55 protein-coding genes (1 of these 55 running past the window's edge) are annotated in these 57,671 nt (G+C 53.2%); 31 read left to right on the top strand and 24 right to left on the bottom strand.

Features of this window, described 5'->3' with window-relative positions; all coding sequences use genetic code 11:
* The 4 genes from BC440_RS20240 to BC440_RS20225 form a co-directional block, all read right to left on the bottom strand.
* Positions 1–1,176 carry the 5' portion of a hypothetical protein gene (locus BC440_RS20240; protein ID WP_071241164.1) on the bottom strand. 174 nt of this gene lie to the left of the window's left edge, so 1,176 of the gene's 1,350 nt are visible here — the first part of the coding sequence; the start codon lies at positions 1,174–1,176; its stop codon lies off the left edge, out of view.
* A 456-nt stretch (positions 1,177–1,632) separates the two neighbouring features.
* Entirely contained in the window at positions 1,633–2,157 is a 525-nt protein-coding gene (locus BC440_RS20235; protein WP_071241163.1) for a DUF934 domain-containing protein, read from the bottom strand.
* Positions 2,144–3,799 carry a nitrite/sulfite reductase gene (locus BC440_RS20230; protein WP_071241162.1) on the bottom strand — a complete coding sequence of 552 codons (1,656 nt, stop codon included), beginning with the start codon at positions 3,797–3,799 and terminating at the stop codon, positions 2,144–2,146. The genes BC440_RS20235 and BC440_RS20230 overlap by 14 nt, the downstream gene beginning before the upstream one ends.
* Positions 3,800–3,813: 14 nt before the next feature.
* Positions 3,814–4,107, bottom strand: a complete 294-nt coding sequence (locus tag BC440_RS20225; protein WP_007090332.1) for a DUF2849 domain-containing protein — start codon at positions 4,105–4,107, stop codon at positions 3,814–3,816.
* 217 nt (positions 4,108–4,324) lie between these two features.
* Between BC440_RS20225 and BC440_RS20220 the strand changes: the two genes are divergently transcribed.
* Positions 4,325–4,741, top strand: a complete 417-nt coding sequence (locus BC440_RS20220; RefSeq protein WP_071241161.1) for a DUF1489 domain-containing protein — start codon at positions 4,325–4,327, stop codon at positions 4,739–4,741.
* A 6-nt stretch (positions 4,742–4,747) separates the two neighbouring features.
* Here the strand turns inward: BC440_RS20220 and BC440_RS20215 are convergent, their stop codons facing one another.
* A complete protein-coding gene (locus tag BC440_RS20215) occupies positions 4,748–5,713 on the bottom strand; it encodes a transcriptional regulator GcvA (RefSeq protein WP_071241160.1) in 966 nt (321 codons plus the stop codon).
* A gap of 139 nt (positions 5,714–5,852) precedes the next feature.
* Here BC440_RS20215 and BC440_RS20210 point away from each other — a divergent pair, with 139 nt between their 5' ends.
* From BC440_RS20210 to BC440_RS20200, 3 genes are all read left to right on the top strand, one after another.
* Entirely contained in the window at positions 5,853–6,086 is a 234-nt protein-coding gene (locus BC440_RS20210; protein WP_007090335.1) for a DUF1127 domain-containing protein, read from the top strand.
* Between the two features lie 132 nt (positions 6,087–6,218).
* Entirely contained in the window at positions 6,219–7,256 is a 1,038-nt protein-coding gene (ppk2, locus tag BC440_RS20205) for a polyphosphate kinase 2 (RefSeq protein ID WP_037987980.1), read from the top strand.
* Positions 7,257–7,315: 59 nt separating this feature from the next.
* Positions 7,316–8,242, top strand: coding sequence for an NAD(P)-dependent oxidoreductase (locus BC440_RS20200; RefSeq protein WP_278371519.1), 927 nt, complete (start codon positions 7,316–7,318; stop codon positions 8,240–8,242).
* A 77-nt stretch (positions 8,243–8,319) separates the two neighbouring features.
* Here the strand turns inward: BC440_RS20200 and BC440_RS20195 are convergent, their stop codons facing one another.
* The gene (locus tag BC440_RS20195) at positions 8,320–9,837 is read right to left on the bottom strand and encodes a S41 family peptidase (RefSeq protein WP_071241158.1); all 1,518 of its coding nucleotides are present in this window, start codon (positions 9,835–9,837) and stop codon (positions 8,320–8,322) included.
* Positions 9,838–10,160: 323 nt separating this feature from the next.
* Here BC440_RS20195 and BC440_RS20190 point away from each other — a divergent pair, with 323 nt between their 5' ends.
* From BC440_RS20190 to rsmA, 7 genes are all read left to right on the top strand, one after another.
* The gene (locus BC440_RS20190; protein WP_071241157.1) at positions 10,161–11,936 is read left to right on the top strand and encodes an acyl-CoA dehydrogenase; all 1,776 of its coding nucleotides are present in this window, start codon (positions 10,161–10,163) and stop codon (positions 11,934–11,936) included.
* 196 nt (positions 11,937–12,132) lie between these two features.
* Positions 12,133–13,251 (top strand): LPS export ABC transporter permease LptF, encoded by a 1,119-nt coding sequence (gene lptF, locus BC440_RS20185; RefSeq protein WP_278371520.1) that lies wholly within the window; start codon positions 12,133–12,135, stop codon positions 13,249–13,251.
* A complete protein-coding gene (lptG, locus tag BC440_RS20180) occupies positions 13,248–14,351 on the top strand; it encodes an LPS export ABC transporter permease LptG (protein WP_007090341.1) in 1,104 nt (367 codons plus the stop codon). The genes lptF and lptG overlap by 4 nt, the downstream gene beginning before the upstream one ends.
* A 4-nt stretch (positions 14,352–14,355) precedes the next feature.
* Positions 14,356–16,539, top strand: coding sequence for an LPS assembly protein LptD (lptD, locus tag BC440_RS20175; RefSeq protein WP_247643620.1), 2,184 nt, complete (start codon positions 14,356–14,358; stop codon positions 16,537–16,539).
* A 12-nt stretch (positions 16,540–16,551) separates the two neighbouring features.
* Complete coding sequence (locus tag BC440_RS20170) at positions 16,552–17,823, top strand: peptidylprolyl isomerase (RefSeq protein ID WP_278371521.1); 1,272 nt, start codon at positions 16,552–16,554, stop codon at positions 17,821–17,823.
* A gap of 20 nt (positions 17,824–17,843) precedes the next feature.
* Positions 17,844–18,875, top strand: coding sequence for a 4-hydroxythreonine-4-phosphate dehydrogenase PdxA (pdxA, locus tag BC440_RS20165; RefSeq protein ID WP_071241154.1), 1,032 nt, complete (start codon positions 17,844–17,846; stop codon positions 18,873–18,875).
* Between the two features lie 4 nt (positions 18,876–18,879).
* Positions 18,880–19,746, top strand: a complete 867-nt coding sequence (rsmA, locus tag BC440_RS20160) for a 16S rRNA (adenine(1518)-N(6)/adenine(1519)-N(6))-dimethyltransferase RsmA (RefSeq protein ID WP_071241153.1) — start codon at positions 18,880–18,882, stop codon at positions 19,744–19,746.
* A gap of 21 nt (positions 19,747–19,767) precedes the next feature.
* On the opposite strand, the gene gmk is transcribed toward rsmA, so the two are convergent.
* Positions 19,768–20,400: a guanylate kinase gene (gmk, locus tag BC440_RS20155; protein ID WP_071241152.1), complete on the bottom strand. Its 633-nt coding sequence runs from the start codon at positions 20,398–20,400 to the stop codon at positions 19,768–19,770.
* Positions 20,401–20,410: 10 nt separating this feature from the next.
* The gene (locus tag BC440_RS20150; RefSeq protein WP_071241151.1) at positions 20,411–21,295 is read right to left on the bottom strand and encodes a YicC/YloC family endoribonuclease; all 885 of its coding nucleotides are present in this window, start codon (positions 21,293–21,295) and stop codon (positions 20,411–20,413) included.
* A gap of 189 nt (positions 21,296–21,484) precedes the next feature.
* Here BC440_RS20150 and BC440_RS20145 point away from each other — a divergent pair, with 189 nt between their 5' ends.
* A complete protein-coding gene (locus tag BC440_RS20145; protein WP_007090348.1) occupies positions 21,485–22,309 on the top strand; it encodes an SDR family NAD(P)-dependent oxidoreductase in 825 nt (274 codons plus the stop codon).
* Between the two features lie 20 nt (positions 22,310–22,329).
* Here the strand turns inward: BC440_RS20145 and mltG are convergent, their stop codons facing one another.
* The 5 genes from mltG to fabD all read right to left on the bottom strand — a co-directional run bounded on the left by mltG (position 22,330) and on the right by fabD (position 26,811).
* Entirely contained in the window at positions 22,330–23,304 is a 975-nt protein-coding gene (gene mltG / locus BC440_RS20140; RefSeq protein ID WP_071241150.1) for an endolytic transglycosylase MltG, read from the bottom strand.
* A gap of 33 nt (positions 23,305–23,337) precedes the next feature.
* Positions 23,338–24,597, bottom strand: coding sequence for a beta-ketoacyl-ACP synthase II (fabF, locus tag BC440_RS20135; RefSeq protein ID WP_037990093.1), 1,260 nt, complete (start codon positions 24,595–24,597; stop codon positions 23,338–23,340).
* Positions 24,598–24,684: 87 nt separating this feature from the next.
* Positions 24,685–24,921: an acyl carrier protein gene (locus tag BC440_RS20130; RefSeq protein ID WP_007090351.1), complete on the bottom strand. Its 237-nt coding sequence runs from the start codon at positions 24,919–24,921 to the stop codon at positions 24,685–24,687.
* A gap of 169 nt (positions 24,922–25,090) precedes the next feature.
* Positions 25,091–25,831, bottom strand: coding sequence for a 3-oxoacyl-[acyl-carrier-protein] reductase (gene fabG, locus BC440_RS20125; RefSeq protein ID WP_071241149.1), 741 nt, complete (start codon positions 25,829–25,831; stop codon positions 25,091–25,093).
* A gap of 38 nt (positions 25,832–25,869) precedes the next feature.
* Positions 25,870–26,811, bottom strand: a complete 942-nt coding sequence (gene fabD / locus BC440_RS20120) for an ACP S-malonyltransferase (RefSeq protein ID WP_071241148.1) — start codon at positions 26,809–26,811, stop codon at positions 25,870–25,872.
* Between the two features lie 532 nt (positions 26,812–27,343).
* On the opposite strand from fabD, the gene rpsF reads away from it, so the two are divergent.
* The 12 genes from rpsF to BC440_RS20055 all read left to right on the top strand — a co-directional run bounded on the left by rpsF (position 27,344) and on the right by BC440_RS20055 (position 38,526).
* Positions 27,344–27,721 (top strand): 30S ribosomal protein S6, encoded by a 378-nt coding sequence (rpsF, locus tag BC440_RS20110; protein WP_007090354.1) that lies wholly within the window; start codon positions 27,344–27,346, stop codon positions 27,719–27,721.
* Between the two features lie 22 nt (positions 27,722–27,743).
* Complete coding sequence (gene rpsR, locus BC440_RS20105; RefSeq protein WP_007090355.1) at positions 27,744–27,977, top strand: 30S ribosomal protein S18; 234 nt, start codon at positions 27,744–27,746, stop codon at positions 27,975–27,977.
* Between the two features lie 47 nt (positions 27,978–28,024).
* Positions 28,025–28,963 carry a DUF2232 domain-containing protein gene (locus BC440_RS20100; RefSeq protein WP_071241146.1) on the top strand — a complete coding sequence of 313 codons (939 nt, stop codon included), beginning with the start codon at positions 28,025–28,027 and terminating at the stop codon, positions 28,961–28,963.
* On the top strand, positions 28,963–29,568 hold the full coding sequence (gene rplI / locus BC440_RS20095) for a 50S ribosomal protein L9 (protein WP_007090357.1): 606 nt from the start codon (positions 28,963–28,965) through the stop codon (positions 29,566–29,568). Before BC440_RS20100 ends, rplI begins: the two co-directional genes overlap by 1 nt.
* Before the next feature lie 187 nt (positions 29,569–29,755).
* Positions 29,756–31,294, top strand: coding sequence for a replicative DNA helicase (locus tag BC440_RS20090; RefSeq protein ID WP_071241145.1), 1,539 nt, complete (start codon positions 29,756–29,758; stop codon positions 31,292–31,294).
* Positions 31,295–31,337: 43 nt separating this feature from the next.
* Positions 31,338–32,459: an alanine racemase gene (alr, locus tag BC440_RS20085; protein ID WP_071241144.1), complete on the top strand. Its 1,122-nt coding sequence runs from the start codon at positions 31,338–31,340 to the stop codon at positions 32,457–32,459.
* Positions 32,460–32,518: 59 nt separating this feature from the next.
* Positions 32,519–33,292, top strand: coding sequence for an ABC transporter permease (locus tag BC440_RS20080; RefSeq protein ID WP_007090360.1), 774 nt, complete (start codon positions 32,519–32,521; stop codon positions 33,290–33,292).
* A 9-nt stretch (positions 33,293–33,301) separates the two neighbouring features.
* On the top strand, positions 33,302–34,078 hold the full coding sequence (locus BC440_RS20075; protein ID WP_071241143.1) for an ATP-binding cassette domain-containing protein: 777 nt from the start codon (positions 33,302–33,304) through the stop codon (positions 34,076–34,078).
* Between the two features lie 53 nt (positions 34,079–34,131).
* Positions 34,132–35,544 (top strand): DNA repair protein RadA, encoded by a 1,413-nt coding sequence (gene radA / locus BC440_RS20070; protein WP_071241142.1) that lies wholly within the window; start codon positions 34,132–34,134, stop codon positions 35,542–35,544.
* A 62-nt stretch (positions 35,545–35,606) separates the two neighbouring features.
* Positions 35,607–36,293 (top strand): CvpA family protein, encoded by a 687-nt coding sequence (locus BC440_RS20065; protein ID WP_007090363.1) that lies wholly within the window; start codon positions 35,607–35,609, stop codon positions 36,291–36,293.
* A gap of 62 nt (positions 36,294–36,355) precedes the next feature.
* Entirely contained in the window at positions 36,356–37,816 is a 1,461-nt protein-coding gene (gene purF / locus BC440_RS20060) for an amidophosphoribosyltransferase (protein WP_071241141.1), read from the top strand.
* Positions 37,813–38,526, top strand: a complete 714-nt coding sequence (locus tag BC440_RS20055) for an SDR family NAD(P)-dependent oxidoreductase (protein ID WP_063095622.1) — start codon at positions 37,813–37,815, stop codon at positions 38,524–38,526. The genes purF and BC440_RS20055 overlap by 4 nt, the downstream gene beginning before the upstream one ends.
* Positions 38,527–38,599: 73 nt before the next feature.
* Here the strand turns inward: BC440_RS20055 and BC440_RS20050 are convergent, their stop codons facing one another.
* Positions 38,600–39,028, bottom strand: coding sequence for a c-type cytochrome (locus BC440_RS20050; RefSeq protein WP_233421766.1), 429 nt, complete (start codon positions 39,026–39,028; stop codon positions 38,600–38,602).
* Positions 39,029–39,289: 261 nt separating this feature from the next.
* Complete coding sequence (locus BC440_RS20045) at positions 39,290–40,162, bottom strand: LysR family transcriptional regulator (protein WP_247643632.1); 873 nt, start codon at positions 40,160–40,162, stop codon at positions 39,290–39,292.
* A gap of 136 nt (positions 40,163–40,298) precedes the next feature.
* On the opposite strand from BC440_RS20045, the gene BC440_RS20040 reads away from it, so the two are divergent.
* Positions 40,299–41,336, top strand: coding sequence for an aldo/keto reductase (locus BC440_RS20040; RefSeq protein ID WP_071241139.1), 1,038 nt, complete (start codon positions 40,299–40,301; stop codon positions 41,334–41,336).
* A gap of 129 nt (positions 41,337–41,465) precedes the next feature.
* Complete coding sequence (locus BC440_RS20035; RefSeq protein WP_083379454.1) at positions 41,466–42,050, top strand: TlpA disulfide reductase family protein; 585 nt, start codon at positions 41,466–41,468, stop codon at positions 42,048–42,050.
* A 45-nt stretch (positions 42,051–42,095) separates the two neighbouring features.
* On the opposite strand, the gene der is transcribed toward BC440_RS20035, so the two are convergent.
* The 4 genes from der to BC440_RS23010 form a co-directional block, all read right to left on the bottom strand.
* Positions 42,096–43,577, bottom strand: a complete 1,482-nt coding sequence (der, locus tag BC440_RS20030; RefSeq protein ID WP_071241138.1) for a ribosome biogenesis GTPase Der — start codon at positions 43,575–43,577, stop codon at positions 42,096–42,098.
* A 121-nt stretch (positions 43,578–43,698) separates the two neighbouring features.
* Positions 43,699–45,039 (bottom strand): PQQ-like beta-propeller repeat protein, encoded by a 1,341-nt coding sequence (locus BC440_RS20025; RefSeq protein WP_071241137.1) that lies wholly within the window; start codon positions 45,037–45,039, stop codon positions 43,699–43,701.
* Between the two features lie 50 nt (positions 45,040–45,089).
* Positions 45,090–45,740: a tetratricopeptide repeat protein gene (locus tag BC440_RS20020; protein WP_071241136.1), complete on the bottom strand. Its 651-nt coding sequence runs from the start codon at positions 45,738–45,740 to the stop codon at positions 45,090–45,092.
* Between the two features lie 111 nt (positions 45,741–45,851).
* A complete protein-coding gene (locus tag BC440_RS23010) occupies positions 45,852–46,106 on the bottom strand; it encodes a hypothetical protein (protein ID WP_139192158.1) in 255 nt (84 codons plus the stop codon).
* A gap of 90 nt (positions 46,107–46,196) precedes the next feature.
* Here BC440_RS23010 and BC440_RS20015 point away from each other — a divergent pair, with 90 nt between their 5' ends.
* From BC440_RS20015 to BC440_RS20005, 3 genes are all read left to right on the top strand, one after another.
* Positions 46,197–46,622 (top strand): hypothetical protein, encoded by a 426-nt coding sequence (locus tag BC440_RS20015; RefSeq protein ID WP_063095613.1) that lies wholly within the window; start codon positions 46,197–46,199, stop codon positions 46,620–46,622.
* A 154-nt stretch (positions 46,623–46,776) separates the two neighbouring features.
* Positions 46,777–47,130 (top strand): DUF2794 domain-containing protein, encoded by a 354-nt coding sequence (locus tag BC440_RS20010; protein WP_007090374.1) that lies wholly within the window; start codon positions 46,777–46,779, stop codon positions 47,128–47,130.
* A gap of 16 nt (positions 47,131–47,146) precedes the next feature.
* Positions 47,147–47,908 carry a tetratricopeptide repeat protein gene (locus tag BC440_RS20005; RefSeq protein ID WP_071241135.1) on the top strand — a complete coding sequence of 254 codons (762 nt, stop codon included), beginning with the start codon at positions 47,147–47,149 and terminating at the stop codon, positions 47,906–47,908.
* A gap of 62 nt (positions 47,909–47,970) precedes the next feature.
* On the opposite strand, the gene BC440_RS20000 is transcribed toward BC440_RS20005, so the two are convergent.
* The 4 genes from BC440_RS20000 to fliN form a co-directional block, all read right to left on the bottom strand.
* Positions 47,971–48,999, bottom strand: a complete 1,029-nt coding sequence (locus tag BC440_RS20000; RefSeq protein WP_071241134.1) for a ribonucleotide-diphosphate reductase subunit beta — start codon at positions 48,997–48,999, stop codon at positions 47,971–47,973.
* A gap of 40 nt (positions 49,000–49,039) precedes the next feature.
* Positions 49,040–50,914 (bottom strand): ribonucleoside-diphosphate reductase subunit alpha, encoded by a 1,875-nt coding sequence (locus BC440_RS19995; RefSeq protein WP_071241274.1) that lies wholly within the window; start codon positions 50,912–50,914, stop codon positions 49,040–49,042.
* 470 nt (positions 50,915–51,384) lie between these two features.
* The gene (locus tag BC440_RS19990; protein WP_071241133.1) at positions 51,385–53,721 is read right to left on the bottom strand and encodes a glucose/quinate/shikimate family membrane-bound PQQ-dependent dehydrogenase; all 2,337 of its coding nucleotides are present in this window, start codon (positions 53,719–53,721) and stop codon (positions 51,385–51,387) included.
* A gap of 202 nt (positions 53,722–53,923) precedes the next feature.
* Positions 53,924–54,226 (bottom strand): flagellar motor switch protein FliN, encoded by a 303-nt coding sequence (gene fliN, locus BC440_RS19985; RefSeq protein ID WP_007090379.1) that lies wholly within the window; start codon positions 54,224–54,226, stop codon positions 53,924–53,926.
* 185 nt (positions 54,227–54,411) lie between these two features.
* On the opposite strand from fliN, the gene BC440_RS19980 reads away from it, so the two are divergent.
* Complete coding sequence (locus BC440_RS19980; protein ID WP_007090380.1) at positions 54,412–55,515, top strand: PLP-dependent cysteine synthase family protein; 1,104 nt, start codon at positions 54,412–54,414, stop codon at positions 55,513–55,515.
* Positions 55,516–55,596: 81 nt separating this feature from the next.
* Here BC440_RS19980 and BC440_RS19975 read toward each other — a convergent pair whose 3' ends face one another.
* Entirely contained in the window at positions 55,597–56,100 is a 504-nt protein-coding gene (locus tag BC440_RS19975) for an Hsp20/alpha crystallin family protein (protein WP_071241132.1), read from the bottom strand.
* A gap of 309 nt (positions 56,101–56,409) precedes the next feature.
* Here BC440_RS19975 and BC440_RS19970 point away from each other — a divergent pair, with 309 nt between their 5' ends.
* Positions 56,410–57,504, top strand: a complete 1,095-nt coding sequence (locus BC440_RS19970; RefSeq protein ID WP_071241131.1) for an NADH:flavin oxidoreductase/NADH oxidase — start codon at positions 56,410–56,412, stop codon at positions 57,502–57,504.
* Positions 57,505–57,671: the final 167 nt, after the last annotated feature.

Genomic DNA, 57,671 nt, shown 5'->3' with positions numbered 1-57,671 from the left:
TTCGGCATCGAACTCGTCCAGCTTGCGCCCGATGCGAGACTGCAAAACCGGCGCATAAGGAAATTTCTGCTGGGTCCAGAAACGTTTAGAAGGCTGGAAATATCCAACTTCGTCCAGAAACGAGACACCAAAATAATAACAGGACTCAAGCGAGTTATAGAAACGACTGTCATGGGCGAAGCTGCCATCGCGCTTAAGGGAATGCCCAACACACCAATCAAGCATGGCGGCAATCTGCTCGCGCGCCAAGGCCCGTTCTGCCGACTGCATATGCGGCCACCCATAGCGAAAGATTTTCGCGACATCATAGTTGTTGTGATTATTAAATTCACCGCGGCTGAGCCATCCTTGCGGATATTCCATCTGGCGGCTTTCAAGAGTGGTGCGGATGATATCGGACCAATGTCCGACGCGCCCCTTGCGATATGACACGATATGAAAAGTATAGCTGAGATCATCATAACGATGGGTTTTGCCATCCGAAATGTACCAAGGGCCCCAGTAACCGGTTTCGGGGTTCTGGATTTCATCAAGGAATTCGCGGAAGGCATCAACATAGCTTTGATCAAGATCGATGCCGCGCACATATTTCTGCGCATAGCGTCGCAAGGACGGCTTGAAACAAAGCTGCGCCAGACAGCAGATCACACTGCCGAATTCATCGCGCTGATTGCGCCCGGTGGTGGCAATATCGGAAACAAGAAGCTTTTCCAGATAGTTTCGCATTGCCGGAGCCGTTGCAATCGGTTCTAGGAAATGCAGCGGATAACGCGGCGCCCGGCCTTCAGTGGACAATTCATGCAAACGCACGATGGTTGCATCAAATTTGTGGTGGAATTCGTTATATTGCCACCCCCACGAACCATCAACCGAAGACTGAGTTGCGACATAGCTTTGGTCAACATCGTCAAAGCTGTTTTCCAGTCTGTCGACAAGTTGGTCAAGTTCCGGCCAGTATGCCGTGTATCGCGCCAGCCATTTGGCGTAGATATACAATTGCTGGGACGCCAGCATTGTCCGGCTATATTCGGAAAATTTACGCAACGCCAGCGATAGAGCCCCCAGATAATCGATATATTTGAGCGCCTTGTCCTGATAGCCGTGATCGTAACGCATAAAATCCCGCGTAATCACGCAGCTATCACCAATCCCTGCCAGGCTTTGCTCAATCGACATTGGTTGCCTTTTCCTGTTGAACCCAGAAATGCGAACCTGCTTCCTTGCATCGGCCGTTACCGATGCCAACTGTCAGGAGATGCGTGAATTCCCCAATCCGCTTGGCAGGAGTGCATCCTGTTGTTGGGACTGATGTTTTCGGGCTCTCCTTTTTAGCCCGAAGGACAACCAAGCATTTTACAATGGTTGCCACGCAAAGGCACTTAAACAGCTAATAAGTGTATAGCTTGAAACCGATCACAACACCACTCTAAAGGTGAACTCTGGACAGTTTTTTATATACAAAAGAATAATCATTGAGCCGCCGATATCAATTCCCTACCCAGAAATTACAACTGGGGTACCGCCATCACTGACAGAAAATACCGGCATTATAAGGGCAAAAGAAAAGACGCCCGCAACGGGCGCCTTAACGGGAATGCTATTTAAAGCCTAGCTTGATCAAACCAGATGGAATCAGGACGCCGATTTAAGAGCCGCCCGACGCCGTTCACGAAGCGATGCAGCCGTAACCCGCCCATCCCCTGTCGGTTGATAATAAACCGTCATTTCCTTTAATGCGGCGCGCACTTTTGTCAGCGATACATCGTCGTCATTTTTCAACTCATATGCATCAAATCCGCAGCGATGCATGTAAAGAATCTGGTCGCGCAACACGTCACCAATTGCACGAAGTTCACCCTTGAAACCAAGACGTTCGCGCAGAACACGCGCATAGGAATATCCACGCCCGTCGGTATAGGCCGGGAAATTGACGGTGATGATCGAAAGACGATCCAGATCGTTTGCCAGATCTTCCGGCGCATCGCCGGGGTTAAGCTGCACGCCAAGACCACCATTGCGGCCGATCAGCGTTTCGCGTTCTTCCTTAAAACGCGCGAGCGGCACGATAATGTTTTCCTCGCCCGGCGGAAGGTCGGCTTCGGCGTCAAGCGTGATCCATTCCTGCTCAATCACACTGTCATTCTTAACGATCGCCATAAAGCACCTCCTTGAACGGGTCCATGCCGACACGGCGATAGGTATCGATAAAACGTTCGCCGGTTTCGCGAATGCCAAGATATTTGGTTACCAGACTTTCAATGGCATCAACGACTTCGGCCTCGGAGAAACCGGCACCGGCGATTTTGCCGATTTCGGCATTCTCACTGGCGTCGCCGCCAAGGGTGATCTGATAGAATTCCTTGCCACGTTTATCGAGGCCCAGAATACCGATATGACCAACATGGTGATGCCCGCAGGCATTGATGCAACCGGAAATCTTGATCTTGAGTTCGCCGATATCATGCTGGCGATCCAGATCGGAAAAACGTTCCGAAATGCGCTGAGACAGCGGGATCGAACGCGCCGTTGCCAGCGCACAATAATCCAGCCCCGGGCAGGAAATGATGTCGGTAACATAGCCAAGATTTGCCGTTGCCAGATTGGCGTTTTTCAGCTCCGCCCAAAGCGAGAACAAATCGGCTTTTTTCACGTGCGGCAAAACCAGATTCTGTTCGTGGGTTACACGGACATCACCAAAACTGTACTGCTCCGACAGATCGGCAACCAGTTCCATCTGGGTATCGGTTGCATCGCCCGGAATACCACCAATCGGCTTCAGCGATACGTTGGCAATCGCATAACCAGGTTGCTTATGCGCGATCACGTTCGAACGCACCCAGTTGGAGAATTCCCGGTTTCCGGCCTTGCGGCGTTCAAATTCGGCATCATCGTCGGAAAGTGTTTCAAATGCCGGCGGTGCAAACTGTTCGATGTAATGCGCAATTTCGGCATCATCAACGCGCAGCGATCCGTCCTTGATCTGTGCCCATTCTTCTTCGACCAGACGCTGCATTTCCTCGACCCCGATTTCATGGACGAGGATTTTGATGCGTGCCTTATACTTATTGTCACGACGGCCAAAGCGGTTATAAACCCGCAGGATCGCCTCAAGATACGAAAACAGATCGTTCTTGCCGATAAAGTCACGCACGGTTTTACCAACGAATGGCGTGCGACCAAGACCACCGCCCACGATGACCTCGAACCCGACCTCGCCCGCATCATTCTGATGCATGCGAAGTCCGATATCATGAACCTTTACTGCGGCACGGTCATTTGGCGACCCGGTCACCGCGATTTTGAATTTGCGCGGCAGATAGGTGAATTCCGGATGGAACGTTGACCACTGGCGGATCAGTTCGCAATAGGGCCGCGGATCTTCGATCTCGTCGGCGGCAGCCCCTGCGTACTGGTCGGTTGTCGTGTTGCGGATGCAGTTGCCCGATGTCTGGATCGCATGCATTTCGACCTTGGCAAGATCAAGCAATGCATCGGGAATTTCATCAAGCTTCGGCCAGTTATACTGGATATTCTGCCGGGTCGTGAAATGCCCGTATCCCTTGTCATAACGACGCGCGATATAACCAAGCTGGCGCAATTGATCCGCGCGCAATGTTCCATAGGGAACAGCAACGCGCAGCATATAGGCATGCAGTTGAAGGTAAACACCGTTCATCAGGCGCAGTGGGCGGAACTGGTCTTCGGTAATATCGCCCGAAAGACGACGTTTTACCTGTTCACGGAACTGCTCGGTACGTTCCAGCACCAGCTGGCGGTCAAAATCATCATAGCGATACATGACGTATCCTCTCCTTACCCGGCCTGATAGCCGAGATCCTGCCGCACACTGGGACCCTTGGTGCGCAGAACTTCACGGTATTTTGTCGGAACCAGTCCACCGTCCTGTTGCTCCACCTCGATCAGATAAGGTCCGACAATGACAGTATCGAGCTCAGGTGCACTGGCCTCTGCCAGCAGGGCGTCACCCGCCTCTTTTCCGTCGGCAACGCGAGACTGATCGATGTCTTCACTCCAACCGCCTTCCGCGGTCAGGAAAACCACCAACCCGTCACCAAGACGGTTTGCCGTGACAACTTGCAGGGACATTCGGTTCTCTCAGCCTGTAAATCTCTCTGGTGATGTCCTGTCTATGGACATTTTCTGCGCCAGAATTTGGATGATTGCCGACTATTGGTCAAGTTTTTTTGTGAAATACATATAAATACAAATTATTAATGTTATTAATACTCAGCACTTGACCAAATTCCCCATGACTTCTAGGTCAGATAACATCCTATCTCGCCTGAAAGAACATGACCAAACCATGCCCCTCCATCTGATCAAACTAAGTGTTGGTACGGAAAGCCCCGAAACCCTGCGCCAATGGCAGGCCTATTTCGGGAACCTTCATGGACGAATTTATCATACCACCCGAATGACTCCGAAACGCAAAGCGGAAATACTGGCCGGCGGATCGATCTATTGGGTGATCAAGGGGGCAATTCGCGCACGTCAGCGCATTGTCGATCTGGAAGAATTCATTGACGATGAGCGCATCAAGCATTGCCGCATCGTCCTGGACCCGGAACTTTTCGAAACGCGCACATGGCCGCACCGCGCCTTTCAGGGGTGGCGTTACCTTTCAGAAGACAAATGTCCGCCAGATGAAAAGCAGGCCGGTGGCGCAGAAGCACTTCCCGAAGACATGGCAGATGAATTGCGCGAGCTCGGCCTTCTCTGAGCCGGATTACGATTTTCCCGGATCGGGGGTGATGACAGTCAAGGCCGGCTGGTTTTCCTCGATATCCTTGAGGGTTGCGGCAACTTCGTCCTTCAGCCAGCGAATAAAGGATTGTACACGCGGCCGGTTCAGGTTTTCCTCGGGACAGGTCAGATAATAGGCGCAACTTGACGCAACGGTTTGCGGAAATGGGCGAACAAGCAAACCGGCTTTCAGGTCCTGCGCGGCAAGACTGGTTCGCGCCATGCCAACCCCGTGCCCCATCAGGGCTGCCTGAATGACCATGTCGCCAGAATTGAAACGAAGCCCGCGTCGCAAATCAATTCCCTTAACCCCGACACCTTCCAGCCAGAATTGCCAATCCGCAGCGCGCGGTTGCTCAATATGCGATGTGGCGTCATGCAGTAGCTGATGACCGGCAATATCCGCAGGCCGGTTCAGCGGCGGACTTGATGCCAGATAATCCGGGCTGCAAACCGGGAAAACTTCATCACGCATCAGCAGTTCGGTATAAAGGTTGGGATACCGGCCTCGGCCGAAACGAACAGCAAGATCAATACCTTCATTGCGGAAATCAACCAATCGATCATCAGCGTGGATTCGAACATCAATATCAGGATGTGCTTCACGAAAATGCCCAAGCCGCGGCACCAGCCATTTGACAGCGAAAGATTGCAATACGCTGACGGTGACAACACCGGCTTCTTCCACAGCGCGAAGGCTGTCGATTTCGCCTGCGATGCGTGAAAAGCCTTCAAACGTTGCCCTCGCCAGACGATCCCCCTCCTCGGTCAGTTGCAACCGCCTTGGCAAACGGAAAAACAAACGAAATCCAAGATATTCTTCGAGCTGACGGATCTGCTGACTGATCGCCCCTTGGGTAACGAAAAGTTCCTCGGCGGCGCGGGTAAAATTCAAATGTCGCGCAGCGGCATCGAAGGCACGCAAAGACTGCAATGGGGGTAAGCGCATGTTCGCCTCAAATCCACAATCATTAGATAATCTAATACATAACCCGAGAAATACTCGTTTGTCACCTACCTGATTTAAGAGGAGTATGGCTTCAACAAACGTAAACTCCATTAGAAGAACTCAATTCAGGAGAACGATTATGGCACATGCATATTGCCAGACGCCTTCTGGCCACACCAACACCAGAGCCACAAACCCGCCAACCACATCGCTGCAAAACGTTATCAACACAGTATTCAGCACAATCGCGGATACGCTTGCCAAACGCGCACAGCGTCGCGCTCTCATGCGGCTAAGTGACGCCCAGCTTTCTGATATCGGTCTGTCGCGAAGTGATGCCGAGGCCGAATACCGGAAATCCTATCCGCTTTGACATCGCCCCACCTGCGCCATGATCGAAATCCTATCCGTGAACCGGATTTGATCTACCTCCTTGCGCCCCCTTTCGATCATGACGCATTTATGTCACTGTAATTTCCCATTAAAGTTGCAGGGCATCTACAGTATGGCGGCGAAACAGAAAGACAACCCGACGAAAAAGACGGAAAGCGGTGACAATTCGATCCGCAAGGCGGTGAAAAATACGGCGCGCAGCCGCAGGGCTTCGAAACAGCATCCCGATCTTTCCAGCCTTGATAGCGAAGCCCGTGATCGTTTTTTACTTGATGCTGAAAGCATGACGATGGATCGCCTTGATGATCGCCCGTCAAAGAAAAGCATTTCCCCGGAATCAGACACCCCCGGAGACTATGTCCCGCCTGACATCGACGCCGATCCCAAAGCACGCGTGAAAAAGATGCATGGCAAACAGTATCTTGAACTCATTGCGCCATTGCATATCGAACTTCTCAAGCTGCAAAACTGGGTTAAGGCTGAGAACATCAAATCACTGGTGATTTTCGAAGGCCGCGATGCCGCTGGAAAAGGTGGCACGATAAAACGCTTCACAGAACATCTGAACCCGCGTGGCGCACGTGTGGTTGCGCTCGGGAAACCGAATGACCGGGAGCTGACTCAATGGTATTTCCAGCGCTACGTTGAACATCTGCCATCTGGCGGCGAAATCGTCCTGTTTGACCGGTCCTGGTATAACCGGGCGATGGTTGAACGTGTCATGGGATTCTGCAACATGTTCGAAGTCAGCGAATTCCTGCAATCTGTCCCGGCGCTCGAGCGCATGCTGATCCGTTCCGACATTCACATGACCAAGTTCTATTTTTCGGTCAGTAAAAAAGAACAGGCGCGCCGGTTTGATCAGCGCAAACAAGACCCGCTTAAACAATGGAAACTAAGCCCGGTTGATCTGGCATCGCAAAATCTTTGGGATGCCTACACCGAAGCAAAGACCGAGATGTTTTTCCATACCTCGACCACCGACAGTCCTTGGATCATTGTCAAATCCGATGACAAGAAACGTGCGCGCGTCAATGCCATCCGGTATTACCTGTCCCAGTTCGAATATCCGGGGAAACGATCAGAACTTCTGACCTATGATCGCCGGATCATCCACACCGTAAGCGAGGAACTGGCACTCGACGACTGAGATATGACCGATATGTATTCCGGATCGTGGAAACATTGTCTCCGTGACATTCCCTTGCATTGACATTCGGAAGGCTGCCTCCTTTACTGGTACGACCAATTCACGGGAGGCACGAAATGGCAAAATGTGCATTTATCGGGCTGGGCGTCATGGGCTATCCCATGGCCGGCCACCTGCAAAAGGCAGGGCACGACGTTACTGTTTTCAACCGCACCGCCGCAAAAGCAGATAAATGGGCGGGCGAATATGGCGGAAAATCCGCCCCTACCCCGGCCGAAGCCGCCAACGGGGCAGAATTTGTTTTTATTTGCGTTGGCAATGACGACGATCTGCGAAGCGTCGTCCTCGGCGAGACCGGTGCTCTCGCCGGGGCGGCAAAAAATGCTGTGATGATTGACAACACAACAGCATCAGCCGATGTCGCCCGCGAACTATATGCGGCCGCCAAAGATGCCGGTGTTTCCTTTATCGATGCCCCCGTATCGGGCGGACAGGCGGGTGCTGAAAACGGCATTCTTACCGTCATGTGCGGCGGTGATCAGGCGGCATTTGACCGCGCGGCACCGGTTATTGACGCGTTTGCCCGCTCCTGCAAGCTGATGGGTGAAAGCGGATCGGGCCAACTGACCAAGATGGTGAATCAGATTTGCATCGCAGGCCTTGTTCAGGGTCTTTCCGAAGGTGTGAATTTCGGTCGCAAGGCTGGCCTTGATATGGAAAAGGTTCTTGATGTGATTTCGAAAGGTGCCGCTGGCAGCTGGCAGATGGAAAACCGAGGCAAGACAATGGTCGAAGACAAGTTTGACTTTGGCTTTGCCGTTGACTGGATGCGTAAAGATCTTGGGATCTGCCTTGAAGAATCGAAGCGCAATGGCGCGCGCCTGCCGGTAACCGCGCTTGTTGATCAATTCTATGCGCAGGTTCAGGAGCGTGGAGGAAACCGTTGGGATACATCCAGCCTGATTGATCTTCTGGCGCGTGGATAAGCAGCACCGCAGACCTTTCAAAACACACAAAAAACGCGGCCTTTTGCAGGGCCGCGTTTTTTGACAATTTATCGCAATTAGAGCCCCGCGCGCAAAAGTGGCTCCACCTGATCCCTATACACAGCAAGCTTACCGTCACTGAAATAGCCCACGGCGCATTCAAGAACAGTATCACGCTGCAATTCCTTGGCTTTGGCCTCGCCATCGCCTTCGGCGTCCAACGGGTTATCATTTGTTGCAGATTTGCCGATACGGGTAACCTCTATATCGCGTTCGCAACTTGCTGCATCCATTGATGCAAGAACCTTGCGCGGATCGCGGCGACGCGGCGGCAAGGCGTGCTCAAGATCAACCTCCCGCTCGAACTCTTCGGCATCAGGAAGTTTGACTTCGATATCCGGGACAACACCATTGCCCTGCACGATGTGGTTTTCCGGCGTCGTGTAATAGCCAGTCGTGATTTTAAGACCACCGCCAGAAGTCAACGGCATGATGCGTTGCATTGAACCTTTACCAAACGACTGTTCGCCGATGATGACACCTCGCCCGTTTTCACGCAGGGCGGCCGCCATCAATTCGGCGCCAGACGCCGATCCACGGTCAAGCAGAATAGCCATGGGCGCACCGTCAAAATAATCGCTGCTGTCTGCTTCATAGCTGCGCAATTTACGTTCGCCCCGCCCTTCGGTCGCAACAATCAGCCCTTTGCTCAGGAATTGATCGGCAATATCGGCGGCACTATCAAGCAATCCACCCGGGTTGCGTCGCAAATCAACGATTACGCCCCGCGGTGAGCCAATCCTGTTTTCCAGCATTTCAAGATATTCGCGTGTCTGATCCAATGTGCTGGCATCAAAACGCGACACACGGATGTAGGCCAAATCGTTATCGATGATTGATGCGGTAACCGACGGCACCTCGATCCGTGCACGTTTCACGGTGACGTCAAAGTTTTCCTTCTTGCGCTGTATCGACAGTGTCACCGGGTCTCCGATGCGACCGCGCATAAGACGGACAGCCTCGGCAATGGGCTCGCCCTTCATTTCATGACCATCAATATGCGTGATCCGGTCATTGGGTTGCAGGCCAGCCCGTGCGGCAGGTGTATCGTCAATCGGTGACACGATACGGATCAGCTTGTCCTCATCCTGCGAAATCACGATGCCAACACCGGCAAAACTTCCCTCAGTACTTTCCTGCAAACGGCGGAACATATCGTCGGTCATATATGCGCTATGCGGGTCCAGGTCGTGCAGGCTTTCGTCGAGTACAGCACCAACGATGCCGCCTGGCGTGTGATCATCAGTTTCAAGATTTGGCAAACTGGCAATCGCGCGCTCGACAAACGCCGGGCGATCAATATTTTCCACATAGGTATCGGAAAGAACCTGAACCGCTTCGACGAACAGTTTATCGGCGCGATCATATTGGTCGCTGGTCGCACTTTCGCCAACATAGTCGCGGTAGGCATCCAGAAACTGCTGTTCATCATCGCTTGGCCAAACCGGACCAGCACACGCCACCAACCTCGTTCCGGCAAATGAAATCACCACCGCAAGCAAAATTGGTAATATTCCTTTGCGCAGCACCGCCATACTCCTGTGTTTTCTTGTTCTTCAGATCGTGTCCCGATCACCGGAAGGGCAGTCTAGCTTGCCAAAGCCCGAATGGCGACCCTGCAACGGTTTTCACACCTGATTTATATCGGAACCATTATATATTACCGCCAGGAGTGCGGCGCAACACTCACTGGTTTTCCAGAAGAACATCCAACTAATAGCTTAGAGTAATTTGGTACTTTCAGAAGGAAACAGACTCGATCTTCTCCCGCCTTGTGATTATGCTATATAGCAACAAAGCCCCGAAACGAGGGCGATACCGAGCGGGCGCCTCACAATTCAGGGAGACGTCTTTTTCCATGAGCGACTATACGCCACCACTCCATGATCTGCGGTTCCTGATCCACAATGTGATCGGTTTGCAAACCGTTTCGGATATCCCGGCCTTCGCAGAAACCAGTCCGGACCTTGTCGATGCCATTCTTGAAGAAGCAGGGAAACTGGCTTCTGGCGTACTGGCGCCCTTAAACCGCATTGGGGATCAGGAAGGTTCGGTTCTTCAAACTGATGGCCATGTTAGAACTCCGACCGGCTGGAAGGATGCCTATGATAAATTCTGTGAAGGCGGCTGGCAGGGCATAAGCGCCCCGCAGACCGAGGGCGGCATGGGGTTGCCGTTGCTTTTAGGTGCCGCCGTAGGAGAGCTTTGGCATTCGGCGAATATGGCCTTTGCCCTGTGCCCCATGCTTACCGCCGGCGCCATTGAACTTCTGACCGCACATGGATCGGACGAGCAACGCGCAATTTATCTGTCACGCATGATAAGTGGCGAATGGACCGGCACTATGAACCTTACCGAACCGCAGGCCGGTTCCGACCTTTCAAAGGTTCGCAGCACGGCCGAGCCAGAAGATGACGGTTCGTACCGGATTACCGGACAAAAGATTTTTATCACCTATGGCGATCACGAGATGACAAGCAACATAGTTCATCTTGTGCTTGCCCGGACACCGGACGCGCCAGACGGGGTCAAAGGTATATCGCTATTCATTGTGCCGAAGTTCGTTGTGAACGCCGATGGCACACCAGGTGAGCGTAACGATGTGAAATGTGTATCACTCGAACATAAGCTTGGTATCCATGGAAGCCCGACCGCTGTTCTTTCCTTTGGAGACAACGGGGGTGCCAAGGGTTATCTGGTCGGACAAAAAGGCCACGGTTTGGCTTGCATGTTCACAATGATGAACAACGCCCGTCTTGCCGTCGGGCAACAGGGCGTCGCGATTTCAGAACGCGCCTATCAGCAAGCTGTATCCTACGCACGCGATCGCAAACAGGGGAAATCTCCGACGACCGGGCAGGATGAAAGCATCATTCATCACGGCGACGTCCAGCGCATGCTGATCCGAATGCGCTCAACCGCCGAAGCCGCCCGCGCGCTTTCACTTTATGCCGCGGCGCAACTTGATATTGCTCATCATCATGAAGACGAAAATGAACGCACGAAGGCGCAAACGCGCGCAAACCTTCTGATCCCAATGGTCAAGGGATGGTCAACGGATCTGGGCGTGGAAAACGCATCCCTTGGCATTCAGGTTCATGGCGGTATGGGCTTTATCGAGGAAACAGGCGCAGCCCAGCATCTGCGTGACGCGAGAATTGCCCCAATTTACGAAGGCACAAATGGCATTCAGGCACTGGATCTGATCGGCCGGAAGCTCCTTCGTGATAACGGAGCCGCGATGCGGTCACTGATTACCGAAATGCGTATGTCTGTATCCAAGCCGCATCTTGATGACAATTTGTCTAAAGCGGCGCGGATGTTCGGCCATGCCATCGATCAACTGGAACAAACCACAGAAGATATCCTCTCCAGGTGCAAAAACTCATCTGGCCTCGCTCAGGCTATCGCCTCCCCCTACCTCCGGCAGACTTCGATTTGTGTGGCAGGTTGGTTAATGTTCCGCTCTTTGGAAAAACTGACCGATAGCGACATTGAAGAGGGCTTTGCCAAAGCAAAGGGCCTAAGCTGTAACTTCTTTTTGGCGCAAATCGTTCCCGAATCCGATTTCATGGCACAGCAGATCGCCAATACACGACACGAATTGCTGCATGAAACCGCGCCATTATTCTGACACAGCGTTGCCGTTGAAATCCACCCAACCTCTTCCGGAACAGATTCTCCAGAAGAGGTTACTTTCGCCTTTAACGGCAATCGTTTGCAGCATACTCCACTGCAATCAGCCAGCCCCGTCGCGTAACAGTGTAATTGCCGGGATTTACCCCTAATTTCCTGTTTCGGTTTTTGAACGCTTCTCTATAATCCGGCCAATGAATCGTTTAACCCGATATATACTGAAACAGCAGTTCATCATGATGGTGTTTGTGACACTTGGCTTGCTATGTGTCATTTGGCTGTCGCAAAGCCTGCGTTTCATTGAAATGATTGTGAACCGCGGCCTTTCGGTATCGGTATTTTTGCAGCTAACATCTCTGCTGCTTCCAAGCTTTTTGGCGATTATTTTACCGATCTCGCTCTTTTTCGTTGTAGTTTTCACATATAACAAACTTATTCAGGACCGCGAGTTGATCGTTATGCGATCCGCCGGGTTAAGCCAGTGGGCTCTTGCAAAACCGACACTCATACTAGCATTGCTGACCGCCGCTTTCGGTTATTTCCTGACGCTGTTTTATCTGCCTTACAGCTACCAGCAATTCAAAGAACTGCAGTTCTCAATCCGCAACGATTTCTCATCCGTTTTGCTGCAGGAAGGCAGCTTTACCGACCTTGACGGTCTGACAGTCTATATCCGGGAAGTCGGGCAGGATAACGAGCTACTTGGCATTCTTGTCCATGATGCCAGAGATCCAAACAAACAGGCCACAATGATGGCCAAAAATGGTGCGCTCGTTCGCACGGAAAATGGTCCGCGGATCGTATTGCTTGATGGAAACCGCCAGGAAGTCAACACGAAGGACGGCACGATGTCGATCCTCTATTTTGACCGCTATGCTGTCGATATTGCGCATAATGCAGAAGATCCGGCCCTTCGTTACAGAGAAGCGCGTGAACGAAGCGTATCCAATCTTCTAACAACCATGCCGCCTGATGTTTTGCCGAATGACATTGGCTCATTTCGCGCTGAAGGACATGATCGGCTACTTTCACCGCTATACTCCATCGGCTTTGCAAGCATTGCACTGGCAGTTCTGGTTTCAAGCAGCTTCTCTCGCAGGGGGCAGACCGGGCGCCTTTTATTTGCGATTGCAATTATGATCGTCTTCCAGGTGATCAGCATTGCAATGAAGAACCTTGCTGCAAAGAATCCCGACCTTGTCCCCCTTATGTATTTGAATGCGCTTCTTCCAATCGCAGGGGGCCTCTACTGGACATTCCGCGGACCGCAAATCCGTGCGAAGGCTGGAAGCCGGGACGAGGTTCCAGCATGAGAATCTCACCGACCCTAACCTGGTATTTCGGCAAACATGTTCTGATATCGATTCTGGGAATTCTCGCCCTTTTGATCGGATTGATCCTGATCGGCGATACAATCGAGTTGCTGCGTCGCGCCGGTGGACGCCCAGATGCGACGGTTGGTATCGTGTTTCAAATGGCAACCAGTCGAATTCCATTCATGACAGAGAAGGTCCTGCCGTTTGCTGTCTTGTTCGGATCGATGTTTTCGTTCTGGAAGCTTACTGGCAATCAGGAGCTTGTCGTCACACGTGCAGCAGGTGTTTCTGCCTGGCAATTCCTACTTCCGCCAATCATGTGCGCGATTTTACTAGGCTCCATTCAGGTTATGGCGCTTAATCCGCTATCTTCAATTTTGCTACAAAGATACGAAACGCTCGAGGCCCGATATCTTCAGGGCAACAGCAGTGTCATGAATCTCTCGTCAAACGGATTATGGCTGCGTCAGGGCACGCAGGATGGACAGGCCGTAATATATGCCCGCGAAGTTCGTGGGCAGGCAACAGATAGAGTTGACTTGCGGAACGTCACCGTTTTCCGTTTTCAGAATGCGGATGATTTCACAACCAGAATTGATGCGCAGCGTGCAGTTCTCGAGCCCGGCACATGGCGTTTCTATGACGCATGGACCTTCCATCCGGGACAGACTAGTGAGTTTTCATCCGAATTGATGTTGCCCACAAATCTGACCGCACGAAAAATCCAGGACAGTTTTGCATCTCCCGAAACGATGTCGTTCTGGGACCTGAAGCCGTTTATCAACCTTTTGGAACGCGCCGGCTTCAACGCAACTCGCCATCGCATCCATTTTCACAGTTTGCTGTCGCGTCCATTGCTGCTTTGCGCAATGGTTCTGATTGCCGCTGCATTCTGTCTTAAATTTTCTCGACGTCGCCGCGCATCTCTTGTTATCGGTGGGGGTGTTGCGACCGGTTTCATTCTTTATTTTTGTACCGATGTCATTTCAGCACTTGGCGTTTCAGGTGGAATCCCGCCCGTCTTGTCGGCTTGGGCACCTGCAGGTATATCTTTGCTATTGGGAGTTTCCACCTTGCTTCATCTGGAGGACGGCTAGCTGAATGGCTCATACAGGGGGAATGATAAAAAGACTGGCAACGGGGACCATCCTGGGCTGTGCATTTGCTTTGGCCGGAACATATTCGATTGCCGCCAAGGCACAGCAGTCCGATGAAGTGACCACTGCAAACGACGAACAGTCCAAGATTCTTTTCAGTGCGGATGAAGTTGACTATAACCGGGAACTTCAAACGGTAACAGCGCGCGGCAATGTCGAAATCTCGCGGGATGGTCGTATTTTGCTGGCAGATACAGTCAGCTATGACAGATCACAGGACGTGCTGACGGCGTCTGGCAATGTCAGTATTACCGAACCAACCGGTGAAGTGACGTTTGCAAGTCATGTCGAACTCTCGGGTGATTTCAAGGAAGGCATTGTTGAAGACATTTATGTTCTTCTTGATGAAAACACTCGAATTGCCGGTACCGGCGCGCGCAGAAGCGGCGGGAATTTTACCGAAATTGCCAAGGCGGTTTACTCTCCTTGCAAGGTTTGCGAAGACGATCCGGAAACACCACCGCTTTGGCGCATCAAAGCAGCCCGTGTTCTTCACGATGCCAAAGAAAAAACCGTGGAATACGAAGATGCCCGACTGGAATTTGCAGGAATTCCGGTTCTTTATTCGCCGTATTTCCAGCATCCTGATCCAACAGTTAAACGTCAATCAGGTCTTTTGGCACCATCTTTTGGTAGCACGAGTTATGTCGGATCGTTCTTCGAATTGCCCTATTATTGGGCTATTGATCAAAGCAAGGATCTGACCCTTCGTCCTATCTACACAACGGACGAAGGCCCGGTTCTCGCCAGTGAGTATCGCCAACGCTTTGACAGCGGTGAAATGGAAGTTGTCAGTAGTGTTACCAGTGACGATACGGACGACTTTCAGGGGCACATTGATGCAAAAGGCCGCTTTGACATCGATAAAACATGGCGGTGGGGATTTGATGCAGAACAGGCTTCTGAAAAGACCTATATGAGCCGATATGGTTTTGGCTCACCATCTGTTTTGACCTCCAACCTGTTCACCGAGGGTTTCAGAGGGGCCAGTTATAGCCGTGTCGACGGCTATTATTTCCAAGGGCTAAAAGCCGAAGATGATCGGGATACGACACCCATCATTTTGCCACACGCACAATTCCACGGTCAAACGGCTCCGGCGAAATATGGCAGTTACACCACCCTTGATTTGGATGCCTTGTCACTCACCCGGGAAGAAGGGGCGGACTCTCATCGCCTTTCCGCCAAAGCAGGCTGGGCACTGCCCTATATCGGATCACTTGGGGACGTAACAAAGCTCTCGATGTCCATTCGCACCGACAATTACCTGGTTTCGGATGTATCAAGAGACGGTCAACAGGATTACGACGGATATGCAGGCCGAATTCTTCCATTGGCAGCCGTAGACTGGAATATGCCATTTGTGAACAATCAGGGCAGCTACCATCATATCGTCAAACCGATTGTCATGGCCGCATGGTCGCCAAACGGCGGAAACCCGAACGAGATTCCGAATGAAGACTCCCAGTCATTCGAGTTTGATGACATCAATATTTTCTCACATGACAGATATAGCGGTATCGACCGTGCAGAAGACGGTTTTAGAACCAGCTACGGCCTTGAATGGGGGGTCTACGGCGAGGAAGGAGGATATACCAGTGCCATGTTCGGTCAAAGCTATCGCGCCAACAAGGGCGATACCTTTGAAGAAGGCTCAGGCCTCGAAGATCATCTGTCGGATTATGTCGGCAGAGTAACCGTCTCTCCAAACAAATATGTCGACCTGACCTATCGCTTCCGGCTTGATAATGAAGATTTCTCGACACGCCGAAATCAGGTATCAGCAGGTTTGGGTGAAAAGGAAACGTTACGCCTTAATCTGGATTACGTTCACTTTGCTGAAGACGCTGGCAGCAACGAGTTAGGACAACGCGAAGAAATTTACTTCCGCGCGGAGCGCCAGTTCAGCGAATTCTGGTCGGGGATGGCATATAGTCGCTATGATCTTGATCAGAACGACCCTCTTGAATACGGTTTCGGCTTTGTTTACGAAGACGAATGCTTCGTATTTGACGGACGGGTCAGAAGAACATTCTACGAAGATCAGGACCTTGGTCAGTCGGATGAGATTCTTTTCCGACTTGTATTCAAAACACTTGGCGAATTTGCGTCAGCAGCCGGATTATAAGGCAGTATAACTTTGCATAGCACCAGACTTTCTCATCTCGTCGCAGCAATTGCTGTCATGCTTTTTGCTGCTGTTTCGATATCGACAGCAAGAGCTCAAAGCACGATCGGCGTCGCAGCTGTCGTCAATGATGCCCCGATTTCGGTGGTCGATCTGGTAGAACGTATCAAGCTTGTCGCTGCCTCTTCCAATATTCCGATGAGCCCGCAACGAAGCCAGGAGATGGCACCACAGATTTTACAGCAGTTGATTAATGAAAAGCTGCAACTGCAGGAATCTGAACGTCGCGGCTTTGAGGTGACGGACGCAGATATTGATCGCGCCAAAACCCTGATCGAGCAAAATTCAGGATTGCCAACGGGTGGGCTTGACCAGTTTCTGGCTCAGAATGGTATCGCACCAGAAACCATAAGAAACCAGATCCGTCCCCAAATTGCATGGCAGAAACTTTTGGGTTCCATGCGTCGCGAAATCGAGATTTCCGATACAGAAATTGATGACAACCTCGAACGTATTCGCAGCAACCAGGGCAAGCCGCGTAACAATGTTCAGGAAATTTTCCTGCCTGTCGATAATCCGCAGGACGAAACCAAAGTTTACCAGAATGCCCGCGAGGTGATCCGGGCCCTTGAACAGGGGGCTAATTTCGGCGGTCTGGCGAGACAGTTTTCGGCAAGCTCAAGTGCAGCAAACGGTGGTAACCTGGGCTGGCTTTATTCCGGTGAAATGGCCGGAGAATTGCAGCAGGCCATTAACCAGATGCAGCCGGGCGATGTAAGTGATCCTATCAGAACCATTCGCGGATATTACATCCTGAAACTGCTTGAACGCCGTCGGGGAGATGCCAATGCCCTGACAGATGTCCGGCTTGATCTATATCAGCTCTTTGTTCCAATTGCAGCCAACACGCCTCAAGATGAGGTCAACTCCAAACTTGGTATCCTGCAAAATGCCAAAGAAACTGCCGATAGTTGCCAATCATTGGCAAATGTCGCGGTTGACCTTGGTTCGGACATGAGCGGAAAGACCGAAGGCATATCACCAAACGATCTTGCAGGACCTGTACGCAATGCCGTCGCAAATCTGGATAAAGGCGGTATTTCCGATCTGATCAAGGTTGATGGCGGTGCCCTGCTTGTCATGGTTTGCGACAAGACAGAAGAAAGTACTCTTCCGGATCGGGAAAGCATACGCCAACGTCTTGAAATGGAACGCCTCGAAATTCTGGCGCGCCGTAAACTGCGTGAATTGCGCCGCAATGCGTTTATCGATATCCGGATGTAATCCGGAAAGGACGCCAGCCGATGAGCAACATCAAGCCGATTGCAATGACACTGGGAGAACCGGGCGGCATCGGCCCGGAGCTCGCCCTCAAGGCGTGGCTGTCGCGCAAAGACCATGTACTTCCTCCATTTTTCATTCTCAGTCCCAAGACAATCATGGATCAAACCATCGAAAGTCTTGGGCTGCGGGTAAAAACCAAGGTGATAAACGAGGTCAGCCAAACAGGTAAGTTCTTCGAGGACGCCCTTCCGGTTTTTGAAATTCCCGGCACAGCACAAGATATCAAACATGGAACGGCATCCAGCAAAACCGCATCTATTGTCATAGACAGCATTACCCATGCCGTTAACTTGACGCGATCAGGAACAGCAAGTGCTGTGGTAACCAACCCGATCCAGAAGAGCGCGCTTTATCAGGCCGGTTTCAAACATCCCGGCCATACCGAATTTCTGGCAGAGCTTTGTGGTCCGGGCACCATCCCGGTTATGATGTTGGCCAATAGTCAATTGCGCGTCGTACCGATGACAATCCACATCGCCCTTTCGGAAGTGCCAAAGCAACTTACCAGTGAAATGATCAAACAATTGGTCCGCATCACGTCAAAGTCGTTGCAACGGGATTTTGGTCTGGAAAAACCAAGGCTTGCGATTGCCGGCTTAAACCCGCATGCAGGTGAAGATGGATCAATGGGCGACGAAGAAATCAGGATAATGCGCCCTGCCATAAAGGCATTGCAGGATGAGGGGTTTGATGTCGTTGGGCCCCTCCCCGCAGATACCATGTTCCATGCCGAGGCACGTGCAAACTACGATGTCGCCCTATGTCCCTATCATGATCAGGCTCTGATTCCGGTCAAAACACTTGATTTCCATGGCGGTGTGAACGTCACGCTAGGATTGCCCTTTATCAGAACGTCCCCTGATCACGGGACGGCTCTTGATATCGCAGGTAAAGGCATCGCACGGCCTGACAGCCTGATCGCGGCCATCAAAATGGCGGCTGAGATGGCACATAAACGAGTAGCCGGCAACGCTGCCTCACAAGGAGCCTGACATCGTGTCAGACCAGAAAGACGAAACCGCCAGCCTTGCCAATGATGGGCTTCCCCCCTTGCGCGACGTCATTGCAACGCATGGACTGTCCGCGCAAAAGAAGTTTGGCCAGAATTTCCTTTTTGATCTGAACCTGACCGGGCGGATCGCGCGCGCGGCCGCACCACTGAATGACGCAACAGTAATTGAAATCGGTCCAGGTCCCGGCGGTCTGACGCGCTCCTTGCTTTATCATGGCGCAAAGAACTTGACGGTTATCGAACGTGATCCCCGTTGCCAACCGGTTCTTGAACAAATCAGCAATCACTATCCGGGGGCGCTTCATGTGATCGATGGGGATGCGCTTGACGTTGATGTTACGTCACTCGGCCCGGCTCCGCGAAAGATTGTCGCCAACCTTCCCTATAACGTGGGCACGCAACTTTTGCTGGGCTGGCTGATGCAGATTGATCAGTTTGCCAGCCTGACTTTGATGTTCCAGAAAGAAGTAGCAGAGCGCGTTGTCGCCGCCCCGAAAAGCAAGGCCTATGGCCGCCTTTCGGTCCTGTGTCAGTATTTATGTGACTGCCAGATACTTTTTGATGTGCACCGTAGTGCCTTCACCCCACCGCCCAAGGTAACCTCAGCTGTCGTTCAACTGCGTCCCAAAGCAGATCGCGGCAAAGCTGTAAATCTTGTCAGTCTGGGCAAGATCACACAGGCAGCCTTTGGCCAAAGGCGCAAGATGCTGCGCGCCAGCCTGAAGACATTGAACATGGATGTCGGAATGTTGTTGGAACGTGCACAAATTACCGAGACAGCACGTGCCGAAGAATTAAGTGTAGCCGATTTCGTTCGACTAACACTTGTTCATGACGAAATGGCCGCCTGATCAGGCGACCATTTCGGATCATCAATCTGTCAAAAGCTTTTTAACGAACCCCGGGAGTTCGGATTGGCGTTCGCGTTTAACGCGTTCTGCACCAATGATATGTTGTACATCGGCAAGACAACGTTCAAGGTCATCATTGATCAGAACATAGTCAAATTCTTCCCAATGGCTGATTTCGGCACCGGCTTTTGCCATACGCTTCATGATCACATCATCAGCATCCTGTCCCCGGTCACGAAGACGGCGTTCAAGCTCGGCCGACGAGGGCGGCAGGATGAAAACAGAAACAACATCATCCCCACCCTTCTCACGTATTTGCCGCGCGCCTTGCCAGTCAATGTCAAACAGAACATCGTGGCCTTCGGAAAGCGCCTTTTCGACCGGGCCGCTAGGCGTGCCATAATAGTTGCCAAACACTTCCGCCCATTCCAGCAATTCATCATCGGCGATCATATGCTTGAAGGCATCAACGGACTTGAAGAAGTAATGTATCCCCTCTTCCTCGCCCGGACGCGCTGCACGTGTTGTCGCAGAAACCGAAAGAGAAATCTGGCTGTCTTTTTCCAAAATCTGGCGTGTGATCGTGGTTTTCCCTGCCCCTGAAGGGGCACAGAATACCAGCATCACACCACGACGTTTTGCCTGATCCGTCATCGGATTGTCCTTATTCAACGTTCTGAACCTGCTCGCGCAGTTGATCGATTATGACCTTAAGCTCCATGCCGCAACTGGTCAGTTCAATATCATTCGCCTTGGAACAAAGCGTATTGGCTTCACGATTGAATTCCTGACATTGGAAATCAAGTTTACGGCCAATCGCACCGCCTTTTTGGATCATGTCGCGTGCGGCGATGATATGGGCTTTAAGTCGATCAATTTCCTCCCGAACATCCGCCTTGGTCGCAAGCAAAACTGCTTCCTGATGAAGCCGTTCGGGATCGAACTTGTCTGTTTCCATCAGCTCATCGATCTGACGCTTGAGCTTTGCCTTGATCGCATCGCTTCGAACGGACGCGCAATTTTCAGCTCTCAGGACGGCTTCCTCGATACGATCAATATGACCACGCAGCATTTCGTCAAGCTTCGCCCCTTCTTCGGCACGATGTGCTGCCAGTTGATCAAGCGCCTCGCCAAAGCTTTCAAGAATCGCGGCATCCAGATTTTCGCGACTGTCGTCGTCTTCCTGATGTTCGACCGCTTCAAGAACGCCACGCACATTCATCAAATCTGCAATCGTCCCGGCCGAAAGGCTACTGGCGCGATCAAATTCCTCGGCCAGCGCAACCAATTCGGCAAGTAGATCGCGGTTAATGCGATAGGCACTGGTTTCCCCGGGGCGGACAACATTTAACGTGACCCCCATATTGCCTCGCTTGAACCGTTTGACAACGGCGTCTCGTACAACAGGCTCCAGACGTTCAAAGCCACCGTTAAGGCGCGTACGAACGTCCAATCCCTTGCCATTGACACTGCGAAGCTCCCAGGTCCAGCCAAAGCCTTCTGCACCGCCGTCGGTGCGGGCGAACCCGGTCATGCTTGATACGGTCATATTCTTATCCAGTCTGAATTGTCGGTTGCCCGTTTATAACGTTTGTGCCTCGGCGCGCCAAGGGATTGTCGTTTGATGATCGATCATCAAGACAGACAGTTATTGCCCGCATTTCATAATGCTGCCCTAATGCTGTCCCATGTTCCGCGCGAACAATTCGGAACACGTCCAACGGGATCACGAGCAACCATGTCACTGCAATACCACGCCATCCTGATTACCGGTGCCAGCTCGGGCATCGGGGCCGCCCTTGCGCGTCACTATGCCCGCACCGGGGTCACCCTGTTTATCAGCGGCCGGGACCAAACACGTTTGAAACTGGTCGAAAATGAATGCCGCGCTGCAGGGGCAAATGTATTTGCCGATGTGCTTGATGTGACCGAACGCGAAACGATGGCTGAATATGTTACCAAATGCGACCAGATTACACCGCTGAGCCTGATTGTCGCCAATGCGGGTATTTCAGCCGGAACCGGCAGCGAGGGTGAAGACCCCGATCAGGTACGCGATATTTTTGCAACCAATGTTGCGGGTGTTCTCAACACGATTGATCCTGCCATCGCCTTCATGTCCGCACGTAGGCACGGCCAGATCGCACTGGTTTCATCGCAGGCATCTTGGCGTGGTCTTCCGTCCGCCCCGGCTTACTGTGCCAGCAAGGCCGCCGTAAGGACGTATGGTGAAGGACTCCGGGGTGCCCTTGCCCCCTTCGGGATAAAGGTGAATGTGATTTGTCCGGGATTTGTCAAAAGCCGCATTACCGATGCCAACGACTTTCCCATGCCATTCTTCATGCAGGCCGACAAGGCCGCAATCAAGATTGATAAAGGCCTGTCGAAGAACAAGGGAATGATAGCCTTTCCCTGGCAAATGAACATTCTGGTTGGTGTTCTGAAAATGGTCCCTCAATCACTGCTGGACATGGCGGCATCGCGCATCCCGCGAAAGGCATCGAAAAGCCAAACGCGCCAAAGACTGGCATCAACGTCCGAACATATACAGCCGCGTCAATAAAAACGGGGATAACCAGTTACTTATTGGCGATCCCGGATGCGGCGCCAACGCGTGACATTGCGGTTATGCTCGTCCAAAGTCCGGGCAAAGGCATGACCGCCCGTTCCATCCGCGACGAAATAAACCTCGTCAGTTTCGGCAGGATGCAAAACGGCATAGATCGCGTCACGTCCAGGATTTGTTATCGGTCCCGGTGGTAACCCGGATGACACATAAGTATTGTAGGGACTATCGAATTTCAAATCAGCACGCGTCAAGGCACGGTCAAGCGGTTCATCCGGGCTGATTGCATAAGCGACCGTCGGATCGGACTGCAAACGCATATTCATTCTGAGCCGGTTGACAAAAACCCCCGCAACACGTGGACGTTCCGCAGCAACACCGGTTTCCCGTTCTACAATCGATGCCAGAACAATCGCTTCTTCGATGGTATCATACGGCAGATTGGCTTCTCGTCCCGGCCATAACTGGGTTACCAGCGCATCATGTGCTGCTGCCATACGATCAATGATGCTTTGTTTCGTATCACCGAACGAAAACTGATAGGTCTCTGGCAGAAGCATACCATCAGGCGGAACATCAGAAATTTCACCAATGAGACCATCTACAAGATTGATACGGGTGACGATCTCGCTTGAGCGCAGCCCTTCAGGGATCGTCACAAACCGTTTTACAGTATCACCGGTCGCAAGAATTTCTGCGGCCTGTTTGGGGCTGACACGCGCAGGAAAATGATATTCTCCTGCGCGCAATGCCCGATCAAGACCGGCGATGCGGACACCAAGCAGAAACACAAGCGGTTCCTGAATAATATTTTGGCGGCGAAAGATGTCCGCAATCCCGCGAACACCGGTACCCTGCGGAATGACAATATCACTGCCCTGCGCCAGCTTGCTGGGCGATGTATACTGCACATAAACATACACCGCCGCCCCACCAATGGTGAGCGCGGCGGTGATGCATAAAAAGCCAAGAACAAGCAGAAAACGCTTCAAGGGGTTTCCCTCTGTCAGGTTGAATCTGCTGTCTTACACGCCTTTGAAGACCAGCGAAGCATTGGTACCGCCAAAGCCGAACGAGTTCGACAGGGCGACATTGACCTTGCGTTTCTTCGCTTCAAGCGGAACCAGATCAATTCCGAGGCAAGCTTCGGAAGGATTACGCAGGTTAAGGGTCGGCGGAACAATACCTTCATGGATTGCAAGGATCGAGAACACAGCCTCGATCGCACCTGCTGCGCCAAGAAGATGGCCGGTTGCCGATTTGGTCGAGGACATCGAAAGTTTCGATACCGAATCCCCGAACAGACGTTTTACCGCACCGAGTTCGATTTCATCACCCAACGGAGTCGACGTACCATGTGCGTTCACATAATCGACGTCTTCCGGGTTAACGCCCGCATTGCGAAGGGCATTGCGCATCGAACGGAAACCACCATTGCCGTCTTCGGCAGGTGCCGTGATGTGATAAGCGTCACCCGACATGCCATAACCGGCAACTTCGGCATAGATTCTAGCGCCACGGGCTTTGGCGTGCTCGTATTCTTCAAGCACCACACAACCGGCACCTTCCCCCATGACAAAACCGTCACGGCCCTGATCCCAGGGGCGCGATGCTTCGGTCGGGGTATCGTTGTAACCGGTGGACAAGGCACGCGCCGCCGCAAAGCCCGCCATACCCAACCGGCAAACAGCGGCTTCAGCCCCCCCGGCAACCATAACATCGGCATCGCCCAGCATGATCATGCGCGATGCGTCGCCAATGGCGTGCGCACCGGTTGAACATGCCGTAACGACAGCATGGTTCGGGCCTTTAAGGCCATGTTTGATCGAAACCTGGCCGGAAACCAGATTGATCAGGCAGGACGGAATGAAAAATGGGCTGACACGGCGGGTTTTGCCGTTATTCACCAGCTCCGTGGCTTCGGAGATCTTCGGCAAACCACCAATACCCGAACCGATCAAAACACCAGTATTTTCCTGGTCTTCATCAGTTTCGGGCTTCCAGCCGGAATCGGCCAGTGCCTGATCGGCAGCGGCAACACCATAGACGATGAAATCGTCCATTTTTTTCATGTCTTTGATCGAGACATGATCTTCCGCGTTGAAAAGTCCGTCACCCACACCGCGCGGCACAAGGCCAGCGATCTTGGCCGGGATATCGGACACATCGAAAGTGTCGATGCTTTTGATTCCGGATTGGCCGTCCAGCAATTTCTGCCAGGTGTTCTGTGCGCCGCTGGCAAGCGGAGTAACAGCACCAATACCGGTAACAACTACGCGTCTCATCCCGCACTACGCCTTTATTTTATGAATACAGCAAAGACGAAAAGGGCGCCTGAGGATGCCCTCTGGCGCCCATGTCTCACGGCAAGATTAGCCGTTCGCCTTTTCGATGAAGTCGATCGCGTCTTTAACGGTCAGAATTTTTTCTGCTGCGTCATCAGGAATTTCGCAACCGAATTCTTCTTCAAACGCCATGACCAGCTCGACAGTGTCCAGGCTGTCGGCGCCCAGATCGTCGATGAAGCTTGCGTTTTCGGTGACCTTGTCTTCCTCGACACCGAGGTGCTCGACAACGATCTTCTTCACGCGATCTGCGACATCACTCATAGCTCAAATCCTTCAATAGGTTTTCTGTCAGTTGGTTTTGATTGGTTCTTCGCGCCTTCCCCCTATTGAAGGAATTTGCGAGGACCGGAATCCGACAACCGCAATTGCCGGTTTCGTGATTTTCTATAGCGGCCTCTTTTAAACAGAAAAGCAAGCAACCCGCAACGGGTTAAATCATCGCCATTCCGCCATTCACATGCAAGGTCTGCCCCGTGACATAAGCGGCTTCGTCGCTTGCCAGATACAGAACCGCTGCTGCGATCTCTTTGCTTTCCCCCATGCGCCCGGCAGGAACATTGGCCAGAAGCTTTTCTTTCTGTCCGTCATCAAGCTCGTCTGTCATCGCCGTGGTAATGAACCCCGGTGCAACACAGTTAACAGTAATTCCGCGCGATGCAACTTCCTGTGCCAAGGATTTTGACCATCCGATCATTCCGGCCTTCGCTGCCGAATAGTTGGTCTGGCCCGGATTCCCTGTCACACCAACGATCGAGGTAATATTGATAATACGGCCATGACGGCGTTTCATCATCCCGCGCAACGCGTTTCGCGCAAGCTTGAAAGCAGCCGTCAAGTTCACATCGAGAACCGCCTGCCAGTCTTCGTCTTTCATGCGCATCGCGAGCTGATCACGGGTAATACCGGCATTATTGACCAGAATGTCAAGCTGACCGCCAAGGGCTTCTTCGGCATCCTTGATCAGACCTGCAACCGATTCCGGGTCAGAAAGGTTACCCGGAACGACAACAGCATTTTCACCAATTTCTGCGGCAACAGCCAGAAGGCGTTCTACGCGCGTGCCCGAAAGAGCAACCTTTGCACCGGCCGCAGCCAGAATTTTGGCAATTTCACCGCCGATACCACCAGTCGCGCCGGTTACAAGTGCGGTCTTGCCTGCAAGATCAAACATCAATCTATCCCTTTGGGTTCGTCTGTTTCGAGCAACGCTTAAAGCGTGCCGAGGAAGCTTTCGATATCGGCCGGGCCATTAACGGCCAAACCGGTAAGATCGCGGTCGATACGGCGAACCATACCACTCAAAACTTTACCCGCGCCCAGCTCCACCAGATCGGTGACACCCTGCTCTTTCATATAAAGAACAGACTCACGCCAGCGCACGGTTCCGCAAACCTGCTCCACAAGGAGTTTACGAATGGTTTCCGGATCAGCAGTTTTTTCCGCAATCACGTTTGCGACAACCGGTTTACCGGGGGCATTCATCGCCACAGACGCCAGTGCTTCGGCCATACGGTCTGCAGCCGGTTGCATCAACGGGCAATGGAACGGTGCCGACACCGGCAGCAAAACAGCGCGTTTTGCCCCCTTTTCCTTGGCTATCTCGATCGCGCGCTCAACGGCCGCCTTATGGCCCGAAACAACAACCTGTCCGTCGGCATTGTCATTTGCAGCGGTACAGACATCACCTTGCGCAGCTTCTTCGGCAACAGCAACGGCGTCGACATAGTTAAGCCCAAGAAGAGCTGCCATCGCGCCGACACCAACCGGCACAGCGGCCTGCATCGCCTGCCCACGAATTTTCAGAAGGCGAGCCGCATCTGCAATCCCAAAGGTGCCCGCAGCTGCAAGGGCCGAATATTCACCCAGCGAATGGCCCGCAACCAGATCACATTTATCAGCAAGCTTGAAACCGCCTTCGGATTCAAGAACACGGGTAACCGCAAGACTGACAGTCATCAGAGCAGGCTGCGCATTCTCCGTCAGTGTCAATTCGTTTTCAGGACCTTCGAACATCAGGGTGCTGAGTTTCTGCGAAAGAGCGTCATCAACTTCCTGAAAAACTTCGCGGGCAACCGGAAATGCATCTGCCAGTTCCTTGCCCATACCTACCGCTTGCGACCCCTGACCGGGGAAAACGAATGCGCGTGTCATTATGTGTAATTTACCCTTGTCTGCTTTCGTAAGGACCCGGTTCGGTCAGATCCCTTTTTTCGAGCTACCCTTGATACTGCCCGCAAGCCCTGTGTCAAGAACAGACGACATTGTCATGCGACTTTCCGTCGCTTTGTTGCCCCGAAAGGTAACAGACTTGCCAAACGCCGAAAACAAAACCTTGTTGCGCAGTGCAACGTGGCCTGTTTGCTTCCGGCGCGTTCTTGCCCGCAAAGCATCAAGCATCCAACCTGATATATACAAATGCTATTCAATTCTGCACTGAATGACACAAAAGGTCGGTTTTCTGCGGTTTACCACTATTAAAGAACCATCAATCCCCATACCGTTCATGATGGCAGGTTTCGCGCGGTTTTCAGCAGAAGTTTGATGGGGCATTTACGGTTGCATGCCCTGTGGAAAAGTGTATATTCCGCCGTCTCACGGCTCCTTGCCGGGGTTGCCCGGCTATGCCTGCATGGCACGAGGTCATGCGAGGAAGAGACAAGCCAAAAGGAGTAATAGGAGTATTATGAATAAGTACGAGAGCGTGTTTATCGCACGTCAGGACTTCTCGACCGCACAGGTCGAAGCCCTGAATGAAAAACTGGCCCAGACCGTTGAAGGTCTTGGTGGCAAAATTGCCAAAACCGAATATTGGGGCCTGCGTTCCCTGACATACCGTGTCAAGAAGAACCGCAAAGGTCACTATACTCTCTTCCAGATCGAAGCCGACAACGCCACGATTGCGGAATACGAGCGTCAGATGCGCCTGAACGAGGACGTTCTGCGTCAGATGACTGTCAAGGTTGAAGAGTTCGAAGAAGAACAGTCAGCCATTCTGCGTAACCGCGACGAGCGCGGCGGCCGTGGCGGTAATCGCCGTGGCGGTCCCCGTCAGCACGGCTAACAGATAGCGAGGAGAATTTATTATGGCTGGACGTCGTCTGTTTTTCCGTCGCCGCAAAACCTGCCCGTTCTCGGGTGCGGATGCGCCGAAGATTGACTACAAAGATGTCAAACTGCTGCAGCGTTTCGTTTCCGAACGCGGCAAAATCGTTCCGAGCCGTATCACTGCGGTTTCGGCCAAGAAACAGCGCGAACTGGCGAAAGCCATTAAACGTGCCCGTTTCCTGGCGCTGCTGCCGTATTCAGATCAGGTCTGAGGCAGTCGGCAAGAGACCCTCTTGCGGTCTCGGGCCTGGAGTAACTGATGTCGCGTAACATTTTAATGGCAGTCGGTGCAGGTTTGGGCAGTTCTGTCCTGTTCCTGCTTGTATTGTCAGGTAATCCGCTGGCTCTGTTGCTTTCATATTTCGGGCACCTGCCACTTTTTCTTATCGGATTGTGGCAAGGTCCAAAACGCCTGCTGGTTGCGGCAATTGCCGCATGTAGTGCCCTTGTTCTACTGGGGGGACTGCTGCCTTTCACGGTCTTTATGGTCGTGTTTGCCGGACCGGCGATGTTGTTGACCCGCTTGGCGCTGGTCATCCGCAAGGACGAAACCGGGAAACCGGGCTTTGTTCCGACCGGAATAGTGGTAAGCGCCATGGCCGTCATGATTGCAATGGTGATGATTGTCATCACCGGCAGCGTAACGGCGGAAGGTTTGGACATCCAGGAATTCATTTCGCAGTTCCTGGGTCAGATGTATTCAGAAATGGGGGTCCCTATGACGCCCGAACTTCAGAATATCATCGACATGTTCCAAACGTATTTCCCGGCGATTGTGGCGGTAAGCTGGCTTCTTATGCTGTTTGCCAATGCTGCGATCGCACAGGCAATTCTGGTGCGGTCCGGTCGCAATTTGCGTCCGTCGCCCGATCTGGCCTCGATGGCCTTGCCTGGATGGTCACTGTTTGCGTTCGCCCTGGCTGGATTTCTGGTCGGCTTTGCCGATGGATCTTTGGCCTATGTGGCGCGAAACGTCGCGGTGGTGCTGGCAGTGCCGTTCCTGATGCAGGGATTGGCACTGGTGCACGGGCAGGCAGCCCGTTGGCCGCAAAAACGTATGATACTGACGGTATTCTATATCGTCGCGGTTCTGTCCACATGGTCGTTTATCGCGATCACGGGACTTGGAATTGTTGAGCATTTAATCAGGCTGCGGGGGAAACAACCGATGACCCGTAGCAATGAGGAGGATCGGTGATGGAAGTTATTCTGCTCCAGCGGGTAGAAAAACTCGGTCAGATGGGTGACGTAGTCACCGTCAAGCCGGGCCATGCCCGCAACCGTTTGCTTCCGAAGGGCATGGCCCTTCGCGCAAACAAAGCAAATCTGGCAGTTTTCGAAGCTAAAAAAGCACAGCTTGAAGCTGACAACCTTGACCGCCGCAAAGAAGCCGAAGCGGTTGCCGAGAACATGGGCGACGTTGCTGTCACCCTCGTTCGTCAGGCATCCGATGTTGGTCACCTTTACGGTTCGGTTACCGCACGTGATATCTCGAACGCGGTTACCGAAGCAGGCTTTACCGTTGCACGCACCCAGGTCGTTCTTGATCAGCCGATCAAGACCCTTGGTCTGCACCAGGTCAAAATCAACCTGCACCCGGAAGTTTCCGTTGAAGTGACCGCCAACGTCGCACGTTCCGAAGAAGATGCCGTCGAGCAGCTTCGTAAGGGCGGCGCCGTTCTGGGCACCATCGACGAAATGGAAGCCGAAGAAGCTCTGGAAGCTGCTGAAGAACTCTTCGAAGAAGACGTTCCGGAAGACTTTGCTGACGAAGCTGAAGGCGAAGAAGAAGCCAACGTTTAATCGTTGCCTTCCATTCAAAGCCAGTTTGGAAACGGCGTATCCGCAAGGATGCGCCGTTTTCTTATGGTTTTGTAATATATTTCAGCTTTTTACACCGAAGGCGACCTCTGCGCTTGCGGAATACCGGCTATGAGTTATACCGATTAACCCTTTCAGCCCAACAAGATGACTGATACCTTTTTACGCCATGACTGATCCCCAGCTAGATGCCCTGTTCGCACCCCTCGAAGAAAACCACGGTGGCAACACTGAAATGGTGCTCGAACGGACTCCGCCTCATAACTTCGAGGCAGAGGCAGCACTCCTTGGCGCCATCCTGAACAATAACGCCGCTTACGAACGCGTTTCAGATATTCTGCGTCCCGAACATTTCGCGGACGCCCGCCATGGCCGTATTTTTGAAGCCTGCGGCAAATTGATCGAACGCGGTCAGCTAGCCAACCCGGTGACCCTGTCGGCGTTCTTTCGGCAGGACGAACATCTGGCTGAAATCGGTGGCGCGCAATATCTGGCCGAACTGTCAAACAACCTTGTCTCGGTTATCAATGCCGGCGATTACGGCAAACTGGTATACGACCTGTATCTGCGCCGCGAACTGATTGAAATCGGCGAAGACACCGTCAACGAGGCCTATCGCTACGAAATCGAAACTGACGCCGCCAACCAGATCGAGAAAGCCGAACAGAAACTTTTCTCTCTGGCGACGGCGGGTGCTGCTGAATCCGGTTTCGTTGCATTCGGCCCTGCCCTGACCAAGGCATACGAAAACATTGAACACGCCTATAAAAATGCCGGAAAGGTTGTTGGTGTAACCACTGGCCTTCGCGATATCGACCGTAAGCTTGGCGGTCTGCACGCTTCTGACTTGCTGATCCTTGCCGGACGTCCATCAATGGGTAAAACCGCGCTTGCAATGAACGTGGCATTTAACGCCGCCATTGCATCGCATCAGAACCGAAATACCGGTGCCGAGGCGGGCGACGAACTCAAGACCGGCGCTGTCGCGGTTTTCTCGCTCGAGATGGCGGCAGAACAGCTGGCTGGGCGACTTCTGTCCCAGGCGGCCGAGGTTTCGGGCGACAACATGCGCCGCGGCGATTTGAACGAAGACGATTTCCAGCGTCTTGTGGTTGCCACTCAGGAACTCAATACCGTTCCGCTTTATATCGATGATACGCCGGCTCTTCCGGTTTCGACCCTGCGCACACGTTGCCGCCGCCTGAAACGTCAGCACGGCCTTGCGATGATCGTCGTCGATTACCTGCAACTTCTGGCACCGCCAACCAACTTCCGCGGCGATGGCCGCGTACAGGAAGTTTCCGAAATCACCCGTATGCTAAAGGCAATCGCCAAGGAACTCGAAGTTCCGGTTCTAGCCCTGTCGCAGCTTTCACGTGCCGTCGAACAGCGCGAAGACAAACGTCCGCAGTTGTCGGATTTGCGTGAATCGGGCTCGATCGAGCAGGACGCCGACGTTGTGATGTTCATTTACCGTGAACAATATTATCTCGAACGTGCAGAACCGGCACAACGTCCGGAAGAAGCTACCGACAAGTTCGGCGAACGTTACTCCCAGTGGCAGGATCGCCTGAACCACGTCTATAACACCGCAGAAGTCATTATCGCCAAACAGCGTCACGGCCCGGTGGGCAACGTACGCCTGTTCTTTGACGGGAACTACACCAAGTTTGGCGACCTTGACCATATCGAAGAAGAATATGAATAGGCCTTGAGCCTGAAACCGAAACGGACTCCACGGGGTATTGCGAATGAGCGTTCTTCCCGCCGCCGGCCGTGCTGCTGAGTGTGCCGAACTTCAGATCAATCTGAAGGCGATTGCTGATAACTACCAGATCATCAAGAAACGCTACAAAGGGCGGACTTGTGGCGCGGTTGTTAAAGCAGATGCTTATGGCCTTGGCGCACAAACCATTGTGCCTGTTCTCAAAAAGCAGGGTTGCCGTCTTTTCTTTGTCGCACAGGCAAACGAAGCAGCCGACCTGTTCCCGCTTCTACGTGGAGGCGGTCGCATTGCTGTTCTGAACGGTGTTCTGCCCGGTGACGAAGAATTCTTTATCGAAAATGACGTCATTCCGGTGCTTAATGACCTAGGTCAGATAGAACGCTGGTCAAATCTTTGCCGTGAACATGAACGTCCCGCACCGGCCTTCATTCATCTTGATACCGGGATGAACCGTTTGGGTCTTGCCCCGCGCGAGATCGGCGAACTGGTGGATCGTTATTCGTCTCTTTTATACGGCTTCGAAAAAGCGGGATATATGACCCACCCGGTCGCCGCCGACGAGCTTGAAAATCCGGTCACGGCCGAACAGTACGAACTGTTCATGAAATGGTATCGCCGCCTGCCGCCTGCTCCGCGCGGTTTCTGCAATTCCTCGGCGATTTTCCGTAATAACGATTATCACCTCGAATTCTGCCGTCCGGGCTTTGCGCTTTGGGGGGGAAACCCGACCCCCGAAACCACCAACCCGATGCGCCCGGTGGTAAAACTGACCGCAAAGGTACTTCAAGTGCGTCAGATCGGCGCTGGCGAGGCGGTTGGTTATGGCGGCACCTGGCGCGCGGAACGAGCCAGCCGCATTGCGACAGTTGCCGTTGGTTATGCCGATGGATGGCTGCGTTCGCTTTCGAATTCAGGAAAACTGCGCATCAAAGGGCATGAAATCCCGTATGTCGGACGGGTTTCGATGGATGCAATCAGTATTGATATCACCGATCTTCCGGGCAAGCCGTTGCAGCCGGGCGATATGATTCCGTTGATTGATGACAAGATGACAGTTGACGACATCGCAAGTGCTGCGGGTACAATCGGTTATGAAATACTGACTTCTCTTGGACATCGCTATCGGCGGGTCTATACAGAAAGCTGACTTGAAGAAATCGGCCAACAGTCAATGACTGGCCTGCAACAGAGGAAATAATAATTCCAATGCCGATCTTTGCGCCGGTTGGCCGTATGTTCCTTGCCTTTTTGGCTCTCGTTGGTCGCGTAACGGTATTTGCCGGGCGCACCATTGGCCATATGGTAACGCCGCCATTCTATTTCCGACTGATTTTCAAACAGATGCGCGAGATTGGCTATTTCTCGTTGCCGGTCGTCGCCATGACGACCCTGTTTGCCGGGATGGTTCTGGCCCTGCAATCCTATTCAGGCTTTTCACGCTTTTCTGCCGAAAGTGCGGTTGCCACGGTTGTGGTGATTTCCATGACCCGCGAACTAGGTCCGGTTTTGGCCGGCCTGATGGTGGCCGGTCGTGTCGGGGCGGCGATTGCGGCTGAAATCGGTACCATGCGCGTCACCGAACAGATCGACGCATTGGTGACCCTGTCGACCAACCCGTTCAAATATCTGGTGGTCCCACGTGTCATTGCCGGGCTGCTGACCCTGCCCGTGCTGGTCCTGATCGGGGATATCATCGGGGTGCTGGGCGGGTATCTTGTCGGGGTGAACAAGCTCGGCTTCAATGACGGTTCCTATATCCGCAACACCTTCCAGTATCTTGAACAGCTTGATGTTGTTTCGGGTCTGGTCAAGGCGGCGGTCTTCGGCTTCCTGATCACGCTTATGGGTTGCTATCACGGATATCATTCGCGTGGTGGCGCACAAGGCGTCGGGCAAGCCACAACCAATGCTGTGGTTTCAAGCTCTATCCTGATTCTGATATCGAACTACATCGTCACCGAACTTTTCTTCACACGCTAAGGTCGGGATATGAGCGACACAGCCAAAATCTCGCTTCGTGATGTACACAAGTCCTTTGGTCCCAAAAAGGTGCTCCAGGGGGTCAATCTTGATGTTGGCCCGGGAGAATCCGTTGCCATCATCGGCGGCTCGGGTACCGGTAAGTCCGTTACACTGAAATGCGTTCTGGGTTTGCTGACACCTGAACAAGGATCCATAAAGGTCAACGGTGTTGAAATGGTCGGGGCATCGCGGTCCGCCCGTGAAGACATGCTTGATCATACCGGCATGCTGTTTCAGGGGGCCGCGTTGTTTGACTCCCTGCCTGTTTGGGAAAATGTTGCCTTCGGTCTGATCGAAGGCCGCGGCATGAAACGCAAACAGGCCCGTGACATTGCAATAGCAAGACTTTCCGATGTCGGCCTTAGCCCCGAAGTCGCCAATATGTCCCCGGCATCTCTTTCGGGCGGCATGCAAAAACGTGTCGGCTTGGCACGCGCCATTGCCACCGAACCGGAAATCCTGTTTTTTGATGAACCGACCACTGGCATCGACCCGATCATGGGTGACGTGATCAATGATCTGATCGTCAAATGCACCCGCGAGCTTGGTGCCTGTGCGATGACCATCACCCATGACATGGCAAGCGCGCGCAAAATCGCTGATCGCGTTGCCATGCTGTATCAGGGCAAGATCATCTGGGATGGTCCGGTTTCTGAAATCGACAATGCCGATAACCCCTATTTGCAACAGTTCGTTTCGGGTGATATCGAAGGTCCGCTGGATCTTGATCTGAAGCATCTCTGATCACGATCAGCCCCTTCGCCTGTTTCGTTCCATCCTCATGCGCGGAGCCACCTGTGGCCAAAACCCAAAGTCGTTTCATCTGCCAGAATTGCGGTGCAGAATACCGGAAATGGACCGGACGTTGCGATGCCTGCGGCGAATGGAATTCGATCGAGGAAGAACGCATTGAAGCCAGCCCCAAGGCAACCGGTGGCATCGCGACCGGGTCGAAGGGCAAACAGCTTGATTTCGTCGCCCTTGAAGGTGAAAGTGCAAGCCCGCCCCGCATCATAACCGGCATTGCCGAACTTGATCGTGCGGTTGGTGGCGGCCTTGTTCCTGGCTCTGCCCTTTTGGTTGGCGGCGATCCTGGGATCGGTAAATCAACGATCCTGTTGCAGGCCGTTGGCGTCCTGTCGGCCAGACATAAATGCGCCTATATCTCCGGCGAGGAAGCGGTTGATCAGGTGCGCATGCGTGCCGCCCGTCTTGGACTTGAAAAATCAAAGGTCGATTTTGCCGCCGCAACCAGCCTGCGCGATATCATCGCGACACTGGATCAAAGTTCACATGAAGTCGTGGTCATCGATTCCATTCAGACGATGTATGCCGATACGCTCGACAGTGCCCCGGGTACCGTATCGCAGGTCCGCGCCTGTGCACTTGAACTGATCCGCCTTGCCAAGCGCAAGGGTTTTGCCGTGATCCTTGTCGGTCACGTCACCAAGGAAGGCCAGATTGCCGGCCCCCGTGTTCTGGAACACATGGTCGACACTGTTCTATATTTCGAAGGCGAACGCGGCCATCAGTTCCGCATTCTGCGCGCGGTTAAAAACCGTTTTGGTGCGACCGATGAAATTGGCGTGTTTGAAATGGGCGATGCGGGCCTTGTCGAAGTCCCGAACCCATCCGCCCTTTTCCTTGCCGACCGCGAAGCCCCGGTATCGGGCACCGCCGTGTTTGCCGGGCTTGAAGGCACCCGCCCGATGCTGGTGGAAATTCAGGCGCTGGTTGCGCAATCAGCACTCGCCACGCCACGTCGGGCGGTTGTCGGCTGGGATTCGGCGCGAATGAACATGATCCTTGCGGTTCTGGATGCGCGCTGTGGCTTGCCGCTTAGCCAGTTTGACGTTTACCTGAACGTTGCCGGTGGCATGCGTGTGGGTGAACCCGCCGCCGACCTTGCCGTGGCGGCTGCCCTTATATCTGCCGTCGCAGATGCGCCGGTTCCTGCCGAAACCGTTATTGTCGGCGAAGTCGGCCTTTCGGGCGAAGTCCGCCCTGTCGGTCAAATCGAATCACGCCTTAAAGAAGCCGCCAAACTCGGCTTTGTAAATGCCTATAGCCCGCGAACTGGTGGCAACGGCAAGAAGAAGATAACGATCAGGGGCCTTAACCAGCGTGAAATCGGCCATCTTCAGGATTTGGTAAATCTCTTCGGCGACGATGTTCGTGACAAGGTGCGTCCGCGCGAAGGCATGTATTGATCGTTGCCCGGCTTTTTTGTGCGCGTACTGCGAACTGACTGACCAACAGGATTTACGAAATTATGGACTTTTCCAGCCTGCCCGATCTTGGTGCACGGGACGTATTCGATCTGGTGATCGTGGGCATTGTCCTGATCTCGGGTCTGTTTGCATTTTTCCGCGGCTTTATCCATGAAACCCTGTCGATGATGGGCTGGGTCGGGGCTGGTCTTTGCGCATTGTATGGTTATCCGGTCGCGCGCCCCTATGTGCGTGATCTGATTCCTTCCGAACTGATTGCCGATCTAGCCACCGGGGTTGGCTTGTTTCTGATAAGCTTCCTTATCTTTTCCTTCATCAGCGGGCGTATTGGTCGTGCCGTTCAGAATTCCGGTCTTGATAGCCTCGATAGCACGCTTGGCTTTGTCTTCGGGCTTCTGCGTGGCGGGCTTATCGCCTGTATCGGCTTTCTGGCTCTGTCATGGCTTTTGCCGGCAACCTCGCAGCCAGACTGGGTTCGAGACGCCCGTACCCGCCCGGTTCTGGAAGAAGGCGCGTTTCTGCTGATGCGCGCAATGCCCAATGAAATCTTTGACACAACCGCCGAAGAAATTGCCCGTGCGCAACGTGATGCGGAAATCAACGACCAGACATACCGTCAACTTCTGGGTCCTGAGCCAAAAGGTGCTGGACCCAAGCCCCTAAACGGGTATACAAGGCCCTCGCGCGATGATTTGGATCGTCTGATTGAGGCGACCACCAACGAGTGAGGCGATAGGGTTTCGCATGGGTGCGGTATCCTGCGCCACCGGCGAGAGAGCGGAACCCACTCATGCTGACCACCAATCCATTTGACGACGACAAGCTGCGTGAAGAATGCGGTGTTTTCGGTGTTTTCGGATCGCCCGATGCGGCGGCCCTGACGGCCCTTGGCCTGCATGCGCTTCAGCATCGCGGACAGGAAGCCGCTGGCATCGTTTCCTATGACGGCGAAGATTTCCCTGCGCACCGGGCATCCGGTCAGGTCGGCGATATCTTCGGTTCTGAAGACGTAATAAAAAGCCTGCAAGGCCACCGTGCCATCGGCCATGTGCGCTATTCCACGGCCGGGGGCAAAGGCCTTCGCAACGTGCAGCCACTCTTTGCAGATTTCGAATTCGGCGGTCTGGCGATTGCCCATAACGGAAACCTGACCAACGCACTTGCCGTGCGGGAGCGTCTTGTAAAACGTGGTTCGATCTTCCAGTCGACCTCGGATACCGAAACATTCATTCACCTGATCGCAACCAGCCTGTATGAAAAAATCGTAGATCGCCTGGTTGATGCCATTCGTCAGGTCGAAGGCGCATACAGCCTTGTGGTCATGACCCAGAAAAAGCTGATCGGTGTACGTGATCCCTTGGGTGTACGTCCGCTGGTTCTGGGCAAGCTGAATGAAAGCTATATTCTGTCATCGGAAACGGTTGGCCTTGATATCGTTGGCGCGGAATTCATTCGCGACGTCGAACCGGGCGAAATCGTTGAAATCACGGATGACGGCCTCAAATCGATCAAGCCGTTCAAACCGGTCAAATCGCGTTTCTGCATTTTCGAACATGTCTATTTCGCCCGCCCCGACAGCATCGTCGAAGGCACAAGCGTTTATGACGTGCGCAAGAATATCGGTCGCGAACTGGCACTGGAATCCGGTGTTGATGCCGATGTGGTCGTACCGATCCCCGATTCAGGTGTTCCGTCCGCGCTTGGCTATGCCGAGGCAAGTGGCGTCCCGTTCGAACTGGGCATCATCCGCAACCACTATGTCGGTCGTACCTTCATTGAGCCGACCGATCAGATCCGCCACCTTGGCGTGAAGCTGAAACACAACGCCAACCCCGGCAAGCTTAAGGGCAAACGCGTTATTCTGGTCGACGATTCCATTGTTCGCGGTACCACCTCGACCAAGATTGTCGATCTGGTCCGTCAGGCTGGTGCTGCCGAAGTGCATATGCGCATCGCAAGCCCGCCGACCACCAATCCGTGCTTCTATGGAGTTGATACACCGTCGAAGGAAAAACTGATGGCGGCCAATCACGACATCGAAAGCATGGCAAAGATCATTGGTGTCGACAGCCTTGCCTTTGTCACCATTGACGGCCTTTATCGCGCAGCCGGTCTCACGGGACGCGACAATGACAGTCCGGCCTTCTGCGATGCCTGCTTCACCGGTGATTATCCGATCCGTCTGGTCGATCATCAGGCCGAAAACAAGGACCGCAAACTTAGCCAGCTTGTCGAAAGGCAGTCCGCATGAGTGATGCTAAGCGCCTTGAAGGCCGCGTTGCCCTGATCACAGGGGCCTCGCACGGGATCGGTCGCGCGGTCGCAAAACGTTTTGCTGCCGAAGGTGCCACTGTTATTGCGCTGGGTCGTAATGTCGGTGCGCTCGAAGAACTTGATGATGAAATCCGGGCTGATGGCGGCAAACTTGTTTTGCTGCCCATGGATTTGACCATGTATGAAAAGATCGATGCCATGGGAGCATCGATCTATGAACGCTTTGGCAAACTGGACATCGTCGTCGGCAATGCCGGTCTTCTGGGGGAACTTGCCCCGGTCGGCCATATCGATACACAGGTTTTTGAAAACACTTATGCGACGAATGTCACGGCGAATTTCCGCCTGATCCGCAGTGTCGATAAACTTCTGCGTCTTTCCGATGCCGGTCGAGCGATCTTTGTGACCTCGAATGCCTCGTCCAAGGGACGTGCTTTCTGGGGCCTTTATGCGTCGACCAAGGCCGCGCTGGAAAGTCTGGTGCTGTCCTATGCCCAGGAAGTCGAAGAAACGCCCCTGCGTGTTAATCTGGTCAATCCGGGCCGCATCCGCACAAAGATGCGCGCAGAGGCCTATCCGGGTGAAGACCCGGAAACCCTTCCGACAGCTGAAAGCATCACCGATGTGTTTGTCGATCTGGCCGCAACCGATTGCACAAAACATGCCGAGGTCGTCAACGCATACTAAGCCAAAGTGACCTGAAATGACAAAGGCCGGGCATATGTCCGGCCTTTTTGGTATTTGCGTAATCCGGGACTTACTATTCAAATGTGACCGACGGACCATTATCGATGATCTCACGAATACGGTCGCTCAGATCATCCTCGGTGAAGCTTTCCTGTGCCTCTCTGTCATGCGCGAAAGCATAGATATCGGCCAGATCCTGACCGTTGAAATCAATCTGATAGCCAAGATCAGCGCGCTGCAAATGCAGCATCTCATCCGCGCCATGCCACATCCGCGCAAAAAAATCGAACGGGTTTAATGACTGATCGATATTGCTGGCATCAAACCCCGGTCCGATATCTCCGCCGACATTATTCACGGCGTGGCAAACAACACAACCACGCTCGGCAAACAGCTTTTTACCTCGCAGGGCATCCATTTCCGGATAAACAATATTAGCAGCGCCGGCGTTGGTGTCATTCTGCGCCCAAACCACACCGAAACCCGAAAATCCTACCGCCAATGCGATTCCAACGGCAAAGGATAGCCCCAAAGGGCGAGTAAAAGAAAAATGCTGGTGCATATAAAGTCCTTAGGTTGCTTGCTTGGCTCCAAACGGTGCAGCGTTGCGACTGTAAAGAAGCCTATGCCACGAGACAAGCGTATCAACGAAACTGCAAACCGTTTTGCACGACCCCATGTGCGAAAAGGAGCACCGACATCTCATCGGCCTTGTCCTGCAACGCGCCCCACTTGTTCAACGCAATAATCAACGCGTGTTTTTTCAATTCAGACGGATGTTTTCGGCGCAGAAATCCAAAAATGCTCGAACACGGGCGGGTAAATGCCCTCGCCCGCCAATATAAACGGCGTTAATATCGACACCGCCGCCGGGATAAAATTCATCCAGTAAAACCTCAAGCCTGCCATCCGCGACTTCCGCATCGATGTGGAACCTTGCAAGCCGCACGATACCGCCCCCTGCAAGGGCCAACTGACGCGCACTTTCGGCATCCGCAACGTCAAACACACCACCCGGGGTTACCGAAACGTCCTGCCCGTTTACCCGAAACGGCCAGTCAGGAAGAACACGCTGAAAATTGTATCCGATCAATGTATGGCTTTGCAGCGCATCCACGGTCGTTGGTCGTCCGTGTTTTTCAAGATATGACGGGGAGGCGGCAATTGCCATCCGGCATTGCCCAAGCTTGCGCGCAATCAGTCCGGATGACTGTAACGGACCACTTCGGATCGCCACATCGGCACGTTCCTCATACAGGTCCATCACCTTGTCGCTGACTGTCACGTCCAGCGTGATATCGGGATACCGTTCCCGAAACAGCGGCACCAACGGTAAAAGACGATGCAACCCGACAGGCACGTTGGCCGTTACGCGCAACCGCCCGCGCGGTGCCATTGCGGTTGCGACTTCCTGTTCTGCCTCATTAATATCCGCAATGATATCAAGCGCGCGCTCATAAAAACGCTGCCCTTCGGATGTCAGATGCAGCTTGCGGGTTGATCGATTGAACAACCGCGTTCCCAGCCGATCTTCCAACCGGCCGACAAGCTTGCTGACGGCCGATGGAGTCATGTTGAAATCTCGGGACGCAGACGAAAACCCGCCGCGTTCGACGACACGCACCAAGACTTCCATCTCTCCAGATCGATTGGTTTCAAGTCGCGCCATATGGAATTCAACTCACAAATCTTCTTCTTAAGATACTACTAGTTGAAAATAAATCCTTTGTCCATATTCCCCCCATGAACCATTTCCAGTGACGGAGAAAACAATGGAATACAGACAATTGGGGAATTCCGGTTTGCGTGTCCCGGCACTCAGCTTTGGTGCAGGTACCTTTGGCGGCCAAGGCCCCCTGTTCGGTGCATGGGGTACAATTGACGCCCGCGAAGCCAGCCGCATGATCGATATCAGCCTGGAAGCAGGCTTGAACATGTTCGACAGTGCCGACGTCTATTCCGACGGTGCGTCCGAACAGGTTCTGGGTGAAGCCATCAAAGGACGCCGCGACAAAATCATACTGTCGACCAAACTGGCCTTGCCGGTTGGCGATGGCCCGAATGACTTTGGCACCTCGCGCCACCGCCTGATCATGGCAACCGATGCCGCCCTGAAACGATTGGGGGCCGATTACATTGATCTGCTGCAACTTCACGCCTTTGACGCCTTCACCCCGGTCGAGGAAGTCCTGTCAACGCTGGATGACCTCGTACGCGCCGGGAAGCTGCGTTATATCGGCGTTTCAAATTTTGCCGGGTGGCAGATCATGAAATCACTCGCCGTATCTGATCACCTTGGTTACAGCCGCTATGTCGCCCATCAGGTTTACTATTCACTGGTCGGGCGCGATTACGAATGGGACCTGATGCCGCTGGCGCAGGATCAGGGACTTGGCGCACTGGTCTGGAGCCCCTTGGGCTGGGGCCGGTTGACCGGTAAAATCCGCCGCGGCACGACGATCCCTGATGGCAGCCGCCTGCATCAAACCGCACAATTCGGCCCGCCGGTTGATGAAGACCGTCTCTATGACATTGTCGATGTGCTTGATGAACTAAGTGCCGAAACCGGCAAAACCGTCCCACAGATTGCCATCAACTGGCTGCTGCACCGCCCTACGGTGGCATCTGTGATTATCGGGGCACGCAATGAACAGCAATTGCGCGACAATCTGGGTGCGGTTGGCTGGTCCCTTTCCAGCGAACAAATCGCCCGCCTTGATGCCGTCAGCAAAAGGCAACCACCCTACCCGCATTACCCTTATTACATCCAGGAAGGCTTCGCCCGACTAAACCCGCCATTATTTGCATAAGGATTACAAATACCTGCAACAGGGCCGATCACCCGGTATTGATCACAACGGATTGATCGGCCCTGTCTTGTCTTTGCCAACATCAAAGGTTAGTCGGAATATCCGGTTTGATCATACCACGGATACCCGATGCAATTTCTGCGCTGCCTTCTCGTTTCTGCAATCTTTACAATCTCGGCATCTGCCATCGGGGGGACTGAAGCGTCGCCACTGACTCTGATTGGCGAAAGCAGCCAGTTTGTCGAACTTGATCCCCAACGGATTGCGCGCAACACCCGCTTTTATGACCGGCGAAATCACCCGACCGATATCGGCACCTATCGCGGCAAGGTGGTTCTGGTAAATTTCTGGGCCAGCTGGTGCCTGCCCTGTATGGCTGAAATGCCGTCGCTTGATCAGTTGGCCTATGACCATTCCAATGATGACCTTGTCATCATTCCGGTCTCGATAGATGAAGACGGGTTGTTGGCTGCCATTCCCTTTTACCGCCGTTTGGGCCTTGAAAATCTTGATCTTTTCGTCGATCCGAACGGCGAAACCGCTTATAGCAACCGTGACAATCCAAAGAATGCCGAGTTTGCCCTTTATGGCCTGCCAATCACATATGCCCTTGATCGTGATGGCCGTATTCTTGGCTATGTAACCGGGTTGGTCGACTGGCAGTCAGACAATGCTGCCGATTTCATTGACCGTCTTTTAGAGCCTGTCAAATAAAAACGGAGGCATTCGTGCCCCCGTTGATGCTTCTGCACTCAGGCCCTATCGTTTTTTCTTCTTGTTGCCATAGGGGTTGTCACTGCTGCGCAGATAAATGCGGATCGGAACACCCGGCATGTCGAAATCCTCGCGCAGACCATTAATCAGGTAGCGCGTATAGCTTTCGGGCAGCTCGGCGGCCTTGGAGCAGTTGATAAAGAAGCTTGGTGGACGCGATTTCGCCTGGGTCATATACCGCAGACGGATACGACGGCCGGAAATAACCGGCGGCAGATGGCGTTCGGTAATGGCTTCAAGCCAGCGGTTCAACTGCGAGGTCGGAATACGGCGGCTCCAGATATCATAGATATCAAGGACTGTCGGCATCAAGGTATCTGTCCCGCGACCGGTAAGGGCCGAGAATGTCAGGATCGGAATACCCTTGGCCTGCGCAAAGGACGTATCAAGCTTGTCGCGCAAAGCCGACATCACACCGGATTTGTCTTTGACCGCGTCCCACTTGTTCACCGCAATGATAAGCGCACGACCTTCTTCCAGGACCATACGCGCAATCGTCAGGTCCTGCTTATCAAGCGTATTGGTCGCATCGAGCATAATGACAACCACCTGCGCATAGCGGATCACGCGCAAGGTATCGGTCACAGACAGCTTTTCAACCCGATCATCAATCTTCTTCTTGCGGCGCATTCCGGCGGTATCGACCAGACGGATCGGACGGCCTTCATAGGACCAGTCAACGGCAATCGAGTCACGGGTCAAACCAGCCTGCGGACCGGTCATTACCCGGTTTTCACCCAAAAGCTGGTTCAGAAGGGTTGATTTACCCACATTTGGACGGCCGACAATCGCAAGCTGGATTTTCGAATTATCCTTGCGAACAACTTCTTCCTCGCCTTCATCGTCTTCGTCATATTCGATTTCAAAGGACGGGAAAGAACCATCGTCCTCGTCCATCTCGTCATCTTCGAAATCGTCATCGATGGCAGCAATATCGCCTTCCTTGCGCGCCTTGCGCTGCTTGTCGCGATATTCTTCCCAATGGGGGCGCATGATATCTATCAGCAATTCCATGCCAAGGCCATGCTCGGCTGAAATCGGCGCAACATCGCCAAGACCAAGGCCATAAGCCTCGTACAGACCTGCATCCTGATCCCTGCCCTCGTACTTGTTGGCAATCACATAAACCGGCTTCTTGCGTTTGCGCAGCCAGTCGGCAAAGTGATTGTCAAGCGGGGTCAGGCCCGCACGTGCATCGATCAGGAAAAACGCAATATCACATTCTTCAAAGGCCATTTCGCTTTGCTGGCGCATTTTGCCTTCGATGGAATCGTCAAATGCCTCTTCCAGACCGGCGGTATCGATAATATCGAAACCCATATGTCCAAGACGCGCCCTGCCATAACGGCGATCACGCGTGACGCCCGGCTGGTCATCAACCAGCGCCAGCTTCTTGCCGACCAGACGGTTAAACAAGGTCGACTTCCCGACATTGGGGCGACCGATAATGGCTACTTTCAGCGACATCTGACTTTCAGACTCATTGTTATAAAACGGCGATGTGCGCCGAGGGGCAGTTTACCCCGTTCCGGCGCACGCGCATATCAGGCAAAAGATCGGATCTTTCGCAAAAACTGTGTTCTACCTGTTAGCGATACGCGATTAGATCGGCATCCGCAGTCAGGAAGTAAAGACTGTCACCCGCAACAGAAGGCGGCAAGGTGATCGGGCCGGAAACCTCATCCTTGCCGATGATCTCGCCACTATACGGGGAAACAGTCATGATTTCGCCCTGCTCGTTTCCAACGATCAACCGGTCACCAACCAGGACCGGACCGGTCCATACCATCGGGCCTTCCTGATCTTCGGGATCGACAAAACGCGGCAAAGCAGTCACCCATTTAACCTGTCCGGTGTCTCGACGCAAGGCTATCAGGTCATTTGTGTTGGTAAGGATGAAAACATAATCGCCCGCAACCCACGGCGACTGGATGCCTCCGGCTTCCAGTTCCCAGACGCGGTACCCGGTGCGAAGGTCAATCGCAACCGTCAAACCGGCATTACTGGTGGCGATCACCAGATTATTATCAATCACAGGAAGGCCGCGAATATCGGCAATCGCCGAAACCGCATCGGTGCGACCCGCCGATGCCAGAGCATCGGACCAGATCACCTGACCGTTTTCAACACGAAGCGCGTACATTTCACCGGTCGTGTAAGCCGAAATAACAACCCCTTGGTCAACCGCCGGGCTTGCACCACCGATAAAGGAAGCACCTTCAGATGCGCCGCGATGGCTCCAAAGTGTCTCGCCGGTCATTGCGTTCAGTGCGACAGTCTGGTTATCAACCGTCACAACGAACACGCGCCCACCACGAACCGTCGGCGCGCCGCGCATCGGGGCGGTTACCTGTGAGCGCCACATCACGGTTGCACTGGGAGCATCAATCGCAATTACCTCAGCAAAGCCGGTGGTTGCATAAAGAATACCATTCTCGTAGGCCAGACCACCGCCCAGAAGCGTGCTGTCTTCGTCCTCGTCCTTCGCCAGTTCAAGCGACCAGATACGCTTGCCCGATTTGGCACTGAACGCACGAACGACGGCGTCGGCATCAATGGTAAACACCACACCCCGCGCCACAATCGCTTGATTGAGCAGAAGATTGTCATCCATCGATCCTTCCCCGATACCAACAGACCAATCCTGACGCAACACATCGTTGTCCAGACCAACATGATGCAGGGCATGACTTGGCAGACCGCCATTCTGCGGCCAGTCAACCATTGGCTCGGGTTCCGGCAGGATCACACGCTGATCGCTCAGGGCAACATCGGGCTGAACGGTACTTTCAAGCGATAGAACCGCAAGACGTTCCCCCGGAAGCGGCGGATCTTCGGATTCTCCAAGCCAGCTTGAGCATGCCGAAACGGCAACCGACATGCCCATGACGCACAAAAGAGATTTAATGTTGCGTGGTCTCAAAACCATATCCTCTGATCCAGTCCCTGTGAACAGGTTGCCTGTGCCATTCCCGCCAATCAGGCGCCAACGGCTTTCAGAATTTCACTTGCGCGGGCGCGCATGCCTGACGGTGCTTCACTGTCATCGGCAATCTCGGTCAGCAGCGGCTTTGCTGCTTCGACCTCGCCTGCTGCGATATGAAGCATCGCGATCATTTCACGTGCCGAGTAGTACCAGGGATTTTCAGGCACAGCGATCGGTTCCAAACGCGAAATCAAATCCTTGGCATTTGATGCGTCGGCGTTGTTCATCGCAATTTGAACCACGGCAAGGTCGCGATAGATATTTTCGACGTCGCTGTTACCCGCAATTGCCTCAAGCTCGGCGACCGCGGAATCTTTCGCCCCGGCGCGAAGATAAATTGCCGCCTTCTGGAAATGACCAAGGGCGACAAAACCGGCATCGCCATCGGCAATGATCGCATCAAGCGCGCCCAGTGCCGCATCCTGCTTTTCTTCACCAGCCTGTGCCAGTTCAATGGCATTTGCCATGCGCGTGCCGTTTTCGATGCGCGAATTTTCCTCGTAGCTTTTCCAGCCTTCACGCCCGGCAACACCCAGCACGATCACGGCCGCCACACCCACGATGTATTTGCCGTATTTGCGCCACAGCGCTTCATTGCGCTCGCGCTTGAGGTCTTCTTCGACTTCCTGGAAAATATCAACCACGAAAACCGCTCCAATCCGATCAAAAGAAAGCGGGCAACCTGCCCGCTTGTCAGAATTAATTCCGGCAAGGATTTAACGCGCCAGTACGCAAGGGGTCAAGTCCGCTGCACATCAGGAGCCGCCAATATCGCAATTAAATCCCGCAATGCTGTATTTCACTCGCAAAACTTGACCCTCATCACGTTGTTTTTGATCCAGTGAACAACCATCAAAGGAAAGAATTGCCGCCTGCGATGCAGGACCAGACCTTAAACCCGAACGAAAATCTGCCTCTAAAATCATAATCTGCCGTCCGGTTAATTGCCAAACCCGGCTGAAATGTGGCCAATCCGTCCCAACATCAAAAACAGTATCTGCTTCACCCAAAACGGCACATGGATTGCATTTGTAAATTCGGGAAACGGAATTTTAATCGCTACCGGGCAAATACTGACCGGTCGATGCACGGAGATCAGGATGAAAAGCTTGCACAAGGCCCAAAGCCGACAAGAGGCGAAACGTATAATCCGTCAGCGCGTTCTGGCTGGATTATTCGCAACGCTTCTTGGTGCCGGGGTCTCAGGCTGCGATACCACCGCATCCGACATTGCAGGTACACACATCTTCACCGGTGTTGAATGGTATATCGCGCTCGACGTTGTCAGCATCATCAACACCGACAAAACCCTGATTGACCACGTCGTTTCCCTTTCGACTGGCCGCGATTGTTCGACCATCCGCAAGATCGATGGCAAATCATACTGCAAAAAGGACCCGGTCCCGGAACCGCCACTTTATTGCTATCGCACCTTGGCCGCCGTCAGCTGCTATCGCACACCCGATCCTTATAATACCGGCGCACAAACCGTTGACTGGCCGCCAACACGATCACGCAGCCTGTAATCACCTCAACCAACTGAAATCACACATATATTTGTAAAAATTTTCATATCCCGGCCCTTTCAAACTTGAGGCTGCGGATAAACCGCGCTACCGTGTCATCAGAGCGTCATAAACTCTCTACCCCGGCCTTTTGAAATTACGTCCGGAGAAAGACATGGGTACATTGTTCAATCTGGCTCAGTACCGCAAAGCCAAAAGCTTTGTGCATTTCGACCGGACTGAATTGATGCAGCTCATGAACACTTATTCCAGACAAGTCGCAAGTGGTGCATGGCGCGACTATGCCATTGATCACCTTGATGGTATGGCCATGTTCTCCATCTTCCGTTCCTCACACGAAACAGCCATCTTCACCGTCATCAAACTTGGTGCGGATCACAAGAATGCCGGGCATTTCGTTGCACTTCACAGCGGTGAAAAAATTAAACAAAGCTCGGAAATCCAGAACGTTCTTGATGCCGTTGAAAAACGTGCACGCAAAGTCGTCCCGCTGTTCAAATCCCGTTAAAGATCGGTTTCGCCTTTTGCCCCTTTCCATACTTGCTTTCTTCTCGCCCAATCGCGGCAATCGCACCATGCTGTGTGGTTTTCTTGTTCTGGCGGCATATACGTTTCATGCTCCACCGGCACAGGCCGACTACACCAGTGGTTACAAGGCCTATCAGGCGGGGAATTATGAAATGGCCCGCGCACAGTGGCGCGTTGCCGCACAGGAAGACGATCCACGTGCGCAATATGCGCTTGGCCTGCTTTACTATCGCGGTCTTGCGGGACCACAGGACTACCGACAGGCGGCAGATTGGTTTGCCCTTGCAGCACGCTCTAATCATGCAAATGCAATCTATTACCTTGGGCTGATGTATTTCAATGGCTGGGGGCTGCGCTATGACCAGTTCCGCGCCACAGAATTCTTGAAACGCGCTCTTCGTGCCAACGGGAACAATACCGATGCCGCCTTTCTGATTGGCGAACAGTATTTTCACGGGCGTGGAGCGGAACAAAACTATGTTGAAGCCGCCCATTACTACAGGATCGCCGCCGAAAAAGGCATGCATGCCGCCCAATTCATGCTCGGCGCGATGCTGGAACGCGGCTGGGGTATAGAACAGGATTATGCAGATGCCTATTACTGGCTGCGCCGTTCAGCCCTTGGCCCACGCCCCCTGCCTCCCGGTGTCGAACTTGAAATGGACCCGGCAACGGCAATTACCAATCTTGAACCAAAGCTGCGCCTTGAAGAAATCAGACGTGTTGACAAAAGGCTACAGGAATTGGCTGTTCCCTGAACCAGAACACAAAAGGCCACCCGAAGGCGGCCTTTTGCATGATATTCGTTCCTCAAACGGGATCAGGAAAATGCTTCGTCCCAAGTACCGCGCGTTGCGGCTTTTGAATATTCCGTCGCGCGGTTTTCAAAGAAGTTGGTGTGCTCGACCGCATTCAGCATCGCATCCATCCATGGCAACGGGTTCTGTTCAATCCCGTATTGCTCCTTAAGACCAAGCTGGCTAAGGCGGCGATCAGCGATATAGCGGATGTATTTCTTTATATCTTCCGCTGTCAGGCCCTGCACCGCACCGGCTTCGAAGGACAGATCGATAAACGCATCTTCGTGACTGACGATGGTTTTGCAGGCCTCGATCAGGTCGCTGCGCATTTCGTCATCCCAGATTTCCGGGTTCTCTTTGCAGAATGTCCTAAACAGGCGGATGATGCTTTCGCAATGCAGGCTTTCATCGCGCACAGACCATGTGACGATCTGCCCCATGCCCTTCATCTTGTTAAAGCGAGGGAAATTCATCAGCATCGCAAATGAGGCAAACAGCTGCAAACCTTCGGTAAAGGCGCCAAACACCGCAAGCGTCTTGGCGATGTTCCGCTTGCCCTGTGTGGTTAAACGCAGGTCGCCATGCTCGTCGGTATACTCGTCTTCCGGACCAATGCCCCAGATTTGCATATAGTCGTATTTGTCCTTCATTTCCTTGTACTGGAAGAAGGCCTCATACTCGGCTTCGGGCATGCCAATGGTATCAAGAAGGTGCGAATAGGCGGCTACATGGATGGTTTCCATGTTGGAAAATGCCGCCAGCATCATCTGGACTTCGGTTGGTTTGAATACGCGCGTATAATGGCGCATATAGCAGTTATTGACCTCGATATCCGACTGAGTGAAAAAGCGGAAAATCTGCGTGAGCAGGTTGCGCTCGGCATCGGAAATCGTGTGGTTCCAATCCTTGACGTCATCGGCCAGCGGCACTTCTTCGGGCAGCCAGTGAATTTGCTGCTGGGTCAACCACGCCTCATAGGCCCACGGATAACGGAACGGCTTGTAGACCGGGTTTTCCGTCAGAAGATCAATTACTTTATCGTCAGACATATCGTCACTTCTCGCAAAATTTCTGTGTGCTCAAGCCGCTTTACTGGCAGGCGAGACATTCATCATAGTCAGGTTCGCTGGCTGCCTGTGCGGCGGCGGCCGCAACCAGTGCCGGGATTTCAAACGAGCTTTCCGGGCTTGGCATATCGTCATCATTCGACTTCGCACGCCCCGGAATGTTCGCAACCACCTCGGCCCGCTGGATCGATTTCGACCGGCAGTAATAAAGGCTTTTGACCCCCTTTTTCCATGCCTGGAAATGGATCTGATGCAGGTCGCGTTTATGAACATTCGACGCCAGGAAGATGTTCAGTGACTGTGCCTGATCAATCATCGGCGTGCGATCACCGGCAAGTTCGATCAGCCAGCGCTGATCCAGCTCGAACGCAGTCTTGAAGATGTCCTTTTCCAGATCAGACAGGAAATCAAGATGCTGAACCGATCCTTCATGCACCGTGATGGATGTCCAGACTTCTTCATTATTCCGACCTTTTTCTTCCAGAACCTCGGCAAGATACTTGTTACGCACGTTAAACGAGCCCGAAAGCGTCTTGTGTGTGTAGGAGTTCGCCGCCATCGGCTCGATTCCCGGCGAAGCACCGCCGCAAATGATCGAAATCGATGCGGTCGGCGCAATCGCGGTTTTGTTCGAGAAACGGGCTTTGATGCCGTATTCGGCCGCATCCGGGCACGAACCGCGTTCTTCCGCCAACTTCTCGGACGCAGCATCGGCATGCTTTTTCAAGTGATCAAAAATCTGCTTGTTCCAGACCTTGCTCATCACCCCTTCAAGCGGCACTTTCTGCGCCTGCAAGAATGAATGGAAGCCCATCACGCCAAGACCAACCGAACGTTCACGCATCGCGGAATATTTCGCACGCGCCATGGTATCGGGCGCATGATCGATAAAGTCCTGAAGCACGTTATCAAGGAAACGCAGAATATCTTCGATGAACTGCGTGTCATCCTTCCAGGTCAGATAATGTTCAAGGTTCAGCGACGACAGGCAGCAAACAGCAGTACGATCCCCGCCCAGATGATCCTTGCCGGTCGGCAACGTGATTTCCGAACACAGGTTCGACGTCTTAACACTAAGCCCGGCCAGCTTGTGGTGTTCCGGCACCGCACGGTTCACGGTGTCGATGAACAGCATATAGGGCTCGCCTGTTTCAACGCGCGATGTCAGCAAACGTATCCACAATGAACGCGCGCTGATTTTGCGGACAACATGCCCGTCTTTTGGGGATGTCAGCGCCCATTCTTCATCATTTTCGACCGCACGCATGAAGGCATCCGAAATCGCAACGCCCTGATGCAGGTTCGGCGTCTTGCGGTTCGGGTCACCACCGGTCGGGCGGCGCATCTCGGAAAACTCTTCGATCTCTGGATGGCTGACCGGCATATAAACCGCGGCCGATCCGCGGCGCAACGATCCCTGACTGATCGCCAGTGTCAAGCTGTCCATCACGCGAATGAACGGCACCACCCCGGACGTCTTGCCGTTCTTGCCGACCTTTTCCCCAATCGAACGCAGATTGCCCCAGTATGAACCGATTCCGCCGCCACGTGCCGCAAGCCAGACATTCTCTGTCCAGATATCGACAATACCGCCAAGATTATCGTCTGCCTCGTTCAGGAAGCAGGAAATCGGCAAGCCGCGCGTCGTCCCGCCATTCGACAGGATCGGGGTCGCTGGCATGAACCAAAGCTTGGAAATGTAGTCATAAAGACGCTGCGCATGCGCTTCATTGTCACCATAGTAGCTGGCAACGCGCGCAAACAGATCCTGATAGCTTTCGCCCGGCATCAGATAACGGTCATTCAAAACCGCCTTGCCAAAGTCAGTCAGCAATGCATCGCGCGAACGATCAACAATAACGCGCGCACCTTTTTCGTGCTGCACCACATCCAGCATCTTCATGCTTGTAGTCCCCTTACCTGAACGGTCGCACGTTGGCGGCGATCCGCTTCCTGTTTGTTATCTTCATCAAACGGCGTTTGCCTGATCCGGCCCCGGTTGACGGCCTGCCAGATCATGAAAAATAGCCGTTTCCAATGCCCGTTTGAAAATGGTTATGCCTGCTCAAAGCCCGATTGAAAACACAATATGTAGTGGGAATGGATAAAAAATCGTCAATTGATTGTATCAGTTCCGTTACAATCCCGGATATCCAATGATTCGCGGCAAAGGCATTTTTTACTCCCCCTGCGGTCAAGCAAAAGATCAGCAAAATTTTTGCGAACAGCTTGATCCCAAAGGTTGAGTTTGGGGTGATCAGCATCCTACAAATTCGCAAAACGCCAGTTGCGATTCCCGATTTGAATTGTCCCAAACAAAAAGCGCCCTGACAAACCGGACGCTTTTTACAGATATTCGAAACGTGCTTAGGGTAGTTTATAGGCCACCACGTAATCACCGGCCTTGGTTCCGATAGAACCATGCCCACCAGCAACGATCAGCACATATTGTGTGCCGTCATCGGTGGTGTAGGTCATCGGCGTTGACTGCCCGCCAGCAGGCAGCCGTGCTTCCCAAAGCTGTTTGCCCGTGGTGACGTCATAGGCACGGAAGTAGTTATCAACCGCCGCACCAAGGAACGCCACACCACCCTTGGTGATGATCGGGCCACCGATGCCTGGCACACCAAGCTCGAACGGTAATGGCAGGGGTGTCATGTCCTCAACCGTACCGTTTTTATGCTTGTAAACAACCTCGCCAGTGCGAAGGTCCGCCCCCGCGACATAGCCCCACGGCGGAGCTTGGCAAGGTACGCCAACTGGTGACAGGAACGGCCCCATACTGACTGCATAAGGCGCGCCTTCATTGCGGTTGATCCCCATCTCGCTGGCTTTTCCCGTACCGCGCGGCGGCACTTCGTCGCGTGGGATCAATTGCGATGTGAAAGCAAGATATGTCGGCATGCCGAACATGATCTGTTTTTCGGGATCAATCGCCACACTGCCCCAGTTGAATGTGCCAAAGTTACCGGGATAAACCAGCGTCCCTTCCAAAGAAGGCGGGGTATAACGGCCCTCATATTTCAACTGATGGAACTGAATGCGACATGCCAGCTGATCAAACAGTGTAATGCCCCACATATCCTTTTCCGTCAGCGGTTCGGGCATGAAGGTCAGGTCCGATACCGGCTGCGTCGGCGCTGTGAAATCTTCCGGGATCGCACCGCCAGGTGCGGGAACTTCCCTAACCGGAATGATCGGTTCGCCCGTTCGGCGATCAAGGACATAGATATCACCCTGCTTGGTAGGTCCGACAAGTGCCGGGACATTTTCACCATCGGATGTGGTGATATCGAGCAACGCGGGCTGGGCCGGAACATCCATATCCCAAAGGTCGTGATGCACCGTCTGGCGCACCCACTGTACCTGTCCGGTTTCAAGGCTAAGCGCAACGATGGATGATGAATAGGTTTCAACCTCTTCACTACGACCCATACCCAATTGATCGGGCACCTTGTTGCCCAGGGGCACATAGATCATGCCGAGCTCCTCATCTGCGCTCGACACTGACCAGCTATTGGGTGAATTCGCGGTATAGGTCTGGCCTTCGGGGATCGGTTCGGTCTGTTCAGGATTGCCGGAATCCCAGTTCCACACAAGCTCACCGCTATTGACGTCATAGGCACGAATGACACCCGACTGGGATTTGGTCGAATAATTGTCATTCACCGCGCCGCCAATAATGATCTTGCCATCAGCAACAACCGGCGGCGAGGTAGAATAATAATATCCGGCCGGGTTGTAGGGCATGCCGTCTTCCAGCTGGACGGTTCCCTGATCACCAAAGTCGGCGCAAATCTCGCCGTTATTAGCATCAAGGGCAATCAGTCGCGCATCCGACGTCGGCAGATACACCCTTGCGGCACACGATGCATCTGCTGACATCGCGGTATCCTGATAGAATGTCACCCCTCGGCAGGTCTGGTGCTGCCGGTCGGTATTATCGGGAACTTCCGGATCAAACCGCCATTTTTCCCGTCCGGTTTTGGCATCAATCGCCATTGCCCAGCTATGCGGCGTACACAGATAAAGCGTGTCATTGATCTTAAGAGGGGTCACCTGATAGGTCGTTTCAGGCACGTCTTCGGACCGCCTGACATCGCCGGTCTGAAAAACCCACGCCTGTTCAAGTGTCGCAACATTATCGGTGTTGATCTGATCAAGAGGCGAATAACGTTGCCCGAACGGTGTCCGTCCATATTGATGCCAATCACCTGCCGGAACATCGCCGCCCAGGTCAGGATTGGAAACAACCGGGCTGTTGTTTAACTGGCCCTCGATTGCATGGGGGTTATTCATCATCGAATACACCGCAACAACAATCGCCAGGACAAGGCTGCCCTCCAGCACAAACGAACGTGTTGGTTTGACTTCCGGCACTGGCTGCCCGACCAGAAGCGTCTTGCGATAGGCAGGCATGGCAAGCCACAGGCCGATCAAAACAATCAAACCACCGCGCGGTCCCAACTGCCACCAGTCAAACCCGACTTCCCAAACGGCCCAGCCAAGGCTTGCGATCATGAAAAGTGCGTAAAACGGTAAAACGACAGGTCGTTTTGCGAATGAAAGAGCCGCGGCAATCAGAAATGCCAATCCGGCAAATGCATAATACCAGCTACCATCCAGCAAAATAAGCCAGACGCCCCCGGCACCAAGTGCCAGTCCGATCAAGGCCAGCAATCCGGATGTCAGAATATTGATCATGAGATTGTCCTCGTTGTGCGTAAAAGCGGGACATACCGACACAGCCTTTGACCATAAAATGGCAGGTTAAAGGCAGTATCGGCATTTGTTCCAGAACGCACAGACTGCAACACCGGTTCCAACCAACATCGGGAAAAATAAAAACCACCGGCTGCCAACAATCCGGTGGTTTGCAAAATGGCTGAGTTCTTTGGAAAATCTCTTAGTGATGGGTCTCGATAATGGTGCCGGATTTAACAACTTCGGTGATCGTTACACCAAGGTTTTCATCCACGACAACGAGTTCCCCACGTGCCACCAACCGGTTATTGACGTAAATATCAACTGGCTCCCCCACTTTGCGATCCAGTTCAAGAACCGCACCGCGGGTCAGGCGCATCAATTGTGCAACCTGAATCTGGCTTTTGCCGATCACGGTCGATACGCGTACCGGCACATCATACGCCGCCCCGATTTCAGATGCAGCGTGACGTTTGGCAAAAGGATCGTCGTCGTTTTTAGCCATGGTAACCAGATCACCCGGATAAAATGGAAGAATCGCGAAACTCTATTCTAGAGGTTAGCTTTGAAAAAAGTGTTAGCAAGCTTATTCGCAAAATTTACGGTAGTTTTCTGTATAATAATCGCCTACATGAAGAAATCTTCAACGATCCGCGTCACCAGCGCCAAACAGAAATAGCAGGACTTTTCATGAGCTACGATCGCCAATGGGTGGCTGATGCCATCAACATCATCGAAGCCGACTTCAACCGGTCTGCCGACACCCATCTGATCCGTCTTGATCTGCCGTCACTTGATGGCATCGGGCTTTACCTCAAGGATGAATCGACCCATCCGTCCGGCAGCCTGAAGCATCGCCTGGCGCGCTCATTGTTCCTGTATGGCCTTTGCAATGGCTGGATATCCAAAGACACCCCGATCATCGAGGCATCAAGCGGCTCCACTGCCGTGTCCGAAGCCTATTTTGCCCGCCTTCTGGGGCTTCGCTTTATTGCGGTGATGCCCAAATCAACATCGCAACAGAAAATCGATCAGATCGCCTTTTATGGCGGCGAAAGCCATCTGGTCGAACACAGCGGCCAGATTTATGCCGAATCCCAACGCCTGGCGCGGGAACTGGGAGGCCATTACATGGACCAGTTCACCTATGCCGAACGCGCAACCGACTGGCGGGGCAACAACAATATCGCTGAAAGCATCTTTGACCAGCTCAAACGCGAACCCCACCCTGTTCCGCGCTGGATCATTGTTGGTGCCGGTACGGGTGGAACATCTTCTACCATCGGTCGCTATATCCGTTACGGACAGATCCTTGGCATGGGATGCGAACTTTGCGTCGCGGATCCGGAAAACTCGGTTTTCTATGACGCTTATGAAACCGGCAAATGCGACATCACCGGGCAAAAAGCATCACGTGTCGAAGGCATCGGTCGCCCGCGCGTTGAACCAAGCTTTAACCCCAACGTCGTCGATCACATGATCCGCGTACCGGATGCCGGCAGCTTCGCCGCCCTGCAATATCTGGAAAAACATATGGGAAGGCGTTGCGGCGGGTCGACCGGCACTAACCTGATCGCCACCCTGTCACTGATCAGTCAGATGAAAAAGGCTGGCGAAAGCGGATCGGTTGTTACCCTGCTGTGTGATGGCGGTGACCGCTATCGCGATACCTATTACAATCCCGACTGGATCATCAAACAGGGCATCGACCTTGACCCTTGGCATGCCGCCCTCGAAGCCTTCGATAAAACCGGTGTGTTTGAAATGCCGATGGATTGCTGCACGGCTCACTAACCATCGCCATGCGACCGCAGACAAAAAAGACGGGCGGATTTCTCCGCCCGTTCAGGTGCTTCATCAAGGTTGAGGCAAAACTTACCCGGAAATCGCAATCTTGCGCGGCTCCGGCTTCACTTCCGCTACTTTAGGGAGAGTGAACGTCAGGACACCGTTCTTGAACGATGCCGCAATCTTGTCTGCATCGACGGTATCAGGCAGACGGAATGAACGTTTGAAGCTGCCATAGGTGCGCTCAATAACACGGGCACCATCATTGCTTTCACGGGTTGATTTCTTTTCACCCGTAATCGTCAGGACACCTTCAAGTACCGACACATCAACATCGTCCTGTTCAACACCCGGAAGTTCGGCGGCAAGTTCGATATTGTCATCAGTTTCGTGGACGTCGATGCGCGGGGTCAAAATCTTTTGCGACACCTCGTCACCACTTGCACCAGCAGAATTCACAAGCCCGTCACGTCCAAAGATCGAGCCGATCATACGATCAAAATCACGTCCGAAAACACCAAACGGATCACCATATGCCGGACGCGAAGCCAGACGACGAGCAGTACCATTTACAGTCTGAAGACCAGTCATAATTACCCTCCTAAACAGACAGGTAGTTCTTGCGCCACAGGTCCAGACATGCTGCAACCCTGACGCGTACAAGGCCACCATGGCCCTTCGATTCAACAAATAGATCAGGGTCATTTTTCCGCAAGTAGGTGCACGCATTTTTTTGAAAATTTTTTCGCTCCTTATCTCGCCCTCATCGGTGTCCTTATCTGGCCGACCATTCCACAAGACGGAAAAGCCTTGGATCCCTATGGCGCGAACTGCAATTTCCAACTAGCTTCATGTCATTGTCGGTAGGAACCCCTGCCCCCACTGATACAGGACACCTCCATGAGCCACCTTTTTACGCAGCTCTGCCTTGGCAAGCTTGAACTGGAAAACCGCATTGTCATAGCGCCGATGTGCCAATATTCCGCCGATAACGGTAAAGCCACGGCATGGCACGACATGCATCTTGGCAATCTTGCCCAATCCGGTGCCGGCCTTCTGATAATCGAGGCATCTGCGATTGAACCCGAAGGCCGCATTACCTATGGCGATCTTGGACTATGGGACGATGAAACCGAAGCAGCCCTTGGCAAGACCCTCGCCGCTGTGCGCAGCCATTCCGACATGCCAATTGCCATCCAGCTTGCCCATGCCGGGCGTAAGGCATCCTGCGAAAAGCCTTGGGATGGTGGTGGCGCCATTGCACCGGATCATGAAAATGGCTGGCAGGTTGTTGCCCCGTCCGCTGTTCCGTTCCGTGCAGGCGACCCGGAACCAGAGGCACTCAACACCTCACGCATCCGCGAAATCATTCAGGGCTTTGCCGATGCGGCCAAGCGCGCGGATCGACTTGGTCTTGATGCCATCGAAATTCACGGGGCACACGGGTACCTGCTCCATCAATTCCTCTCACCACATTCCAACAAACGCGATGACGACTATGGCGGATCGCTTGAAAATCGTATGCGGATCGTGATCGAGGTTTATGATGCAGTTCGCGCAGCTTTCGATCCTGCCAAACCGGTCGGCATTCGGATTTCGGCTTCTGATTGGGTCGAAGGCGGCTGGGATATTGATCAAAGCGTCGAATTGGCCCGTGTCCTGAAGGAACGCGGTTGCGATTTTATCCATGTGTCATCTGGCGGTCTTCACATCGATCAGAATATCCCCGTTGGCCCGAACTATCAGGTCCCCTTTGCAGATCGCATCAAATCGGAAACCGGCATGACCACCATCGCGGTTGGCCTGATTACCGAAGCAGAACAGGCAGAGGCCATTGTCTTCACCGGTCAGGCCGATGCCATTGCGCTGGCGCGTGGCATTCTTTATGACCCGCGCTGGCCGTGGCATGCGGCAGCAAGCCTTGGTGCCGAGGTCAAGGCGGCCAATCAGTATCTGCGCTGTCAGCCACGCACACTTAAAAAGCTGTTCGGTTAATCTGAAAAATCCCCGCAACTCATCTGATTGCGGGGATTTTTATCGCAATCGATACAAAAACAAAAAGGGCCTCGCAAATGCGAGACCCTTCAGACTGCTGACAAAGTCCTCGCCATTGGCGGGGACTTTTGATTCAATGGGGAATGCTTAAGAAACCCAGCCCACAT

Origin of the sequence: Thalassospira sp. MIT1004, from assembly GCF_001858545.1 — a bacterium.
Classification (GTDB): Bacteria; Pseudomonadota; Alphaproteobacteria; order Rhodospirillales; family Thalassospiraceae; genus Thalassospira; species Thalassospira xiamenensis.
The sequence above is the reverse complement of the archived record's forward strand: the minus strand, read 5'-3'. Positions and strand labels throughout refer to the sequence as shown.

Bases quoted from the DNA above. Each gene is read 5' to 3' on its own strand.
- BC440_RS20100 (WP_071241146.1), top strand. From the start codon at position 28,025: ATGTCGCGTAACATTTTAATGGCAGTCGGTGCAGGTTTGGGCAGTTCT.
- fabG (WP_071241149.1), bottom strand. From the start codon at position 25,831: ATGTTTGATCTTGCAGGCAAGACCGCACTTGTAACCGGCGCGACTGGT.
- rplI (WP_007090357.1), top strand. From the start codon at position 28,963: ATGGAAGTTATTCTGCTCCAGCGGGTAGAAAAACTCGGTCAGATGGGT.
- BC440_RS20080 (WP_007090360.1), top strand. From the start codon at position 32,519: ATGCCGATCTTTGCGCCGGTTGGCCGTATGTTCCTTGCCTTTTTGGCT.
- BC440_RS19975 (WP_071241132.1), bottom strand. From the start codon at position 56,100: ATGACTGGTCTTCAGACTGTAAATGGTACTGCTCGTCGTCTGGCTTCG.
- fabF (WP_037990093.1), bottom strand. From the start codon at position 24,597: ATGAGACGCGTAGTTGTTACCGGTATTGGTGCTGTTACTCCGCTTGCC.
- BC440_RS20065 (WP_007090363.1), top strand. From the start codon at position 35,607: ATGGACTTTTCCAGCCTGCCCGATCTTGGTGCACGGGACGTATTCGAT.
- gmk (WP_071241152.1), bottom strand. From the start codon at position 20,400: ATGACGGATCAGGCAAAACGTCGTGGTGTGATGCTGGTATTCTGTGCC.
- BC440_RS19995 (WP_071241274.1), bottom strand. From the start codon at position 50,914: ATGCTGGATGTGGTGCAGCACGAAAAAGGTGCGCGCGTTATTGTTGAT.
- BC440_RS20025 (WP_071241137.1), bottom strand. From the start codon at position 45,039: ATGGTTTTGAGACCACGCAACATTAAATCTCTTTTGTGCGTCATGGGC.
- BC440_RS20145 (WP_007090348.1), top strand. From the start codon at position 21,485: ATGTCACTGCAATACCACGCCATCCTGATTACCGGTGCCAGCTCGGGC.
- lptG (WP_007090341.1), top strand. From the start codon at position 13,248: ATGAGAATCTCACCGACCCTAACCTGGTATTTCGGCAAACATGTTCTG.
- BC440_RS20235 (WP_071241163.1), bottom strand. From the start codon at position 2,157: ATGGCGATCGTTAAGAATGACAGTGTGATTGAGCAGGAATGGATCACG.
- BC440_RS20220 (WP_071241161.1), top strand. From the start codon at position 4,325: ATGCCCCTCCATCTGATCAAACTAAGTGTTGGTACGGAAAGCCCCGAA.
- BC440_RS20130 (WP_007090351.1), bottom strand. From the start codon at position 24,921: ATGAGTGATGTCGCAGATCGCGTGAAGAAGATCGTTGTCGAGCACCTC.
- fabD (WP_071241148.1), bottom strand. From the start codon at position 26,811: ATGACACGCGCATTCGTTTTCCCCGGTCAGGGGTCGCAAGCGGTAGGT.
- BC440_RS20075 (WP_071241143.1), top strand. From the start codon at position 33,302: ATGAGCGACACAGCCAAAATCTCGCTTCGTGATGTACACAAGTCCTTT.
- BC440_RS20210 (WP_007090335.1), top strand. From the start codon at position 5,853: ATGGCACATGCATATTGCCAGACGCCTTCTGGCCACACCAACACCAGA.
- BC440_RS20215 (WP_071241160.1), bottom strand. From the start codon at position 5,713: ATGCGCTTACCCCCATTGCAGTCTTTGCGTGCCTTCGATGCCGCTGCG.
- BC440_RS20035 (WP_083379454.1), top strand. From the start codon at position 41,466: ATGCAATTTCTGCGCTGCCTTCTCGTTTCTGCAATCTTTACAATCTCG.
- der (WP_071241138.1), bottom strand. From the start codon at position 43,577: ATGTCGCTGAAAGTAGCCATTATCGGTCGCCCCAATGTCGGGAAGTCG.
- alr (WP_071241144.1), top strand. From the start codon at position 31,338: ATGAGCGTTCTTCCCGCCGCCGGCCGTGCTGCTGAGTGTGCCGAACTT.
- BC440_RS20055 (WP_063095622.1), top strand. From the start codon at position 37,813: ATGAGTGATGCTAAGCGCCTTGAAGGCCGCGTTGCCCTGATCACAGGG.
- fliN (WP_007090379.1), bottom strand. From the start codon at position 54,226: ATGGCTAAAAACGACGACGATCCTTTTGCCAAACGTCACGCTGCATCT.
- BC440_RS20040 (WP_071241139.1), top strand. From the start codon at position 40,299: ATGGAATACAGACAATTGGGGAATTCCGGTTTGCGTGTCCCGGCACTC.
- purF (WP_071241141.1), top strand. From the start codon at position 36,356: ATGCTGACCACCAATCCATTTGACGACGACAAGCTGCGTGAAGAATGC.
- BC440_RS20010 (WP_007090374.1), top strand. From the start codon at position 46,777: ATGGGTACATTGTTCAATCTGGCTCAGTACCGCAAAGCCAAAAGCTTT.
- pdxA (WP_071241154.1), top strand. From the start codon at position 17,844: ATGAGCAACATCAAGCCGATTGCAATGACACTGGGAGAACCGGGCGGC.
- rpsF (WP_007090354.1), top strand. From the start codon at position 27,344: ATGAATAAGTACGAGAGCGTGTTTATCGCACGTCAGGACTTCTCGACC.
- BC440_RS20230 (WP_071241162.1), bottom strand. From the start codon at position 3,799: ATGTATCGCTATGATGATTTTGACCGCCAGCTGGTGCTGGAACGTACC.
- BC440_RS20090 (WP_071241145.1), top strand. From the start codon at position 29,756: ATGACTGATCCCCAGCTAGATGCCCTGTTCGCACCCCTCGAAGAAAAC.
- lptD (WP_247643620.1), top strand. From the start codon at position 14,356: ATGGCTCATACAGGGGGAATGATAAAAAGACTGGCAACGGGGACCATC.
- BC440_RS20225 (WP_007090332.1), bottom strand. From the start codon at position 4,107: ATGTCCCTGCAAGTTGTCACGGCAAACCGTCTTGGTGACGGGTTGGTG.
- lptF (WP_278371520.1), top strand. From the start codon at position 12,133: ATGAATCGTTTAACCCGATATATACTGAAACAGCAGTTCATCATGATG.
- BC440_RS20045 (WP_247643632.1), bottom strand. From the start codon at position 40,162: ATGGAAGTCTTGGTGCGTGTCGTCGAACGCGGCGGGTTTTCGTCTGCG.
- BC440_RS20015 (WP_063095613.1), top strand. From the start codon at position 46,197: ATGAAAAGCTTGCACAAGGCCCAAAGCCGACAAGAGGCGAAACGTATA.
- BC440_RS19980 (WP_007090380.1), top strand. From the start codon at position 54,412: ATGAGCTACGATCGCCAATGGGTGGCTGATGCCATCAACATCATCGAA.
- rpsR (WP_007090355.1), top strand. From the start codon at position 27,744: ATGGCTGGACGTCGTCTGTTTTTCCGTCGCCGCAAAACCTGCCCGTTC.
- BC440_RS20195 (WP_071241158.1), bottom strand. From the start codon at position 9,837: ATGGCGGTGCTGCGCAAAGGAATATTACCAATTTTGCTTGCGGTGGTG.
- ppk2 (WP_037987980.1), top strand. From the start codon at position 6,219: ATGGCGGCGAAACAGAAAGACAACCCGACGAAAAAGACGGAAAGCGGT.
- BC440_RS19970 (WP_071241131.1), top strand. From the start codon at position 56,410: ATGAGCCACCTTTTTACGCAGCTCTGCCTTGGCAAGCTTGAACTGGAA.
- BC440_RS20000 (WP_071241134.1), bottom strand. From the start codon at position 48,999: ATGTCTGACGATAAAGTAATTGATCTTCTGACGGAAAACCCGGTCTAC.
- BC440_RS20190 (WP_071241157.1), top strand. From the start codon at position 10,161: ATGAGCGACTATACGCCACCACTCCATGATCTGCGGTTCCTGATCCAC.
- BC440_RS20150 (WP_071241151.1), bottom strand. From the start codon at position 21,295: ATGACCGTATCAAGCATGACCGGGTTCGCCCGCACCGACGGCGGTGCA.
- BC440_RS19990 (WP_071241133.1), bottom strand. From the start codon at position 53,721: ATGATCAATATTCTGACATCCGGATTGCTGGCCTTGATCGGACTGGCA.